This window comes from Pseudomonas sp. NPDC089547, from assembly GCF_050280665.1.
Classification (GTDB): domain Bacteria; phylum Pseudomonadota; class Gammaproteobacteria; order Pseudomonadales; family Pseudomonadaceae; genus Aquipseudomonas.
This window is the reverse complement of the sequence record NZ_JBNNVS010000047.1, coordinates 1-43,136: the sequence shown is the minus strand read 5'-3', so window position 1 is coordinate 43,136 and position 43,136 is coordinate 1. Positions and strand designations below refer to the sequence as shown.

Below are 43,136 nucleotides of genomic sequence, written 5' to 3'. Positions count from 1 at the left end.
AGCCCATCGCGACACAAGGCCGCTCCTACAGGGGAATGCATAACCCTTGTAGGAGCGGCCTTGTGTCGCGATGGGCCGCAAAGCGGCCCCGCTGTTTTCCCCGATATAACCGAGACCAAGCAATGCCGCTGTCCAACATCCAGATCCTGCACGAAGACGCCGCCATCCTGGTGATCAACAAGCCGACCCTGCTGCTGTCGGTGCCCGGCCGCGCCGAGGACAACAAGGACTGCCTGATCACCCGCCTGCAAGAAAACGGCTACCCCGATGCGCTGATCGTGCACCGCCTGGACTGGGAAACCTCCGGCATCATCCTGCTGGCCCGCGATGCGGATAGCCACCGCGAGCTGTCGCGCCAGTTTCACGACCGCGAAACCGAAAAGGCCTACACCGCATTGTGCTGGGGCCAACCGGTGCTGGACAGCGGCAGCATCGACCTGCCACTGCGCTACGACCCGCCAACCAAGCCACGGCATGTGGTGGACCACGAACAGGGCAAGCATGCGCTGACGTTCTGGCGCATTGTCGAGCGCTGTGGCGATTACTGCCGGGTGGAACTGACGCCGATCACCGGGCGTTCTCACCAGTTGCGCGTGCACATGCTGTCGATCGGGCACCCGCTGCTGGGTGACCGGCTGTATGCCAACCCCGAGGCGCTGGCAGCGCATGAGCGGCTGTGCCTGCATGCCTCGATGCTGAGCTTTACCCACCCGGTGTCGGGGGAGCGGTTGAAGTTCGAGTGCCCTGCACCCTTCTGAATTTGTGCTGCCTGAACAGGCCTCTTCGCGGCTAAAGCCGCTCCCACAGGGACCGCACCACCCACAGGGTTGAGTAGTACCTGTGGGAGCGGCTTTAGCCGCGAAGAGGCAGACACAAATTGTCGACTTAATACGTTAAACTCGCGCCACTGCTGTCTGGAGTGAGCTATGCGCGACGTACTGAATTCTGGCCTTATCGATTTCCTCAAGGCCTCCCCCACGCCCTTCCACGCCACCGCCAGCCTGGCCCAGCGCCTGGAAGCGGCCGGTTACCAGCGCCTGGACGAGCGCGACAGCTGGGCCACCGTGCCTGGCGGCCGCTATTACGTCACCCGTAACGACTCCTCGATCATCGCCATCAAGTTAGGCAAGCAGGCGCCGTTGCTGACCGGCATCCGCATGGTCGGCGCACACACCGACAGCCCGTGCCTGCGGGTCAAGCCGCAGCCAGAGCTGCAGCGCCAAGGTTTCTTGCAGCTGGGTGTGGAAGTGTATGGCGGCGCCCTGTTGGCACCGTGGTTCGACCGTGACCTGTCGCTGGCCGGCCGCGTTACCTACCGCCGTGACGGCAAGGTCGAAAGCCAGCTGATCAATTTCAAACTGCCGATCGCGATCATCCCCAACCTGGCCATCCACCTGAACCGCACCGCCAATGAAGGCTGGGCAATCAACCCGCAGAACGAGCTGCCGCCAATCCTGGCCCAGGTAGCCGGTGACGAGCGCATCGACTTCCGCGCCCTGCTCACCGAACAACTGGCCCGCGAGCACGAGCTGATCGCCGACGTGGTGCTGGACTACGAGCTGAGCTTCTACGACACCCAGGACGCCGCACTGGTCGGCCTGAACGGCGACTTCATCGCCGGCGCCCGTCTGGACAACCTGCTGTCGTGCTACGCCGGCCTGCAGGCACTGCTGGCCGCCGACAGCGATGAAACCTGCGTGCTGGTGTGCAACGACCACGAAGAAGTCGGCAGCAGCTCGGCCTGCGGCGCCGACGGCCCGATGCTCGAGCAGACCTTGCAGCGCCTGCTGCCGGACGGCGACGCCTACGTGCGCACCATCCAGCGCTCGCTGATGATATCGGCCGACAACGCCCACGGCGTGCACCCCAACTATGCCGACAAGCATGATGGCAACCACGGGCCCAAGCTGAATGCCGGGCCAGTGATCAAGGTGAACAACAACCAGCGCTACGCCACCAACAGCGAAACCGCCGGGTTCTTCCGTCACCTGTGCATGGCCGAGGAAGTGCCGGTGCAAAGCTTCGTGGTGCGCAGCGACATGGGTTGTGGTTCGACCATCGGGCCGATTGCAGCCAGCCACTTGGGCGTGCGCACGGTAGATATCGGCTTGCCGACCTTTGCCATGCATTCGATTCGTGAACTGTGCGGCAGCCATGACCTGGCGCACCTGGTGAAGGTTTTGACCGCCTTCTACCGCAGCCGCGAGTTGCCTTGATGTAGGCAGGCCCGGCCTCTTCGCGGGTAAACCCGCTCCCACAGGAACCGCACATGCCTCAGGAAATGTGCTGACACTGTGGGAGCGGGTTTACCCGCGAAAGGGCCGAGCCTGCTCACAGCTGCTCAAGGTCAATCCCGCCTCGCTTGCCAAGCGCTATGCTTGTGATATGGCCCCACTGCAAAAGGATTGCTGTCCATGTCCCCGTTCCTGTCCCTGTTCGTGCCGGTGTTCCTGTTCCTGATGCTGTTGACCATCGGTTTCAGCATGCGTGAGCGCAATATCGGTGTACTGATGATGTGGATCGGTACCTTGGGCATCTTCGGCCTCACTTGCTGGAAGATCCTCGAGAAACTGCCGACATAAACCTCTACACTCGGTCAATCGTTTGACCTGAGGTAGATTTGCCAGTGCCTGCCCTCCTGCGTTACCTGTTCCTGCTGCTCTTGCTGTTCATCACACCGGTACAGGCGGCGGGCCTGCCCAGCCTGCTGGGTGGCAGCGCGCCCGCACAACCGGAGGCCACCGAGCCGCTGGGCAAGTCGCTGGACGAAGTCATCAAGAACCTCGAAAACGACCAGCAGCGGGCCAAGCTGCTGGCCGACCTGAAAAAACTGCGCGACGCCACCAAACAATCACAGCCCAGTGTGGAACAGGGCGTGCTCGGCCTGATTGGCGGCGCTCTGCATGACTTTGAAAAACAGTTCAGCGGCGATGCCAGCCCGTTCCTGCGCTGGGCCACGGAAATCGAACAAGCCCAGGCCGAACTGACCGAACTCATGGTACCGGTGCACCAGTGGCCGGCGATCCTGTTCGGCTTTGCCGCCGTCATCGCCGTGTGGAGCATGCTGGCGTATGCCTTCAACTGGGTCGGCCACCGCATACGCCTGCGCTTTGGCCTGAGCGAAGAACTGCCCCAACACCCGCGCACCTGGGACCTGGTGCGCTTTGCCTTGCGCAAGCTCGGCCCGTGGCTGGTGGCGCTGGTGGGCACCGTGTACCTGAGCTTTGTGCTGCCACCCTCGCTGGGCAAGTCCCTGGCCATGGTGCTGGCCTACGCGCTGGTGGTGGGCACTTGCTTCTCGGCCATCTGCGTCATCGCCTTCTCGCTACTGGACGGCCCGCACCGCCACCGCGCCCTGCACATCCTGCGGCACCAGGCATTCCGCCCGTTGTGGTTGATCGGCAGCTTCGCAGCCTTTGGCGAGGCCATGAGCGACCCGCGCATGCTGGTCGCGCTGGGCACCCACCTGGCCCACGCCCTGGCGACCCTGGCCAACGTCATCGCCGCACTGTGCACCGGGCTGTTCATCCTGCGTTTTCGCCGCCCCATCGCCCACCTGATCCGCAACCAGCCACTGTCACGGCGACTGACCCGGCGCACCCTCAGTGACACCATCGAGATTCTCGGCAGCTTCTGGTTCATCCCGGCACTGATCCTGGTGGCCATCTCGCTGTTCGCCACCTTCGTCTCGGCCGGCGACACCAGCACTGCCCTGCGGCAGTCGCTGATGTGCACGGTCCTGGTGGTGGTGTGCATGGTGCTCAACGGCCTGGTCCGCCGCCACGCCGCCAACCCCAAACGCGCCGGCAAGCGCCAGGCGGTGTATGCCGAGCGCCTGCGCAACTTCGGCTACCTGCTGGTGCACCTGTTCATCTGGCTGGTGTTCATCGAACTGGGCCTGCGCGTGTGGGGCTTGTCGATGATCCGCTTTGCCGAGGGTGACGGCCACGAGGTAAGCCTGCGCCTGCTGGGCCTGGCCGGTACGCTGATTGTTGCCTGGCTGGTGTGGATCCTTGCCGACACCGCCGTGCACCACGCCCTGGTGCGTTCGCGCCGGGGCCTGGCCAACGCCCGTGCACAAACCATGATGCCGTTGATCCGCAACGTAATGTTCGTGGTCATCTTCATCATCGCGGTAATCGTCGCCCTGGCCAACATGGGCATGAACGTCACCCCGCTGCTGGCCGGTGCCGGTGTGATCGGCCTGGCCATCGGCTTTGGCGCGCAATCGCTGGTGGCCGACCTGATCACCGGGTTGTTCATCATCATCGAAGACTCGCTGGCCATCGATGACTACGTGGACGTGGGCGGGCACCTGGGCACGGTGGAAGGCCTGACCATCCGTACCGTGCGGCTGCGGGACATCGACGGCATCGTGCACACCATCCCGTTCAGCGAGATCAAGAGCATCAAGAACTACTCGCGGGAGTTCGGCTATGCCATCTTCCGTGTGGCCATTCCGCACAACATGCACATCGACAAAGCCATCTCGCTGGTTCGCGAGGTGGGGCAAAAGCTGCGCAATGACCCGCTGATGCGCCGCAATATCTGGTCGCCGCTGGAGTTGCAGGGGGTGGAGAGCTTCGAGTCGGGCTCGGCGGTGTTACGGGCACGGTTCAAGACCGCGCCGATCAAGCAGTGGGAGGTGTCGCGGGCGTTCAACCTGGCCTTGAAGCGGCAAATGGATGAGGCCGGGCTGGACCTGGCGACGCCGCGGTTGTCGGTGCAGGTGGTGACGGCCGGGGGTGGTGGTATGACAGAAGGCAATACCGCATCGAACTAGGGCCGCTTCGCGCCCCATCGCGACACAAGGCCGCTCCTACAAGGGATCGCGTACTCCTGTAGGAGCGGCCTTGTGTCGCGATGGGCTGCAAAGCAGCCCCCAGTATCCTGGATCAACCCGCCTGGGCACGAATGCGGATTGCATCATGCCGCCAATACTCCAGGTCACAGTCGATCAGGTGACCATGCTGATCGCTGTTGACCCGGGTAATGTGCAACCCCGGGCTGCCCACCGACACCTTCAACGCCCCCGCCGCCTCAACCGGCAACGCCGTCGGCAAGATCTCGAAGCACACCTGCCCATACTCGATGCCATACACCCGCCCATAAATCTCGGTCAGTGACTGCGCCAGGTCCTGCTCGAGAATCCCCGGAAAGTACCGTGGGTTGAGGTAATGCTCGGCATACAACACCGCTCGCCCGTCAATCCGCCGCAACCGGCAAATACGCACCACGCTGGACAACGCCGGCAACTGCAAGCGCGCACAGATGGCCGCCGAGGCCGGCTGCAGCCGTGCCGACAACAATTCGGTACTGGCTACCCGACCCTGGTCGCGCACCATGGCATGAAAGTGGCTGCGCTCGATCAGGTCGTAGGTCAGCCGCTCGGGCGCGACAAACCAGCCGCGGCGTTCTTCGCGGTAGATCAGGCCCTGGGCCTCCAGCTGCGCCAGCGCTTCGCGCAGGGTAATGCGCGTGGTGTCGAACACCTCGCTCAGTTTGCGCTCGGCCGGCAGCTTGCCCCCCGGCGCCAGCAGGCCGTGCTCGATCTGCTCCTGCAAGGCGTGGCAGATGGCTGTTACCGCACGCGGTGGCATCGGCTGCATCAAAGGTTACCTATCTGGACTAGTCCAGCCCCAGAACAGGGCACTTGGAGAATAGTGCAAGCCTAGTCAGGGCTGATGAACATCCCGTGACAAAGCCGCAACCGTGCTGTAGCCAGAATCGGGCCAGCCCAGCAAATTCGCGGGTACGCCATGGTCTACGCTGTATTGCCAGGAGCCTGCAACTACCTGTGCGGGCCCTTCCCTACATCAAATTGTCACGCAAGCGGCCTACCTTGGCTCAAGGTTTGCTGACCTAGACCAAAGGTTCCAGGCAACGGCTTCACTCGCCCACACCGAAACAATAACGATCGGTAAAAGGCACCCACCCAAGGAGCTACGGATGAAAAAGTTGTTCATGGCGTCACTGCTCGGTTCGGCCATCGCGTTCTGCACCTCGGCCATGGCCGCGGACCTCAAGGCCCTGGAAGACGCCGCCCGCAAGGAAGGCACCGTCAACAGCGTGGGCATGCCCGATGCCTGGGCCAACTGGAAAGGCACCTGGGAAGACCTGGCCAGCAAGTATGGCCTCAAGCACAGCGACACCGACATGAGCTCGGCCCAGGAAATTGCCAAGTTCGAAGCCGAGAAGGACAACGCCAGCGCCGACATCGGCGACGTGGGTGCCGCCTTCGGCCCGATCGCCGTCACCAAAGGCGTGAGCCAGCCGTACAAGCCAAGCACCTGGGATCAGGTACCGGATTGGGCCAAGGACAAGGACGGCCACTGGGCGCTGGCCTATACCGGCACCATTGCCTTCATCATCAACAAGGACCTGGTGAAGGAAGGCGAACGCCCGACTTCCTGGCATGACCTGGAAAAAGGCAAATACAAGGTCGCCATCGGCGACGTCGGCACCGCCGCCCAGGCTGCCAACGGTGTACTGGCTGCGGCCATTGCCTACAAGGGTGACGAAAGCAACGTGGCGCCGGGCCTGCAATTGTTTACCAAGCTGGCCCAGCAGAAGCGCCTGTCGCTGGCCAACCCGACCATCCAGACCCTGGAAAAGGGCGAGGTGGAAGTGGGCGTGGTGTGGGACTTCAATGGCCTGAGCTACCGCGAACAGATCGACCCCAAGCGGTTTGAAGTGCTGATCCCGTCGGATGGCTCGGTGATTTCCGGCTATACCACTGTGATCAACAAGTACGCCAAGCACCCGAACGCGGCGAAGCTGACCCGTGAATACATCTTCAGCGATGCCGGGCAGATCAACCTGGCCAAGGGGCATGCCCGGCCGATCCGTGCCGAACACCTGAAGCTGCCAGCGGATGTGCAGGCCAAGTTGCTGCCGAACGAGCAGTACGGCGCTGCGCAACCGATCAAGAATGCCGAGGCGTGGGAAGCCACCTCGAAGAAACTGCCGCAGATGTGGCAGGAGCAGGTGATTATCGAGATGGAGTAAGGCAGGGCCATCCCGGGGCTGCTGCGCAGCCCATCGCGACGCAAGGCCGCTCCCACAGGGCCAGCGTCGCCCCAGAGGTTTTCGCTGTTCCTGTGGGAGCGGCCTTGTGTCGCGAAAGGAGGGCGAAGCCCTCCCGTTTTTTTGCGGAGTATTGAATGAGCCACAACGTCATCCTGGTCCTGCTAGACGGCCTCAACTACCAGGTCGCCCACCATGCCATGGGCCACCTGCACGCCTATGTCGAGGCCGACCGCGCCGCGCTTTACCGCGTGGAATGCGAACTGCCGTCGCTGTCGCGGCCACTGTACGAATGCATCCTCACGGGCGTGCCGCCCATCGACAGCGGCATCGTGCACAACAACGTCAACCGCCTGTCCAACCAGCGCAGCGTGTTCCACTACGCCCGTGAAGCCAACCTGGGCACAGCGGCGGCGGCCTATCACTGGATGAGCGAGCTGTACAACCGCTCGCCCTTCGACCCGCAGCGCGACCGCCATACCCACGCGCCAAAGCTGCCGATCCAGCACGGGCTGTTCTACTGGGACGACCGCTACCCCGACTCGCACCTTCTGGCCGATGGCGAGTACCTGCGCCGCCGCCACGCCCCCAACTTCCTGCTGGTGCACCCGATGAGCATCGACGATGTGGGCCACCGCCACGGCCTGGACAGCAGCCAGTACCGCAACGCCGCACGCAGCGTCGACATCCTGCTGGCCGACTACCTGCCAGGCTGGCTCGAAGAGGGCTACCAGGTACTGGTCACCGCCGATCACGGCATGAACAACGACCGCTCGCACAACGGCCTGCTGGCCGAAGAGCGCGAAGTACCGCTGTTCGTGTTCGGCGACGCCTTCAGCCTGGACCCGGCGGCCAAGCCGCTGCAGACCGAGTTGTGCGGCACCATTTGCGAGCTGCTAGGCGCGGCCCACGACAAGACGGTATGCCGGGAGTTGCTCAAGTGAACCGTGGGCGCTACCTGGCCCTGCTCTGCCTGCTACCGTTTGCCATATTCTTCGTCATCTTCCAGATCGCCCCGCTGGCCTGGGTAGCGATCAACAGCGTGCAATCGGAAGCCGGCTGGGGCGTCGAAAACTTCAGCAAGGTATTCAGCTCGAAGTTCTACCTGCAAGCCCTGCAACGCAGCCTGGAGATCAGCTTCTGGTCGAGCCTGTTCGGCATCATCATCGCCACCCTTGGCGCCTATTCGCTGCGCCAGGTGGACTCAAGGCTGCGTGACTTCGTCAGCGCCTTTGCCAACATGACCAGCAACTTTGCCGGGGTGCCACTGGCCTTCGCCTTCATCATCCTGCTCGGTTTCAACGGCGCGCTGACCCTGTTGCTGAAGCAGATCGGCCTGCTGGAAGACTTCAGCATCTACTCCAAGAGCGGCCTGATCCTGGTGTACACCTACTTCCAGATCCCGCTGGGTGTGTTGCTGCTCTACCCCGCCTTCGACGCCCTGCGTGAAGACTGGCGCGAGTCGGCCGCGCTGCTGGGTGCCAGCCACTGGCAATTCTGGCGGCACATCGGCCTGCCAGTGCTGACACCGGCACTGCTGGGCACCTTCGTCATCCTGCTGGCCAACGCACTCGGTGCCTACGCCACTGTGTACGCGTTGACCACCGGCAATTTCAACGTATTGCCGATCCGCATCGCAGGCCTGGTGGCCGGTGATATCAGCCTCGACCCCAACCTGGCCAGCGCCCTGGCGATGGTGCTGGTGGGCTTGATGACGCTGGTCACGGTGGTGCATCAATGGCTGTTGAAGAGGAGCTACCATGCGCGCTGAAGCCCGCTCTGGCGGCTGGTACCACCGCGCCGTGGTCTACCTGCTGTTCCTGATCCTGCTGCTGCCGCTGGCCGGCACCCTGCTCTACTCGCTGGCCACCAGTTGGTCGGCCAGCCTGCTGCCCAGCGGGCTGACCCTGAAGTGGTACGTGGCGCTGTGGAGCGAGCCACGCTTCCTGGCGGCCTTCGGCCAGTCGCTGCTGGTGTGCGTGGGTGCGCTGCTGCTGTCGGTGGCGCTGATCCTGCCGCTGCTGTTCGTGGTGCATTACCACTTCCCGCGGCTCGACGCGCTGATGAACATCCTGATCCTGCTGCCGTTCGCGGTGCCGCCAGTGGTGTCTTCGGTGGGGCTGTTGCAACTGTATGGCAGCGGCCCGATGGCCATGGTTGGCACGCCGTGGATCCTGATCGGCTGCTACTTCACCATCGCCTTGCCGTTCATGTACCGCGCCATTACCAACAACCTGCAAGCCATCAACCTGCGCGACCTGATGGATGCCGCCCAACTGCTCGGCGCCAGCACCTGGCAAGCGGCGCTGCTGGTGGTGCTGCCGAACCTGCGCAAAGGCCTGATGGTGGCGCTGCTGTTGTCGTTCTCGTTCCTGTTCGGCGAGTTCGTGTTCGCCAACCTGCTGGTCGGCACCCGCTACGAAACCCTGCAGGTGTACCTGAACAACATGCGCAACAGCAGCGGGCACTTCAATAGCGCGCTGGTGATCTCCTATTTTGCCTTCGTGCTGGTACTGACCTGGGTCGCCAACCGCCTGAACAAGGACAAGACCTGACATGAGCTTCGTCAGCGTACAGAAACTGCAGAAAAGCTACGCCGGCAGCCCGGTGTTCGAGAACATCGACTGCCACATCGAACGTGGCGAGTTCGTTACCCTGCTTGGCCCGTCCGGTTGCGGCAAGTCCACCCTGCTGCGCTGCATCGCCGGGCTGACCCCGGTGGACAGCGGGCAGATCCTCCTCGACGGCCACGACATCGTGCCCGTGAGCCCGCAAAAGCGTGGCATCGGCATGGTGTTCCAGAGCTACGCGCTGTTCCCCAACATGACCGTGGAACAGAACGTGGCCTTTGGCCTGCGCATGCAGAAGGTCAAGGCCGATGAAAGCCAGGTGCGGGTACGCGAAGCGCTGGACCTGGTGGAGCTGGGCACGTTCGCCGGGCGCTACCCGCACCAGTTGTCCGGCGGCCAGTGCCAGCGCGTGGCCCTGGCCCGCTCGCTGGTTACCCGCCCGCGCCTGTTGCTGCTGGACGAGCCACTGTCGGCACTGGATGCACGTATTCGCAAACACCTGCGCGAGCAGATTCGTGCCATCCAGCGTGAGCTGGGGCTGACCACCATCTTTGTCACCCACGACCAGGAAGAAGCGCTGACGATGTCGGACCGCATCTTCCTGATGAACCAGGGGCGCATCGTGCAGAGCGGCGATGCCGAAACCCTTTATACCGCGCCGGTTGACCTGTTTGCCGCCGGTTTCATCGGCAACTACAACCTGCTCGACGCCGACAGCGCCAGCCGCCTGCTGCAACGCCCGGTGGCCAGCCGCCTGGCCATCCGCCCGGAGTCGATCACCCTGGGCGTCAATGGCGAACTGGATGCCGAAGTGCGCAGCCACAGCCTGCTGGGCAATGTGATTCGCTACCGGGTAAAAGTACGCGAGGTGGAATTGGTGGTCGACGTGCTCAACCGCTCGCCGGCCGACCTGCACGCCGACGGAAAACGGGTAAGCTTGTCGATCGACCCCACGGCGCTGCGGGAAGTGGCCTAAGGAGATTCAACACAATGGCACTGGCAATTTTCGATCTGGACGAAACCCTGATCCACGGCGACTGTGCGTCGCTGTGGAGCGAGCAAATGGCCCGGCTGGGCTGGGTTGACGGCAAGGAATTCCTGCGCCGCGACCATGAACTGATGGAGGCCTACGGCAAGGGCCATTTGCAGATGGAAGACTACATGGCCTTCAGCCTGGAGCCGATTGCCGGGCGCACCCTGGAAGAAGTCGAGCACCTGGTCGAGCCGTGGGTCGAGGACGTGATCGAACCGATCATCTTTGGCGACGCCTGCCGCTGCATTGCCGAACACCGCAAGCGCGGGGACCGGATTCTGATCATTTCGGCTTCAGGCACGCACCTGGTCGGGCCGATTGCTGCGCGGCTGGGGGTGGATGAATACCTGGCCATCGAGCTAGAGGCGGTGAATGGGGTGTATACCGGCAGAACCCATGGGGTGCTGACGTATCGCGAAGGCAAGATCACCCGGCTGCTGGAGTGGCTGGATCAGGAGCAGGAGAACCTGGAGGGGGCGAGTTTCTATTCCGATTCGCGCAATGACTTGCCGTTGTTGCTGAAGGTGGATCACCCGCATGTGGTGAACCCGGATACAGTGTTGCGTGAGCATGCCGAGAAGAATGGCTGGCCGATTTTGAGTTGGACTTGAGGACCATGGGGGCGCTTTGCGCCCCTTTCGCGACACAAGGCCGCTCCTACAAGAGATCGCATTCCACTGTAGGAGCGGCCTTGTGTCGCGATGGGCTGCAAAGCAGCCCCGGCAATATCAAGCCTGGCTCGGGTCGATGACCATCACCAGCTTGCCCGACACCTGGTTGCTCTCCAGTTCGGCATACGCCGCCTGGGCAAACTCCACAGGATAAGTATCCACCAGCTGCGGCGACAAGCGCCCTTCGGCGAACAGCGGCCACACCTGTTGTTGCAACTCACGCAGCAACTCGGCCTTGAAGCCGTCATCGCGGTTGCGCAGCGTGGAGCCGGTAATCTCCAGACGCTTGCCCAACACCTGGGCCAGGTCCAGCTCGAACTTGCGCCCGCCCATCAGGCCAATGATTACCCAGCGCCCGTCGCGGGCCAGCAACTTGAGGTTGAGTTCGCCGTAGCTGGCGCCCACCGGGTCGAGAATCACGTCGAACGGCCCGAAACCTTCCAGTGCCTCCAGGTTCTCGTTACGTACCACACCACCCGCAGCGCCCAGCGCTTCGCAATAGGCCAGGCGATCCGCTGAACCGACGCTGACCCACACCGGGCTACCAAATGCCTTGCACAACTGGATGGCGGCCGAGCCAACGCCACTGGCGCCAGCATGCACCAGCACCTTCTCACCGGCCTTCACGCCCCCCAGCTGGAAGATGTTCAACCAGGCGGTGGCATACACCTCCGGCAACGCGGCTGCTTCGTGCAGGCTCAGGCCCTCAGGCACCGGCAGTACGTGGCGCGCATCGACCACCACTTCCTCGGCCATGGCGCCGCTGGCCAGCAGCGCGCAAACGCGGTCACCCACGCGCCAGTCGGCCCCGGGGCCCACTTCTTCAACCACCCCGGCGCACTCCAGGCCCATGTACGGGCTGGCACCTGGCGGTGGCGGGTACAAACCTTTCATCTGCAACAGATCGGCGCGGTTCAGGCCCGCAGCAGCCACGCGAATGCGCACTTGGCCCGCGTCACAGGCCGGGCGCTCGGCCTCAACCCACTCCACATGTCCGTCAACGCCTTGCAATGCCTTCACAGTGCCTCCATAGTTGAATCATGACTGGGCCTGAGGTTGCTTACCTCAGGCTTTTTGCAGTATTTGCCCGGCTCCATGGAACCGGCAACGGAAAAGACGGCCTACTATGCGTGATCAATTGCCTCCACGTCGAATCAGCATGAAGCATTTCCTCCCAAGCACCGCCCTCGCCGTCATGATCGGCCTGGGTAGCCTTACGCTCGGCGGCAATGCAGCGGCCGCCAACAAGTGGGACGGCCTGCAGCCGGACCGCGACGAGATCGTCGCCAGCCTCAATGTGGTGGAATTGCTCAAGCGCCACCACTACAGCAAGCCGCCGCTGGACGATGCCCGTTCGGTCATCATCTACGACAGCTACATCAAGCTGCTGGACCCGGCGCGCAGCTACTTCACCGCTGCCGACATTGCCGAGTTCGACAAGTGGAAGACGCAATTCGACGATTTCCTCAAGAGCGGTAACCTGGACCCGGGCTTCACCATCTACAAACGTTACCTCGACCGCGTCAAGCAACGCCTGGACTTCGCCCTGGCCGAGCTGAACAAGGGCGTGGACAAGATCGACTTCACCACCAAAGAGACCTTGCTGATCGACCGCAAGGACGCGCCGTGGATGAAGGACCAGGCCGAGCTCGACGACTTGTGGCGCAAACGCGTCAAGGACGAAGTGCTGCGCCAGAAAATCGCCGGCAAAGAGCCCAAGCAGATCCAGGAAACCCTGACCAAGCGCTACAAGAACCAGCTGGCGCGCCTGGACCAGACCCGTGCCGAAGATATCTTCCAGGCTTACATCAACACCTTCGCCCAGTCCTACGACCCGCACACCAACTACCTGTCGCCGGACAACGCCGAGAATTTCGACATCAACATGAGCCTGTCGCTCGAAGGCATCGGTGCGGTGCTGCAAAGCGACAACGACCAGGTCAAGATCGTGCGCCTGGTGCCGGCAGGCCCGGCAGCCAAGACCAAACAGGTGGCCCCGGCCGACAAGATCATCGGCGTGGCCCAGGGCAACAAGGAAATGGTCGACGTGGTCGGCTGGCGCCTGGACGAAGTGGTCAAGCTGATCCGCGGCCCGAAAGGTTCGGTGGTGCGCCTGGAAATCATCCCGGCAAGCAATGCGCCTAGCGACCAGACCAGCAAGATCGTGTCGATCACCCGTGAAGCGGTGAAGCTTGAAGAACAGGCCGCCAAGAAATCGGTGCTCAAGCTGAAACAGGACGGGCGTGACTACAAGCTGGGCATCATCGAGATCCCGGCGTTCTACCTGGACTTCAAGGCGTACCGCGCCGGTGACCCGGAGTACAAGAGCACCACGCGTGACGTGAAGAAACTGCTCACCGAGTTGCAGAAAGAGAAAGTCGACGGCGTGGTCATCGACCTGCGCAACAACGGCGGCGGTTCGCTGCAGGAAGCCACCGAGCTGACCAGCCTGTTCATCGAGAAAGGCCCGACCGTGCTGGTACGCAACAGCGACGGCCGCGTCGACGTGCTGGAAGACGAAAACCCGGGCGCCTTCTACAAAGGCCCACTGGCACTGCTGGTGAACCGCCTGTCTGCCTCGGCTTCGGAGATTTTTGCCGGTGCCATGCAGGACTACCACCGCGCGCTGATCATCGGTGGCCAGACCTTCGGCAAAGGCACCGTGCAGACCATCCAGCCACTCAACCATGGCGAGCTGAAGCTGACCCTGGCCAAGTTCTACCGGGTTTCCGGGCAGAGCACCCAGCACCAGGGCGTGCTGCCGGACATCGACTACCCGTCGATCATCGATACCAAGGAAATCGGCGAGAGCGCCCTGCCCGAGGCCATGCCATGGGACACCATCCGCCCGGTGGTCAAGCCTGCGGCTGACCCGTTCAAGCCGTTCCTGGCCCAGCTCAAGGCACAACATGAAGCGCGCAGCGACAAGGATGCGGAGTTCACCTACATTCGCGACCGCCTGGCCCTGACCCAGAAGCTGATGAACGAAAAAACCGTCAGCCTCAACGAGCAGGAGCGCCGCGCACGCCACGATGATATCGAGGCCAAGCAACTGGCCCTGGAAAACATCCGCCGCAAGGCCAAGGGTGAAGAGCCGCTCAAAGAGCTGAAGAAAGAAGACGAGGACGCCCTGCCGGCCGAGGATGAAAACACCAAGCCGGAAGACGACGCCTACCTGTCCGAAACCGGTCGCATCCTGATCGACTACCTCAGCGCCAGCACCAAGGTGGCGAAGAAGTAACGGGTTACGGCAGTGATGGCAGAATAATGTGACCTGTCATCAAACAGTCATCGCGCTGTCGTGAAATACGGGGGCCGGGCATGCAGATGCCCGGCCCTTTCATTTTCAGGAATACGTCATGACCGTTGCCGAACAGCTCAGCGCCTTGAGTGCCATTCTGGCTCAACGTAGCATTCACAGTCTGTTCCAGCCGATCATGTGCCTGAGCGAGCAACGGGTGTTCGGCCATGAGGCGCTGAGCCGTGGCCCGTCCAACAGCCCGCTGCACGCGCCACTGAACCTGTTTACCATCGCCCGCCAGGCTGGCCGCCTGACCGAACTGGAAGCCGCCTGCCGGGAAAGCGCCTGCCGGCGCTTCAGCGAGCAGCAGTTGCAGGGCAAGCTGTTTCTTAACATCTCGCCTGAATCGCTGCTGGAGCCCCACTACCCCTCCGGCCAGACCCTGAAACTGCTGGAACAGGTCGGCCTGCCGCCTAGCCGGGTGGTGATCGAGCTGACCGAACACACCCCAACCGACGACTTCCAGTTGCTTTCAAACGCCCTGCACCACTATCGCGACATGGGCTTTTCGATTGCCATCGATGACTTGGGGGCGGGTTATTCCAGCTTGCGCCTGTGGTCGGAACTACGCCCCGAATACGTGAAAATCGATCGGCACTTCATCGACGGCATTCACCGCGACCCGCTCAAGCGCGAGTTCGTGGGTTCGATTCTGCAGATTGCCCGGGCGTCGAAGGCGCAGGTGATTGCCGAAGGGATCGAGTTGGCGGAGGAACTGGTGGTGCTGAGGGAGATGGGGGTGGACCTGGTGCAAGGCTACTTGCTCGGGCGGCCTCAGGAGTTGGGGGTGCGCGAGCTACCGGTGCTGACAAGCATGCCGCGGGCCGAGCAACCGACTGTGCGGCTTGATGCCACGATCGGGCAATTGCTGGAATTGTTTGGCCGGTATCAGCACCTGGATACATTGGAGGTGCTGGATGTGGATGGCAGGGTTTGTGGCTTGATTCACAGGGATGCGTTGCCTGTGCCGGTTGCCACAGGTTCACCACAGGCCCAAGGCCTCGCACGGCCCCTGTAGGAGCGGCCTTGCGTCGCGATGGGGCGCGCAGCGGCCCCAGGTTTTGCGCATCATGCAAGATTGTCGGGGCCGCTTTGCGGCCCATCGCGACACGAGGCCGCTCCTACAGGGGACCTCGGCAGGGCTACCAATCAGGCTGTTTCGGGGTAGCTGTACTCGAACACCCGAACCACCTCGGAAGCATGCCACGACGCTGCCTCCATGCCATCCACCGGCCCGGCAAACCGCCCCAGCCGTTCGACACATTCAAAAAAGCCGGTACGCGGCAAGCGGCTGGCGCCTTGGCTGATCACCAGCGAGCTGCGCAGCGGCTGCTCGGCACGGGCATCCAGCACCGCCAGGTATTCCAGCGCGGCGGTCAGCGTCTGCATGGCCGGGCTGGGCAGCTGCAAACGCTCGATCAGCGCTCGGTAGGTCAGCAAGTGACGTTGACGACGGGCCAGGTCAAGCTCGCCCAGCAGGTTATCCCAGTGCTGACGGCTGATCCTGACCTGGCTCATGATGGCTCGCTCCAGCCAGCCACCCCCAGGTGCCAGGCCAGGGCGCGGCGGATGGCTGCATCCGGCTGGCGCTCGCCTGACTCGATCATGGCCAGGTAAGCCGGGCTCACCCCGACATTGCGCGCCAGTTGCTCAGGTGCAATGCCCTTGGCCTGGCGAATCTGTGCAACTTCACTGAACGCCGGTAACGGCGCAACGGCGGCGGCGGCCTGTTCGCTGACAGCTGCCTCGGCAGGCGCCTGCCCTGCGGCCTTGAGCAGTGCCTGGTACTGCTCCCAGGGAACGACTGCGTACTCGGGTTGACCGTCCCGGCTGATGACCTGAATACCCATTACAAACCCCTTTAAAAAGGATTACAGCATGTAATCCGTAGGCATAACCCTTATGCCAATTATATTACCAACTCCGGGGGCTGTCCGGTTGAGCTGCAGTTCAGGCTCGTTTCATTGCGTATTACGCTCCAGCTGCAGCGCTTGCTGGCTGGCAGGCAGGCGCTCGACCACGCGTAGCCGCTCTGGTGCCTGGCTGTCGCGCCAGGCCCTGAAGCGTGCCAGTTCGTCGGCCACGGTCTTCAGCACCCAGCCAAGCACCGCAATGTCATCAAGGAAGCCCACGCCCAGCAACCAGTCAGGAATGGCATCGATCGGGCTGACGAAATACAACAGGCCCGCCACGATGGTGACCAACGCCTTGGGGCTGATGGCGCGGTATTCGCCGCGCCACCACGCCAGACACAACGACTGCAGCAGTTTCACATCCTCGCGCAACTGGCCGATACGCGGGCCTTTGCGCGCCACTGCAAACAACAGGGCCGGCAGCCGACCGCGGCTGAGCAAGCGCTCGGCCAAGGGCAGGAAGCGGGCAAAATTCCAGGGTGCGCTCATGGAGCCTCCAGGCGGAACAGGTTATCCACATTTATTGTGGATAACCTTGTGAACAGGGCCACATTTCTGACCTCCGGTGCCTGCCAGGCAAGGGCCCCGGTCAGATCGGGCGTTTTTTACACAGCCATTTCAAGCCGAGGGTAGCTGGCCGCAAACGATTTGCGCCAGAAACATCCTACACCTGTACGCTGCATTTCCTCGGACAGTATCAGCTGTATCAGGTTCGTCCAATCGCCACAAATGAAAACGCCCCGCTCAGGACGGGGCGTTTTGCAGGTACCAGCCAGTGTTACTTGGCAGGGGCTTCAGCAGGTGCTTCGGCCGGGGCCTCGGCTTCCGGCTCAGCGCCTTGCAGCTGGGCCGGATCCTTGATGGCGATCAGTTCCAGATCAAACACCAGCACCGAGTTGGCCGGGATCAGCGGGCTTGGGCTCTGTGCGCCATAGGCCAGTTCAGCCGGGATGAACAACTTGTACTTCTCGCCAACGTGCATCAGCTGCAGGCCTTCGACCCAACCCGGGATCACGCCGCTGACCGGCAGGTCGATCGGGCTGCCGCGCTCGACGGAGCTGTCGAACACCTTGCCATCGATCAGCTTGCCTTCGTAGTGGACAGTGACCACGTCGGTTGGCTTGGGCTGCGGGCCGTCGGCCTTCTTCACCACTTCGTACTGCAGGCCCGAGGCAGTGGTGACCACGCCTGGCTTCTTGGCGTTTTCTTCGAGGAACTTCTTGCCGGCGGAGGCAGCTTCTTCGCTGGCCTTGGCCAGGCGTTCTTCGGCACGCTTCTGCAGCGCAGTGAAGGCCTCTACCAGCTCTTCATCCTTGATGCGCTGTTCCTTTTTACCAACGGCGTCTTCGATGCCGAGGGCAACGGCTTTGGAATCAAGGTCTTCCATGCCTTCCTGAGCCAGGCTCTTGCCCATGTTCAGGCCGATGCCGTAGGAGGCTTTCTGCGACGGAGTCTTCAGCTCGGGGCTGCTGGCCTGTTGATCACAGCCAGCCAGTACCAGGCCAACCAGGGCAACCGCAGCCGCCAAACGATGCTGTTTCATGTAATTTCCTTGTTCATGCGCCATAAGGGCAATCAGGGTAGAAGCCGCGAGCTTATCAGGCGTCCCCAACCCATGGCTACCGGCATAAGAGCAGGTTTTGGTAAGTAAGTTCAGTACTTAAACGGATATTCATCCCAGCGTTTACAGCCATTGGCCAGTATTGACCCGTTGTGCCGGTTTTGCCCGGATTTGCGGGGGATTTATTTCGTTGGCTTCTGAAAGGCCAGCCATCAAGGGTAGTGACCTTCACGGTACTGCCCCGCTACCTCGCGCAATACCTCGCACACCCACTGCCCCGGCAGGCTTTGCGGCAAAGCGGCATTGCGACAGATACCGACCGAGCCGCCCGGCTCGCGCACGCCCAGGTCGAGCTCGACCAGTTCGCCACGGCGCAGGTCGAGCAGTACCGCATCGCGGGGCGCCACCCACAGCGCATCGCTGCCTAGCAGGTAGCGCCGGCTCAACGCCAGCGACAGGGTTTCCAGGCGCTGCGCCGGCATCTGGATGCCGCATTGCACGAACAGGCTGTCGGCATGCTGGCGGATGGTGGTACCTGCCGGTGGCAACACCAATGGGTAACGGCCCACCTGGGCTCGCTCTACCGGCGTGGCGGCCAACAACGGGTGGCCCGGGCGCACCACCAGGCTCATCGATTCGCTGTACAAATGCTCGAACGACAGGCCCTGGATCTGCGGGCTGTCGGTCATTCGACCGACCACCAGCTCCAGTTCGCCCAGGCGCAGTTGGCCAAGCAGCTGCGCGCTGATGCCGGTGACCACGCTGATCACCAGCGCTTCATGGCGCTGGTGCAGGCGGCACAGCACCTCGGGCATGAGCAGGCCTTCGACCGTGGACAGCACACCTATGCGCACCTGCGACGGCGCCCGCGCCTCGCCGCGCAAGCTGCTGACGCCATCGCGCAGGGCCTGCACACTGGGCCCGGCATAGCGCATGAAACGCGTGCCGGCCGGGGTCAACTCGACGCCCTGGCGGCTACGGGCGAACAGGCGCGTTTCCAGCAGGTCTTCGAGTTCTTTAAGGGTTTTGGAAATGGCCGGCTGGCTGATGGCGAGCACGTCGGCAGCCCTGGCCAGGCTGCCCTGCCGGGCAATCTCCAGGAAGCACAGCAGGTGGCGGTACTTGATGCGGGTGTCGAGGTTCATGCGCCAAGCTTAACGCATCGCTACCTGCGGCGTATCCGGGTCGCGTTGCTGGCGGCGGAACTGCCCTGGCGGCAGGCCGTGAATCTGACGGAAGCGCCGCGAGAAATATGCCTCGTCGGCAAACCCGCACAAACGCGCCACCTCACCTACCGGCCGACTGCCATTGAGCAGGTAGTTGCGTGCGGTATGCATGCGTCGCTCAAGCACCAGCTCACTGAACGTCTTGCCGATTTCCTTGCGCAGCCAGTGGGTCAGGTAAGTGGGGGACAGGTAGGTGGCGGCGGCCACTTTCTGCAGGTTCAGGTCGGGGTCGTCGATGTGCCGGCGCAAGTACTCGCTCATGCGGTTCAACGCGGCCCGGCGGCTCAGCTGCGCAGCGTTGCCATCTGCAAGGATGCGCAACGGTTCGGCATACAAGCCGCACACCTGGCCAATCAGCTGCAACAGCAGGCCCTTGAGCAGCTCCCGGCTGCCGAAGCGGCGGTTGGCGTCCAGTGCACGCATGCGCTCGAGCAGTTGCAACACCTCAGCGAAATCGGCGTCTTCCAGGCAAAAATCCAGGTGCTCCTGAAAGCGGAACGGTGACAGCTCCGGGGCTTGCAGGATCGAGACCTCTTCCAGGTCCATCGGGTCGCAATCCAGGTGTGGCAACAGGAATGTCTGGGAAAAATTGATCACCACGAAATCACTGTCGGCGGGATGCGGGATCACATGCACCCGATGCGGCAGGATGAAGGCCAGCGTGTTGCGCTTGAAAGGGCGTTGCACGCTGCCAATGTGCTGCACCGTGTCCCCGCCCAGATTGACCTGGACCTGGAAGTACTCGTGACGGTGCGGCGCGGTTTCGGCCGGTCGCCCGCGCCGGTCGCGGATGTGGAAATCCATCAGCTCGCTGCGCTGCTGCATGACGTAGGTCGGGACCTCGCGCTTTGGTGGCATGGCAAACTCCGGTAAACAGACAGTCAGTTGTACGATGTCTTGATTTAAACGCGACTACAAAAAAAGACGCAACCGCAATTCGTCACAGCCCGCTGAAAACGCGACACACAGCAAGAAGTCGAGACAAAACCCTGCGCCCGGATTCTTTTGGACAGCGCACGCATCCCCCTCCATCCCGCGCAAAAACGGTCTAACCCCCGCATTGCATTCAAGACGTTGTACGACCACCCTAGTCACGGGACTGCAGCCCAACCTCAACCAACAACAACAAACGAGGTCGACTCATGTCGAGCACGCCTACCCCCCGCGCAGCGTCTTCGTACGCGCTGGACGCGGCCCCTGCCCAGCGCCTGCCCACCCGGCGCCGCTGGTTCATGTTGTCGCTGCTGCTGGTGGCGACCATCATCAACTACGTCGACCGGGTGAATATCTCGATCGCCGCCCCCTTCATGGCCAAGGACCTGGGCCTGGACAAAGTGGAGATGGGGCTGATTTTCTCTGCCTTTGCCTGGACCTACGCCCTGGCGCTGGTACCGGCCGGCTTCATCGCCGACCGCTTCGGCTCGCGCCTGACCTATGGCGTGTCGCTGATCAGCTGGTCGGCGGTGACCGTGGCTCAGGGCCTGGCCAGTGGCTTTACCTCGCTGTTCGGTTTGCGCCTTGCCGTCGGAGCCATGGAGGCCCCGGCCTTCCCCGCCAACAGCCGTGCGGTGACGGTATGGTTCCCTGCGCGTGAACGCGGCATGGCCAGCAGCATCTACGTGTGCGGCCAATACCTGGGCACTGCACTGTTCACCGGCGCCCTGCTGTGGCTGGCAACCACCTACGACTGGCGGCACGTGTTCTACAGCACCGGCGTGGTCGGCATCCTGTTCGGCGTGGTGTGGCTGTTCCTTTACCGTGACCCGCTGAACTGCAAGAAGGTCAGCAAGGAAGAACTGGCCTATATCGAGAGCGGCGGTGGCCTGGTCAAAAGCAGCCAGGAGCGTACCCGCTTCGACTGGCGCCAGGTGGCCGAACTGTTCCGCTACCGCCAGGTATGGGCCATCTGCCTGGGCAAGTTCGCAAGCACCTCGGCGCTGTACTTCTTCCTCACCTGGTTCCCTACTTACCTGATCGAAGAACGCCAGCTCACCTTGATCAAGGTCGGCATCTTCGCCGTGATGCCGTTCATTGGCGCAACGGTCGGCATCCTGCTGGCGGGCATCGTCTCTGACCTGCTTATCCGCAAGGGCTACTCGCTGTCGTTTGCGCGCAAGCTGCCGCTGGTGGTGGGCTCGATGCTGGGCATGTCGATCGTGCTGGTGAACTTCACCGACTCCAACGTGCTGTGCATCGCCATTCTCACCCTGGCGTTCTTTGCCCAGGGCATCGCCTCGTCTTCGTGGGCCGCGGTCTCGGAAGTAGCGCCCAGGCAACTGATCGGCCTGACCGGCGGGGTCACCAGCCTGGCAGCAAACATCGGCGGCATCGTCACGCCGATCGTGATTGGCGCAATCGTGCATGCCAGTGGCTCGTTCGCCATGGCGTTCTGGTTCATCGGTGGCGTGGCCCTGATGGGCACCCTTTCGTATTCGCTGCTGCTCGGGAAGCTGTACCGCATTGAGTTGAAGACTGCGGCCTGATTCGAGAAATGCATGGTCAGTACCGGCCCTTTCGCGGCTAAAGCCGCTCCCACAGGTACAGCGCTGCCCTCAGGTTTGGCACTGCCCCTGTGGGAGCGGCTTTAGCCGCGAAAGGGCCGGTACAGGTTACTTGGATAGTCCAACCCAACCCCGCTTTTGTCCAACTTTGCCGGCCAGCCACTGGCTAGGCTGGCCACTCCAGCACGAAGGAGTCACCCCATGAGTTACCTGTTCAGCCCCCCGGCCATCGTCAGCCTGCCCATCCGTGGCAGCGACACGCGCTTCCCGGTTGGCCGCGTGTTCTGCCTGGGCCGCAACTATCCCTGGCCTGAAACCTACGGCCCTGCCCCCTGCGAGCCGGTGTTCTTCATGAAACCGGCAAGCAACGTGGTCGAGGCAACGGGCGAACTGCCCTTCCCGCCGCAGACCGACGAGTTCTGCCACGAGATCGAACTGGTCGCGGCCATTGCCAAGGGCGGTGCCGACATTGCCCCGGAACAGGCCCTGGAGCACGTGTTCGGCTTTGCCGCCGGGCTTGACCTGACCCGCCGCGATCACCAGCGCAAGGCCAAGGCCGAAGGGCGGCCATGGGAAGCTGCCAAGGTATTCGAAGCATCGGCACCCATGACCGCCATCGTTCCCGCCAGCGAATGCGCATGGCCGCTGGATGCGGCGTTGTGGCTGCAAGTCAATGGCCATGAGCGCCAGCGTGCACACCTGAGCCAGCAGACCTGGGCATTGGCCGAAGTCATCAGCCGGCTGTCACGCCAGCTGCCGCTACGCCCGGGCGACCTGATCATGACCGGCAGCCCGCCCGGCGTGGCGCCGCTGAACCCGGGCGACACCCTTCACGCCGGCATCGATGGTATCGGCGAAATGCACTTGCGCGTCGGCCCCAAGCCTGCCGCACAAGCCGCCAACGCTGCCTGATCCCCTTGGAGTAACACGATGAACCAGAACAAGAAAATCGCCTTGGTCACCGGCGCAGGCAGTGGCATCGGCCGCGCCGTTGCCCTCGCCCTGCTGGAAGACGGCTTCAGCCTGGTGCTTGCCGGGCGCCGTCTGGAGCCGCTGCAAGCGGTGGTCGAACAGGCACAGGCAGCGGGCGGTGAAGCCCTGGCCGTAGCCACTGACGTACGCGACGAACAGAGCGTCGCGCAGCTGTTTGCCACCATCGAGGAGGTACATGGCCGCCTCGACATCATCTTCAACAATGCCGGCATCAATGCCCCCGCCGTGCCGGTCGACGAACTGCCGCTGGAGAACTGGCGCAACGTCATCGCTACCAACGTGGATGGTGTGTTTCTTTGCGCCCGCGCCGCTTTCGGCCTGATGCGACGCCAACAGCCGCAAGGCGGGCGGATCATCAACAACGGCTCGATCTCGGCACACACCCCGCGCCCGTTCACGGCGCCCTACACCGCCAGCAAACATGCGGTGCTGGGCTTGACCAAAGCCCTGGCGCTGGATGGGCGGCCTTACAACATCGTCTGCAGCCAGGTGGACATCGGCAATGCCCTGACCGAACTTTCCGAGCGGATGACCCGTGGCGTGCGCCAGGCCAATGGCGAAACCGCCGCCGAACCGATGCTCGACGTGCGCCATGTGGCCGACGCGGTGCGCTACATCGCCGCGCTGCCGCTGGACGCCAACGTACTGAACATGACCGTGATGGCCAGCAACATGCCGTTCGTTGGCCGTGGCTGACCTGTTCCTGATGGAGTGCCCCATGAAACCAGAAGTCCTGCAACTTAGCCCGATCCTCATCCCGCAAATCCGTGAGCGCCTGGAACAGCTGTTCACGGTACACCGCTACTACGAACAGGCCGACAAGGAGGCCTATGTCAGCCAGCACGCCGGCAATATTCGCGGTGTGATCACCGGTGGCCACACCGGCATCAGCCAGGCGCTTATGGCACGCTTGCCCAACCTTGAAGTGATCGCGGTCAATGGCGTCGGCACCGACGCGGTAGACCTGGCCTATGCCCGCGACCGCGGCATTCAGGTGACGGCGACCATCGGTGCCCTCACCGAAGACGTTGCTGACCTTGCCATCGGCCTGTTGATTGGTTTGTGCCGGGGGATTTGCACCGGTGACCGCTTCGTCCGCGCCGGCCATTGGGCCACCAGTGCCACGCCGCTGGCACCGTTGCCTCTGGCCCGGCAGGTCTCGGGCATGCGAGTGGGCATCGTCGGCATGGGCCGGGTGGGTCGCGCAGTGGCACAGCGGGCGGCGGCGTTTGGTTGCCCGATTCGCTACACCGATCTGCAGGCGCTGGATGTGCCCTACGGATTCGAGGCAGACCTGCTGCAGCTGGCCAAGGACAGCGATGCACTTATCCTCGCGGCAGCGGCGGACAAGGGCGAGGCGCTGATCAATCGCGAGGTGCTGCGAGCGTTGGGCGCCGAGGGGTACCTGATCAACATCGCGCGCGGCAAGCTGGTGGATGAGCCCGCGTTGATCGCGGCGCTGCAGGCCAACGAGATCGCAGGCGCGGCGCTGGATGTATTTGCCGATGAGCCGCGTGCGCCAGAGGCCCTGTTCGAGCGTGAGGATGTAGTGCTGCAGCCCCACCGGGCCAGTGCCACGGTGCAGACGCGCACGCGCATGGGCGAGATGGTGGTGGCCAGCCTGGTGGATGTGTTTGCCGGGCGCACGCCGCAGGGGTTGGTTATCTGAGCGAGCATTCCGGGGCTGCTTTGCAGCCCATCGCGACACAAGGCCGCTCCTACAAGGGTACGCGATCCCCTGTAGGAGCGGCCTTGTGTCGCGAAAGGGGCGCAAAGCGCCCCCAGCGATTGATCAGGCTACAGCCAATTCCACCGCCCCATCATTCAACCGCACCGGCCACACCCGCAACCGCTGCCCGGCATCCTCCAGGCATTCCCCGCTCTGCAAGCTGAAATGCTGCTTGTACAGCGGCGCCGCCACCACCAGCTCGCCCTGCATACTGCCCACCAGCCCGCGGCCGATGATGTTGGCGCCAGAACGCGGGTCGCGGTTGTCTACCGCGTACAGCGGCTGGGCCTGCCCCGGCAGGTAGAACAGCGCCACCTGGGCCCCGTCCAGCCACACCACCACGCCGGAATCGGCCACCAGGTCTTGCGCCTGGCACACGGGCTGCCAGTTTTCACGGGTTTTCACAGCAGCATTGGACAGGTTCATCAGACAGCCTCCTCGACAGTAGGGATCAGGTGCAGCGGTGCAGCGGGCCGGCGTTGTTCGCGTTCGCGCACGAAGTGCACGTCCGGGTCGGCACGCCGATCATTGACGAACGTGCGGAAGCGCTTGAGTTTTTCCGGGTCGTTGAGGGCGTTGGCCCATTCGCACTCGTACTGGTCGACCACATGCTGCATCTGCGCCTCCAGCTCGCTGGCCAGGCCCAGGCTGTCGTCGATGACCACCTGTTTCAGATAGTCCAACCCACCTTCCAGGTTCTCGCGCCACACCGAGGTGCGTTGCAACTTGTCGGCCGTGCGGATGTAGAACATCAGCACGCGGTCGATCAGGCGCACCAGCGTCTCGTCGTCCAGGTCGGTGGCGAACAGTTCGGCATGGCGCGGGCGCATGCCGCCGTTGCCGCACACGTACAGGTTCCAGCCCTTGTCGGTGGCGATCACGCCAATATCCTTGCTCTGTGCTTCGGCGCATTCACGGGTGCAGCCCGAAACGGCGAACTTGAGCTTGTGCGGGCTGCGCAGGCCCTTGTAGCGGTCTTCCAGGCGCAGGGCCATGCCGACACTGTCCTGCACCCCGTAGCGGCACCAGGTGCTGCCGACGCACGACTTTACCGTGCGGGTCGACTTGCCGTAGGCGTGGCCGGTTTCGAAGCCAGCCTCGATCAGCTCGCCCCAGATCAGTGGCAGTTCGTGCAACTGGGCGCCGAACAGGTCGATGCGCTGGCCCCCGGTGATCTTGGTATACAGGTCGTACTTCTTCGCCACCTGGCCTATGACGATGAGCTTGTCAGGGGTGATTTCACCACCGGGGATACGCGGCACCACCGAGTAGGTGCCGTTCTTCTGCATGTTGGCCATGAAGGTGTCGTTGGTGTCCTGCAGGGGCACCAGCGCCGGGTCCATGATCGGCTGGTTCCAGCACGAGGCGAGGATGTTGCCCACGGCCGGCTTGCAGATGTCACAGCCTACGTGGCCCTTGCCGTGGCGTTCGAGCAGTTCGCTGAAGGTACGGATACCTTCCACGCGCACCAGCCCGTACAGCTCCTGGCGGGTGTAACCGAAGTGTTCGCACAGGCTCTTGTCTACCGCAACACCACGGGCGGTCAGTTCGTGCTCGAACACCTGCTTCAGCAGTGCCGCACACCCCCCGCAACCGGTGGCGGCCTTGGTGCAGCCCTTGACCGCTGCAAGGTCGCTGCACCCGCTGTCGATGGCAGCGCAAACCGCGCCTTTGCTGACGTTGTGGCAGGAGCAGATGGTTGCGCTGTCCGGCAGTGCATCGGCGCCCAACGCCGGCGCGCCACCCCCTTGCGGCAGAATCAGCGCGGCTGGGTCGGCCGGCAGGGCGATGCCGTTCTGGGCGTATTGCAGCAGGGTGTCGTAGTAGCTGTTGTCACCCACCAGCACCGCGCCAAGCACATGCTTGCCGCTGGCATCCACTACCAGCCGGCGGTAGGCGCTGTTGGCTTCGTCGATAAAGCGATAGCTGCGCGCACCTGGCGTGGCGCCATGGGCATCGCCAATCGAGCCGACATCCACGCCCAGCAACTTGAGCTTGGTGGACATGTCGGCGCCGGTGAACGCAACCGCCGCTTCCCCCATCAGCAACGCGGCCAGGTTGCGCGCCATGCTGTAGCCCGGGGCGACCAGGCCGAACACGCTGCCGTTCCACGAAGCGCACTCGCCAATGGCAAAGATGCGTGGGTCGCTGCTGCGGCAATGGTTGTCGATCACGACCCCGCCACGCGTGGCGATGTCCAGGCCACTGGCTCGGCCCAGGGCATCCTGCGGGCGAATACCGGCGGAGAATACGATAAGGTCGGTTTCCAGGTGCTCACCGCCGTCGAAGTTCATGCGGTAGCGGTAAGCATCACCCGCGCTGATCGACTGGGTGGCACGTGACAGGTGCACGCCCACGCCCAGCGCCTCGATCTGCGCCTTGAGCGCGGCACCGCCCTCGCCGTCCAGCTGTACCGGCATCAAGCGTGGGGCGAACTCCACCACATGGGCTTCCAGGCCCAGCGACTTGAGCGCGTTGGCGGCCTCCAGGCCGAGCAGGCCACCGCCGACCACCACGCCACGGCGGGCACTGGCCGCGGCGGCGCGGATGCGGTCAAGGTCATCGAGGGTGCGGTAGACAAGACACGCGTTGCCGCTGGAGCCTTCGATCGGCGGCACGAAGGGGTAGGAGCCGGTGGCCAGCACCAACTGATCGTAGCCATAGCGGCCTTCGGCGGTGACCACCTCGCAGCGCTCGCGGTCGATCGCCAGCACGGCCTCACCAAGGTGCAGGTGCACGCCATTGGCGGTGTAGAAATCGTGCTCGCACAGGGCCAGGGTTTCGGCACAGCTGCCGCCGAAGTACTCGGACAGGTGCACGCGGTCGTAGGCGCGCTGGCGCTCTTCGCCGAACACCCGCACCTCGAAGCGCTGCAAGGCGCCACGGCTGACCAGTTGTTCGACACAGTGGTGGCCGACCATGCCGTTGCCGACGATGACCAGTCGCTCTCGTTGCCCGCTGCTCGCTGTTGCCTTCATAAGCCGATCCTCGATCAAAAAAAAAGCGCCTGGAGCCGAAGCTCCAGGCGCCTTTGCCTGTATTCATCACGGTAGGGGGCCCGGATTGATCGCCGTTGATCAGTGGGCTTTGTTGTATCTGGGGTTTAGCAGGGAGTGTGCCAATCCTCTTTCCTGTACTGGCCCTATCGCTGGCAAGCCAGCTCCCACAAGGGCCGCCACAGGTTTCCAGGTTTGTTAAATACCTGTGGGAGCTGGCTTGCCAGCGATAGGGCCAGCACAGCAAGTGCACATTCCAAGTGCATCACTCCCCATCCCGGTGCACTCAGTACACATCGCGCCGATAACGTTTGGCCTTGTTCAAACCTTCGACGTAGGCAGCAGCCGCCGCCGCTTCCATCCCGCTATGCTCAGCCACGATCGCGCGCAACGCCGCATCCACATCCTTGGCCATGCGCTGGGCATCCCCGCACACATAAAAATACGCACCGGCCTCCAGCCACTGCCACAGCTGCGCGCCCTGCTCACGCATGCGCTGCTGCACATAGATCTTCTCAGGCTGATCGCGTGAAAACGCCGTATCCAACCGTAGGTGGCCGCTTGCCTGCCAGGCGTGTAACTGTTCCCGGTAATAGAAGTCGGTAGCGGCGCACTGCTCGCCAAAGAACAGCCAATTCCCCCCTTTCGCCCCCCGCGCTTCCCGTTCTTCCAGAAACGCACGGAACGGCGCAATGCCGGTACCCGGGCCAACCATGATCACCGGCACGCTGTCGTCCTCGGGCAGCCGGAAGTGCTTCGACAACTGCGGAAAGATGGCCACCTTCAGCGCCTGGGCGCGGTCGGCAAGGAAGCTTGAACACACACCTTTGCGCTCGCCGTAGCGCACGGTGGAAACGGTCAGGTGCACCTGGTCCGGATGCGCCAATGGGCTGGAGCTGATCGAGTAAAGCCGCGGCTGCAACGGCTTGAGCAGGTCGAGCCAGCTGGCCAGCGGCAGTTGTTGAGGGAAAGCACGCAATACATCGACCAACTGCCGGCCCCACAGCCAGTCCTGCAGTTCGGCTTTGCATTCGGGCCGCAACAGGCGCTGAAGCTCCGGGGCGGCTCCCGCGAAGGCCTGAAGTTGCTGCGCGGTGACCTTGGCGATTTCCAGATGGTCTTGCAGGGCTTCGGCCAGTGGCATGGCAGGCTGGCCCTTCAGCTCGACCCTGGCCTGGCCATCGAGTTGCATCAACGCCAGCAGCTCGCCCACCAAGGCGGGACAATTGCGCGGCCACACGCCCAGTGCATCACCGGCTGAATAGCTGAAGCCGCTGCCGCTCAGGTCGAATACGAGTTGGCGGGTTTCCTTGCTTGCACCCGGCCCGTTGAGCAGGCGGTTTTCCAGCAAGGTGGCGGCCCAGGGTTGCTGCTTGCCGTAGGTCGCTACCGGTGCAGGCTCATTGACCGGTTGTGGCTCGGCAGCAGTGCCCAGCGAGGGCAGCAGCGCTTCGAGCCAGCCAGCGAACGCTTCGTCAAAGTCGGGCTCGCAGTCCACCCGTTGCAGCAAGCGCCGCCCACCCAGCTCGGCCAGGCGCTGGTCGAGTTTGCGGCCAAAACCGCAGAACTGGTCGTAACTGGAGTCGCCCAGGGCCAGCACGGCATAGGGCAGCTCGGCGCAGTGGGCGCCCTCCTCGCCTTGCAACGCCTGCCAGAATGCCCCGGCGCTGTCGGGCGCGTCGCCATCGCCAAACGTGCTGGCGATCAGCAGCACGCTGGCGGCGCCTTGTAGCTGGCGCGGGCTGACCGCCGCCATGCAACTGAGCTGCACGTCCAGGCCGGCACCGCGCAAGCGTTCAGCACAGCGCTCGGCCAACAGCTCGCCGTTACCCGTCTGCGAGGCCCACAGCACTTGATGCCGTGGTGCCGACAATGCCGCTGTGGGCAATGCCGCGGGCTGGGCAAACAGACCGGCCAGCAAGCCGTCTACGAACAACCGGCGGCTGGCTGCCAACGGTGCACTGGCCGGCAGGCTGGGCGGGCCATCGGCACGGCTGTGCTCCAGGCCCAGCAGGAAACCTTGCAGGTAATGACGCTCTTCCTCGGCCAGCACCGGGGCTGGCAGGGTGTGCAGGCCAAGCAGACGAGACAGGGTGGCAGTCGGCATACGGGCTGGCTCCGCAATGGCAGTATTCAGTTCAAGGGCTTCGATACGCTCGCCTGCAACCCGTTCCAAGGCCACGGCGCAGTGTTTGAAGGCGGGCTGCAGCGACAACGGGTCGACCGCATCGCAGGTAACGGCATTGATTGCCAGTTGCTCGCCGATCAGGTCGTTCCAGTGGAACGGGGCAAAGCAGTTCCCGGGCATGACCCGGTCGCTGAGACGTGCCGGCAGCACGGCCCGGCCGCGGCGAGAGCGAATGGCCACCTGGTCTTTTTCAGCAACGCCCAGCCGGGCGGCATCTTCGGGGTGGATTTCAACGAAGGGGCCGGGTTCCAGCTTGTTCAGCGACGCCACCTTGCCGGTCTTGGTCAGGGTGTGCCACTGGTGCTGCACACGGCCGGTGTTCAACACCATGGGGTAGTCGTGATCCGGCAACTCGGGTGCCGGCAACCAGGGCCGGGCGAAGAAGCGGGCCTTGCCGCTGGCGGTGGGAAAGACCAGCGCCGGGCGCTGGCCTTCACTGTCGTGGAACAGCACCTGGCTGCTGCCATCGTTCAGGTAGCGCAAGGGGCTGCGGTCGCTGGCACGGCCAGGTGCGCAAGGCCACTGGTGCGGCTGCTGGCGCAGTTCGGCATAGCCGATGCCACGCAGATCGTAGCCGGTGGCAGGGTTGTGGAAGCGGCGGATTTCCTCGTACACCGCCTCGGCATTGGGGTAGTCAAAGGCTTCGCGATAACCCATGGCGCAGGCTACCCGGGCGATGATCTGCCAGTCGGGCAGGCTCTGCCCTGGCGGTTCGACGGCCCGTGGCATCAAGGTGAGGTTGCGTTCGCTGTTGATCATCACGCCCTCGCCTTCGGCCCACAGCGCGGCAGGCAGCAGGATGTCGGCGTAGCGGTTGGTTTCGGTGTCGAGGAAGGCGTCCTGGGTGATCACCAGTTCGGCCTGACGCAGGCCGTCGATCACTTGCTGGCGGTTGGCGACACTGGCCACCGGGTTGCTGCAGATGATCCAGCAGGCTTTCACTTCACCGGCTTTCATCTGTTCGAACAACGCCACCGTACCCTCGCCGCCTTCGCTACGCAGGCTGCCCGGTGCCAGTTGCCACTGCTGCTCGACAAAAGCGCGGTCAGCCGCCACCAGTGCCGAGCGCTGGCCCGGCAGGCCGGGGCCCATGTAGCCCATCTCGCGACCGCCCATCGCATTGGGTTGGCCGGTCAGCGAAAACGGCCCGCTACCGGGCCGGCAGATTGCGCCGGTCGCCAGGTGCAGGTTGCAGATTGCATTGCTGTGCCAGGTGCCGTGGATGCTCTGGTTCAGGCCCATGGTCCAGCAGCTCATCCAGTTGCTGGCGCCGCCGATCCATTCCGCGGCCTTCAGGATGTCGGCCTCGGCCAGCCCGGTGATGGCGGCCACGCGCTCGGGGGTGTAGTCGTCGAGAAAGGCTGGCAGTTCGTCCCAACCTTCGGTGTAGCGGGCGATGAAGGCGGGGTTGGTGTGGCCATTGCGGTGCAGCAGGTGCAACAGGCCGTTAAGCAAGGCCATGTCACTGCCGGGGCGCACCTGCAGGAACAGGTCGGCCTTGTCGGCGGTGGCACTGCGGCGTGGGTCGACGACGATCAGCTTGGCGCCGGCCTTGACCCGGTCGAGCAGGCGCAGGAACAGGATCGGGTGACAGTCGGCCATGTTGGCACCGATGACCAGGAACACATCGGCGTGCTCGAAGTCCTGATAGCTCCCGGGGGGGCCGTCTGCACCGAGCGACAGCTTGTAGCCACTGCCTGCACTGGCCATGCACAGGCGCGAGTTGGACTCGATATGGCGGGTGCGGATAAAGCCCTTGGCCAGTTTGTTGGCCAGGTACTGGGCCTCCAGCGACATCTGCCCGGACACATACAGCGCAACCGCGTCGGGGCCGTGCTGGTCGATGATGCCGCGCAAGCGAGTGGCTGTTTCGGCGATGGCCTGGTCGATGCCGGTGCGCACCGGCTGCTGGTTACGCTGCTGGCGCACATAGGCGTCCTCCATGCGCCCGGCGGCGGTCAGCGGCAGGTGTGCGGTAAGGCCTTTGGTGCAGAGGCGGCCGAAGTTGCTGGGGTGCTGCTTGTCACCGCTGACCTTGCTGACCTTGCCATCGGCAACGCTCATGACGATGCCGCAGCCGACGCCACAATAGGGGCAGACGCTGCGTACTTCGCTGTTGGCCATGGGCGGGCTCCTGTTGGAAACGCAAAAAGGCGCCGGCTGCCCCGGCTTGCTGAGCAAGCGGGGCAACACGGCGCCTTTGTCGTGAGGTTTTGTGGGCTGTCGACGTTGATGGCCCTGGATGAAGCGTAAGTCAGCAATTAATGGGCCAGCTGTACCGGCCCTTTCGCGGGCTTGCCCGCTCCCACAGGGATATCGCTGTGCCTGAGGCCGGTGCTGTACCTGTGGGAGCGGGCAAGCCCGCGAAGAGGCCGGCACAGGCTACGCACCATGCGGTGGCAACCTCACATCCGCTGGCGCTATGCTGGGGCACATTCCAGCATGAGCAACTGCACTCTCCTTATGTCCCAGGTGATCCTCAAGACCCCCGCCCAACTCGACCTGATGCGCCGCGCCGGCCAGCTGCTGGCGCAGGTGTTCGCCGAGCTCGACAGCTTCATCCGCCCCGGCATCACGACGATGCAAATCAACGACCACGCCGATGCATTCATCGTCAACACACTCAAGTCGCGGCCAGCGAGCAAGGGCCAGTACGGTTTCCCCTACTCACTCAATTCCTCGGTGGACCACGTTGTGTGCCACGGTATACCCAAGGTCGATGAAGTGCTGAAAGAAGGCTCGATCATCAACGTCGACATCACGCTGGAGCAAGGCGGTTATATCGCCGACTCGTCAAAGATGTACTGCATCGGGCCAGTCAGCGACGAGGCCCGGCGCCTGGTGGACACCACCTATGACGCGCTGTGGAAAGGCATCGAACAGGTACGCCCAGGGGCGACGCTGGGCGATATCGGCCATGCCGTGCAAAGCCATGCCGAGGCCGCGGGCTACAGCGTGGTGCGCGAGTATTGCGGGCATGGTATCGGCCAGCAGATGCATGAAGGGCCGGAGGTGCTGCACATTGGCCAGCGCGGCATGGGCATGAAGCTGAAGCCGGGGATGGTGTTTACCATCGAGCCGATGATCAACCAGGGTGGGCGTGGCACGCGCACGTTGAAAGATGGCTGGACGGTGATTACCCGAGACCACTGCCTGTCGGCGCAGTGGGAACACACGGTGGCGGTGACTGAGCACGGGTTTGAAGTGCTGACGTTGCGGGAAGAAGAGCGCTGAAGCTGAAATCGCAGACACAAAAAAAGCGACCCTAAGGTCGCTTTCTTTGTTACTTCCGGGTGTTCAGTAGGCCCTGGAAGTGGAATATGGCGCAGCGGACGGGACTCGAACCCGCGACCCCCGGCGTGACAGGCCGGTATTCTAACCGACTGAACTACCGCTGCGCTATACATCGAGTGGTGGGTGATGACGGGATCGAACCGCCGACCCTCTGCTTGTAAGGCAGATGCTCTCCCGGCTGAGCTAATCACCCATGTCTCTCGGTGTGGCGCGCATTCTACGGGCGGTTTTGCGGTCTGGCAAGCACTTATCGTAGTTTTTTCAAAAAACAATCAAGCAGCAAATTTCAGGCACAAAAAAAGCGACCCTAAGGTCGCTTTCTTTGTTACTTCCGGGTGTTCAGTGGGCCCTGGAAGTGGAATATGGCGCAGCGGACGGGACTCGAACCCGCGACCCCCGGCGTGACAGGCCGGTATTCTAACCGACTGAACTACCGCTGCGCTATACATCGAGTGGTGGGTGATGACGGGATCGAACCGCCGACCCTCTGCTTGTAAGGCAGATGCTCTCCCGGCTGAGCTAATCACCCTTCGTCTCGGTGTGGCGCGCATTCTACGGACGGCCCTGCACCCTGGCAAGCACTTTTTAAACTTTTTTTAAAAAAAACCTCATGCCTTTCAAAGACCTAGCGTTGCCGGGTGTTTCAGTAAGGGATAAGCCGCTGCTGGCCCTCTGACAGGGCTGGCCTCAGATCACTACACGGAGAATAATGCCCGCCTTATGCATTAAGGAGAGTTGCCCCTCATGTGGTTCAAGAACCTGCTGACCTACCGCCTGACCCAGGAAGTCCCGTTCGAGCCTGAAGCGCTGGAGGCAGCCCTGGCCAGCAAGCCGGCCCGCCCCTGCGCCAGCCAAGAGCTGACCACCTATGGTTTCGTCGCGCCGTTCGGCAAAGGCGAAGACGCTCCTCTGGTGCATGTCAGCGGTGAGTACCTGCTGATTGCCGCACGCAAGGAAGAGCGCATTCTGCCAAGCAGCGTGGTCAACGACGCGGTCAAGGAAAAGGTCGAGGAGATCGAGACCGAGCAGATGCGCAAGGTCTACAAAAAGGAGCGCGACCAGATCAAGGACGAGATCATCCAGGCCTTCCTGCCGCGTGCGTTCATCCGCCGCTCGATGATCTTTGCCGCCATCGCCCCACGCCAGGGTGTGATCCTGGTGAACTCGGCCAGCGCCAAGCGTGCCGAAGACCTGCTGTCGACCCTGCGTGAAGTAATGGGCTCGCTGCCGGTGCGCCCGGCCACGGTGAAAATTGCACCGGTTGCCACCATGACCGACTGGGTCAAGTCGCAGCAGGCTGCCGAAGGCTTCTATGTACTGGACGAATGCGAGCTGCGCGACACTGCCGAAGATGGCGGTATCGTGCGCTGCAAGCGCCAGGACCTCACCGGCGAGGAAATCCAGCTGCACCTGAGCACTGGCAAGGTGGTGACCCAGCTGGCCCTGGCCTGGCAGGACAAGCTGTCGTTCATCCTGGACGACAAGATGGTGATCAAGCGCCTGAAGTTCGAAGAGCTGCTGCAGGAGCAGGCCGAGCAGGACGGTGGTGATGAGGCGGCGCAGCAGTTCGATGCCAGCTTCCAGTTGATGATGATGACCTTTGCCGAGTTCCTGCCGGTGCTGTTCGAGGCGCTGGGTGGTGAGGAGATTCCGCAAGGGGTCTGAGGTGTCTTGAAATGCCGGTGCTGGCCTGAAAGTGATTTTTCGCCAGTACCGGCCTCTTCGCGGGCAAGCCCGCTCCCACAGGGTCTCCACAGAATCTGAAGACTGTGCAATACCTGTGGGAGCGGGCTTGCCCGCGAAGAGGCCAGTGAAACTCTTGAGCCTATAAATAGAAAAGGAATTGCCCCATGCGTGCCCTCGCCGCCCTCAGCCGCTTCGTCGGCAATACCTTTGCCCTGTGGGTGCTGGTATTTGCCGTGCTGGCCTTCCTGCAACCGCAATGGTTCATCGCCCTCAAGGTCGCCATCGTGCCACTGCTGGGCCTGGTGATGTTCGGCATGGGCCTCACCCTCAAACTGGACGACTTTGCCGCCCTCGCCCGCCAGCCCTGGCGGGTGATGCTGGGGGTGGTCGCGCACTTCGTGATCATGCCGGGCATGGCCTGGCTGCTGTGCCAACTGTTCCACCTGCCGCCGGAAATTGCCGTGGGCGTGATCCTGGTTGGCTGCTGCCCGAGCGGCACCGCATCGAACGTGATGGTCTGGCTGTCCCGCGGGGACCTGGCGCTGGCAGTGGCAATCGCTGCGGTCACCACCCTGCTGGCCCCGCTGCTGACCCCGGCGCTGATCTGGTTCCTGGCCTCGGCCTGGTTGCCGGTGTCCTTCATGGACATGTTCTGGTCGATCCTTCAGCTGGTGATGCTGCCGATCGTGCTCGGCGTTGTCGCCCAGCGCTTGCTCGGCGCCCGGGTGCAGGCGGCGGTGCAGGTGCTGCCGTTGGTGTCGGTGGTGAGCATCGTGATGATCGTGTGCGCCGTGGTAGCGGCCAGCCAGGCGAAGATTGCCGAGTCGGGGCTGCTGATCATGGCGGTGGTAATGCTGCACAACACCTTCGGCTATTTGCTGGGGTACCTGACCGGCAAGCTGTGCAAACTCCCCCTGGCCCAGCGCAAGTCGCTGGCGCTGGAGGTGGGCATGCAGAATTCCGGGCTGGGAGCAGCATTGGCGGCCGCGCACTTTTCGCCGCTGGCGGCAGTGCCGAGTGCGCTGTTCAGTGTTTGGCACAATATTTCCGGCGCGTTGCTGTCTACCTGGTTCCGGCGGATGGGTGAGGCTGGAGTCGAGGGTGATGAGGGAGAGCCGGTCAGGCATTGATTTCTGCCTGTGCTGGCCTCTTCGCGGGTGAACCCGCTCCCACAGGGATCGTACAATGTTCAGCCCTGTGGGAATCCTGTGGGAGCGGGCGTGCCCGCGAAGAGGCCGGCACAGGCTTGCCCAGAACCTTCCAGCTGGGCACTATAATGCCCACTGTGAGGACGACCTCACGACGCACCGCGTGACCATTCAGGGGACGGCCCCATCATTCAAAACGATGGAGACACACCTATGTCCTGGATCATCCTGTTCTTCGCCGGCCTGTTCGAGGTCGGCTGGGCCGTTGGCCTGAAATACACCGACGGCTTCAGCAAGCCGATTCCTACCGTGCTTACTGTCGGTGCCATGGTCATCAGCCTTGGCCTGCTGGGCCTGGCCATGAAAGAGCTGCCGCTGGGCACCGCTTATGCCATCTGGACTGGCGTTGGCGCAGTCGGCACGGTCATCGCCGGCATCATCCTGTTCGGCGAGTCCATGGCGCTGGTACGCCTGGTCAGTGTGGCGCTGATCGTCTGCGGCCTTGTCGGCCTGAAAGTCAGCGCCAGCTGACCACCCCGCCTAGCGCAGGTCACCGCGCAGGCGGCTGACCTGCTCGCGCAACAACTCTGGCTGCGCCGCCTCCACCGGGATGGCGGCGCCCGCCACGATGGTTACCCTCGACCACAGCCGCTTGAAGAAGCCCTTGGCCGGGTCACGGCTGAAGAAACTCCCCCACAGCCCCTGCAACGCCAATGGGATCACCGGCACCGGCGTTTCCTCAAGGATACGGTTGACGCCGCCCTTGAACACATCGATCTCGCCGTCGCCGGTCAGTTTGCCTTCCGGGAAAATGCACACCAGCTCGCCATCGGCCAGGTATTGGGCAATGCGTGCGAAAGCGCGTTCGTAGATGGCAAGGTCCTCATTGCGCCCGGCAATCGGGATGGCGCCCGCCGTGCGGAACACGAAGTTGAGCACCGGCAGGTTGTAGATCTTGTAGTACATCACAAAGCGGATCGGCCGACGGATCGCCCCACCCAGCAGCAGGGCATCGACGAATGAAACGTGGTTGCACACCAGCAGCGCCGCGCCTTCATCGGGGATGCGCTCCAGGTCGCGATGCTGCACACGGTACATTGAATGGCTGAGCAGCCAGATCAGGAAACGCATGGTGAACTCAGGCACGATCCTGAAGATGTAGGCATTGACCGCGATGTTGAGCAGCGACACCACCAGAAACAGCTGCGGGATAGTGAAACCTGCCAGCCCCAGCAGGATGATGGTGAGTACCGCCGACACCACCATGAACAGGGCATTGAGGATGTTGTTGGCGGCGATCACCCTGGCGCGCTGGTCTTCGGCCGTGCGGGCCTGGATCAGTGCATACAGCGGCACGATATAGAAGCCGCCGAACACCCCAAGGCCGACGATTGAAAGCAGAATCCACCAGGCCTGGCCCATGCCCAGCAGCGTTAACCAGTCGTGCGGGGCCGATGCAGCCGGCACATCGCCGGAGTGCCACCACCACAGCAGGCCGAACAGGGTCAGGCCGAACGAGCCGAACGGCACCAGGCCGATCTCCACCTTGCGCCCGCTAAGCCGTTCGCACAGCAGCGACCCAAGGGCAATGCCCACCGAGAACAGTGTCAGCACCAGGGTCACCACCGTGCCGTCGCCGTGCAGCCAGTCTTTGGCATAAGCCGGGATCTGCGTAAGGTAGATGGCACCGACGAACCAGAACCACGAGTTGCCGACAATCGAACGCGATACCGCAGGTGTCTGGCCCAGTCCCATGCGCAGGATGGCCCACGACTGCTTGAAGATATTCCAGTCCAGCGGCATCTGTGGCGAAGCGGCAGCGGCCCGCGGTATCCAGCGGCTGGCCAGGTAGCCGAGCACTGCAGTGCCCACCACGCCGCCGGCCACCACCGTGGCGTAGCTATCGGCCGACATCATCACCCCGGCACCGATGGTGCCGGCAAGGATGGCCAGGAAGGTGCCTGTTTCCACCAGCCCGTTGCCGCCAACCAGCTCTTCTTCGCGCAGCGCCTGCGGCAGGATCGAATACTTCACCGGGCCGAACAACGCCGAGTGGGTACCCATGCCGAACAGCGCCACCAGCATCAGCGCCAGGTGGTTGGTGATAAAGCCCAGTGCACCGATGGCCATGATGACGATCTCGGCCAGTTTGATTGCACGGATCAGCGCGTCCTTGGCGAACTTCTCGCCAAACTGCCCGCCCAGCGCCGAGAACAGGAAGAACGGCAGGATGAACAACAAGGCGCACAGGTTGACCCAGATAGAACGGTCACCGTCGCCCAGGCTGAGCTTGAACAGGATCGCCAGGATCAGCGACTGCTTGAACAGGTTGTCGTTGAAGGCACCCAGCGACTGGGTGATGAAGAACGGCAGGAAGCGCCGCTTGCCGAGCAGGGTGAATTGCGAGGAATGACTCATCGTCCTTGGTCCTGGGTTCAGCCATGGATGGCAGTTGCTTTATTAGAATGCACGCGGGGCATGTAAAGCCACATTGTCGAAGTCAACTGACAGAACTACCAGTAGCGAGTTGCATCGTCCACGGGCCAGTGTGTGGGCCCGACCAGACGTGATTCAATGGAATGAAAAAGCGATTTACCAGATTGGCCATGACCGCAGCCACAGTGACGTTGTGGCTGATGGCTGGGAACGCGACAGCCACCGGCATTCAAGCAGAAAAGGACAGGTTCATCGATAGCCTGGTGGCGCGTATGACCCTGCACGAAAAGGTCGGCCAGCTGCGAATGGAATATGCGAACGCCGGTCACAACCCCCAGGCACTGCTCGACAGCATTGTCGACGGGCACGTCGGTGCCATGTTCACCGCCCCCGCTGCCAGCAATGAAGGTTTGCGCGAATTGCAGGAAGCCGCCGTGCAGCGCAGTCGATTGCGCATCCCGCTGTTTTTTGCCGGGGATGTGCTACACGGCCAGCAGACGATATTCCCCATCAACCTGGGCCAGGCCGCCAGTTGGGACTTGCAGGCGATCGGCAAGAGTGCTCGGGTAGCCGCACGCGAAGCCACCGCCAACGGCCGGGACATGACCTTCGCGCCGATGCTGGACATCAGCCGCGATCCACGCTGGGGCCGGATGTCGGAAGGCTATGGCGAAGACAGCTACCTGGTATCGCGCATTGCCGGGACAGTGGTACAAGCGCTACAAGGGCCGGTTTTGGCCGCGGCAGATAGCCTGATGGCTTGCGTCAAGCATTTTGCCGGCTACGGTGCGGTCGAAGGTGGCCGTGACTACAACTCCACGGACATGAGTGACCGGCGCCTGGTGCAAGATTACCTGCCGCCCTTCAGGGCTGCCCTGGATGCCGGAGCAGGCGCAGTGATGACTGCGCTGACCAGCCTCGACGGGGTGCCGGCGACCGCCAACAGCTGGTTGCTGCACGACATATTGCGTGAGCAGTGGCAGTTCAACGGGCTGGTCATCAGTGACCACGGCGCCGTCGAGGAACTGATCGCCCATGGCGTGGCCGCGAACGGCAGACAGGCAGCACAGGCTGCACTCATCGCTGGCACGCAGATGAGCATGAGTGACCGCTACTTCGCGAACGACTTGCCTCGACTGGTCATGCAGGGACAGGTGACCGAACGGCAACTCGACATTGCCGTGCGACAGGTATTGGCCACCAAGTACGACCTTGGCCTGTTCGACGATCCCTACCGACGTCTGCAGATGGCCCATCACAACGAAGATCAACGCCTGCACCGTGCCCAGGCCAGGGACATGGCGCGTCGTTCGCTGGTACTGCTGGAAAACCGTAACCGGACGCTCCCTTTGAGCCGGCAGGCAACCATAGCCCTGGTCGGACCGCTGGCCGACAACGCAGTGGATATCCTTGGCAGCTGGCACGCCAACGGCAAGCCCGAGCAGGCCGTGACGCTACGCCAGGGACTGAAGCGTGGCCAGGCCGCCGATGCACGCCTGCTGTATGCAAAAGGGGCAAACATCAGTGACAACCCGCAGGCGTTCGCCCTGCTTGCAGATAACAAGGTCAACTTCGACCCGCGGCCGGCTGACGCCATGGTTGCCGAAGCCGTGGTCGCTGCGCGCCAGGCGGATGTGGTGATTGCAGCGTTGGGTGAAGCGCGTGGCATGTCGCACGAGGGGGCCAGCAGGACCGACCTGAACCTGCCGGGCCAGCAACGCGCCCTGCTGCGTGCGCTGAAGGCGACCGGCAAACCGCTGGTGCTGGTGCTGGTGAACGGCCGACCACTGACCATCAACGACGAAAGCCAATGGGCCGATGCCGTGCTGGAAACCTGGTTCAGCGGCAGCGAAGGCGGCAATGCCATTGCCGACGTGCTGTTCGGCGACTACAACCCGTCCGGCAAGTTGCCGGTGACGTTCCCGCGCAGCGTCGGCCAGATCCCGCTGTACTACAACCACCTCAACACCGGCCGGCCATTTGATCCGGCCAAGCCGGCCGCCTATCGGTCACGCTACTACGACATCGACGATACGCCGCTCTACCCCTTTGGCTACGGGTTGAGCTTTACGCATTTCAGTGTCTCGGCACCACGCTTGTCGAGCGCCCGTCTGCTGCCCGGGCAGGGCTTGCAAGTACAGGTGACGGTGCGCAACGAGGGTTTGCGCGCAGGGGAAACCGTCGTGCAGCTGTACATCCGTGACCGCACTGCCTCGGTAAGCCGCCCGGTAAAAGAGCTGAAGGGCTTTGAAAAGTTGTACCTCGCCCCCGGCCAGGAACGCCAGGTGACCCTGCAGCTGCCCGCCACCGCGCTGAGCTTCGTTGACCGCAACCTGCGCTGGGTCAGCGAACCCGGCTGGTTCGACCTGATGGTCGGGCTGGACTCGCAAACCGTGCAAACGGCCAGTTTTGAACTGATGCCCTGAAACATAGAGCTACAGATAATCTTGTGCCTGCCGATAATTCATATAGATGACTATATCTAGCAGAAGGTACAGACCTCCGGTCTCCTCCAACGCACAAGAAAAAGGAGCTCAGCAGTTTATGTTTACCTGGTTCGGCGACCTGAAAATCGCCAGCAAACTCTTCCTCGGATTCGGCCTGGTGCTGTGCCTGACCTTGACCCAGTCGCTGATTGGCTGGAACGGCCTGGGTAGCCTGGTGCGCCGCAGCGAGGTGGTCAGCGATGTGTCCGGCCTTAACGATGCGCTGGGCGACCTGCGCGTAGCGCGCTTGCGCCATGCCATGGCCAACGGCGACGAAAATGAAGGCAAGGCGCTGCAGGCAGCACTGGATGCCTTCCAGAAGCCGCTGGGCAAGTTACGCACGGTGCTGGTGAAGCCGCAAAGCCTGGCACTGCTCGGGCAGGCCGACCAGACCTTGCGGGCGTACGCCGGCAACCAGGCGTTGAGCTTTGCGTCCTATCAGAAAATGCGCGCGGCACAGAAGGACATGGGCGTGCTGGCCACGCAATCGTTCGCCAGCATCGAACGCATCCGCGAGCAGGTGCGCACCTTGCCCGATGCCGAGCAGCGCAGTGTGCGCAGCGAAGCGATCAACCAGATTCGCGAAAACCTGATCCTGTTGCGCTACCACGTGCGCGGCTACACCGGGAACACCAATGCCGATACCGAACAGCTGATGAACGGGCAGATCGCCACCACGGTGAACGACCTGCCGAGGCTGATGGCCAGGTTCGACGGCCAGTTCGCCAATGAGTTCGAGCAGTTGAACCGTCAAGTACGCGCCTACGCCGAAGCCGTGGAAGCGTTCCGTGGCGAGGTGAGCAAACTGGTGGGCTACCGCACGGCCATGGGCACTGACGTGGAAACGCTCAACGGCCTGATCGGGCAGTTGCTCGATGCACAAGCTGCAGCGGTGGTCGAGGACAGCCAGTTCGCCAAGACCCTGCAGATTGTCACCACCCTGCTCGCCCTGCTCATCGGTGGAGTGGCCGCTGTACTGATCGCCCGCCAGGTCAGTGCACCGCTGCGCCAGGTGCTGCAGGCCATGGAGCAAGTGGCCGCGGGCGACCTCGGTGAACAGCCGAGCAGTAGCCGCCGTGACGAGGTGGGCCAGTTGCAGAACGCCTTGCAGCGCATGACCGGCAACCTGCGGGCATTGATTGCTCAGGTGCGCGACGGTATTTCGCAGATCGCCAGTGCCACCGAAGAGCTGTCGGCCATCACCGAACAGACCAGCGCGGGGGCCAACAACCAGAAGGTCGAGACTGACCAGGTAGCCACCGCCATGCAGGAAATGGCCGCCACCGTACACGAAGTGGCGCGCAATGCCGGTGAAGCTTCGCTGGCCGCCAGCGCGACTGACGATGAAGCCCGCGAAGGCGACAACGTGGTCAGCCGCGCCGTGGTGCAGATCGACCGGCTGGCCAGTCAGGTAGGCGCCACCGGTGAAGCTATGGATGCCCTGCGCAGCGAAAGCCAACGTATCGGCAAGGTGATGGATGTGATCAAGGCAGTGGCCGAGCAGACCAACCTGCTGGCGCTGAACGCTGCGATCGAAGCGGCGCGGGCGGGTGAAGCCGGGCGCGGTTTTGCGGTGGTGGCGGATGAAGTGCGCAGCCTGGCCCAGCGTACCCAGGCGTCTACCGAAGAGATCGAGTCGGCGATCGGCAGCCTGGAGCAAGGTACCCGCTCGGTCAGTGAACTGATGGAACAGAGCCAGAGCCTGACGGCCAGCAGTGTGGCGCTGGTGCGTGAGGCCGGGCTGGCGCTGGAGGGGATTACCCAGCGGGTTTCCGGGATTCAGTCGATGAACCAGCAGATTGCGGCGGCGTCGGAGCAGCAGAGCGCGGTGGCCGAGGAAATCAGCCGCAGCGTGGTGACGGTGCGGGATATTTCCGAACAGACGGCTGAGGCCAGTCAGCAGACATCGGCGTCCAGCGTAGAGCTGGCGCGGCTGGGTGGGCAACTTCAGCAGATGATCAGCCGGTTCAGGCTGTGATTGCTGTATAGGCCTGAACCGGCCTCTTCGCGGCTAAAGCCGCTCCCACAGGGATATGCGCAAGCTTTCAGATCTTGAACAAGACAGTTGCTTGCACAGATACCGCGTTAACTCGAAGCCAGCGCAGTACCTGTGGGAGCGGGCGTGTCGAGGCGTCGAACCGCCGCGAAGCAGGCAACGCGGTGGATGGCACCGGCTTTGCCGGTGTTCGCGGGCGCGCCCGCTTTCACAGGGATTTGCGCAAGCTTTCAGAGCTTGAACAAGACAGTAGCGCCCAGATACCGCGTTAACTCGAAGCCAACGCAGTCCCTGTGGGAGATTCTATGGCCGGAGGCAAATTTTCAGTAGAAAAGCCCACGGCCTCTCTCAGCAACATCCAGGCACGAATCAGCCTGCCAGA

At 63.1% G+C, this 43,136-nt stretch carries 34 protein-coding genes, 4 tRNA genes and 1 pseudogene; 23 read left to right on the top strand and 16 right to left on the bottom strand.

Features of this window, described 5'->3' with window-relative positions; all coding sequences use genetic code 11:
* Nucleotides 1-122 precede the first annotated feature (122 nt).
* The 4 genes from ACQKPZ_RS23625 to ACQKPZ_RS23610 all read left to right on the top strand — a co-directional run bounded on the left by ACQKPZ_RS23625 (nt 123) and on the right by ACQKPZ_RS23610 (nt 4,783).
* Complete coding sequence (locus tag ACQKPZ_RS23625; RefSeq protein ID WP_284355179.1) at nt 123-758, top strand: RluA family pseudouridine synthase; 636 nt, start codon at nt 123-125, stop codon at nt 756-758.
* Between the two features lie 168 nt (nt 759-926).
* Nucleotides 927-2,216 (top strand): M18 family aminopeptidase, encoded by a 1,290-nt coding sequence (locus tag ACQKPZ_RS23620; RefSeq protein ID WP_427542832.1) that lies wholly within the window; start codon nt 927-929, stop codon nt 2,214-2,216.
* A 198-nt stretch (nt 2,217-2,414) separates the two neighbouring features.
* The gene (locus ACQKPZ_RS23615) at nt 2,415-2,582 is read left to right on the top strand and encodes a hypothetical protein (RefSeq protein WP_016501052.1); all 168 of its coding nucleotides are present in this window, start codon (nt 2,415-2,417) and stop codon (nt 2,580-2,582) included.
* 44 nt (nt 2,583-2,626) lie between these two features.
* On the top strand, nt 2,627-4,783 hold the full coding sequence (locus ACQKPZ_RS23610; protein WP_427542829.1) for a mechanosensitive ion channel family protein: 2,157 nt from the start codon (nt 2,627-2,629) through the stop codon (nt 4,781-4,783).
* A gap of 112 nt (nt 4,784-4,895) precedes the next feature.
* Here the strand turns inward: ACQKPZ_RS23610 and ACQKPZ_RS23605 are convergent, their stop codons facing one another.
* Nucleotides 4,896-5,609: a UTRA domain-containing protein gene (locus tag ACQKPZ_RS23605; protein WP_427542826.1), complete on the bottom strand. Its 714-nt coding sequence runs from the start codon at nt 5,607-5,609 to the stop codon at nt 4,896-4,898.
* Nucleotides 5,610-5,949: 340 nt separating this feature from the next.
* On the opposite strand from ACQKPZ_RS23605, the gene ACQKPZ_RS23600 reads away from it, so the two are divergent.
* The 6 genes from ACQKPZ_RS23600 to ACQKPZ_RS23575 all read left to right on the top strand — a co-directional run bounded on the left by ACQKPZ_RS23600 (nt 5,950) and on the right by ACQKPZ_RS23575 (nt 11,240).
* Nucleotides 5,950-7,008 (top strand): ABC transporter substrate-binding protein, encoded by a 1,059-nt coding sequence (locus ACQKPZ_RS23600; protein ID WP_427542823.1) that lies wholly within the window; start codon nt 5,950-5,952, stop codon nt 7,006-7,008.
* Between the two features lie 155 nt (nt 7,009-7,163).
* Entirely contained in the window at nt 7,164-7,970 is an 807-nt protein-coding gene (locus ACQKPZ_RS23595; RefSeq protein ID WP_427542820.1) for an alkaline phosphatase family protein, read from the top strand.
* Complete coding sequence (locus ACQKPZ_RS23590) at nt 7,949-8,797, top strand: ABC transporter permease (protein WP_427542817.1); 849 nt, start codon at nt 7,949-7,951, stop codon at nt 8,795-8,797. Before ACQKPZ_RS23595 ends, ACQKPZ_RS23590 begins: the two co-directional genes overlap by 22 nt.
* Nucleotides 8,787-9,581: an ABC transporter permease gene (locus ACQKPZ_RS23585; RefSeq protein ID WP_427542814.1), complete on the top strand. Its 795-nt coding sequence runs from the start codon at nt 8,787-8,789 to the stop codon at nt 9,579-9,581. Before ACQKPZ_RS23590 ends, ACQKPZ_RS23585 begins: the two co-directional genes overlap by 11 nt.
* Nucleotide 9,582: 1 nt before the next feature.
* On the top strand, nt 9,583-10,572 hold the full coding sequence (locus ACQKPZ_RS23580) for an ABC transporter ATP-binding protein (RefSeq protein WP_427542811.1): 990 nt from the start codon (nt 9,583-9,585) through the stop codon (nt 10,570-10,572).
* A 14-nt stretch (nt 10,573-10,586) separates the two neighbouring features.
* Nucleotides 10,587-11,240 (top strand): HAD family hydrolase, encoded by a 654-nt coding sequence (locus tag ACQKPZ_RS23575; RefSeq protein ID WP_427542808.1) that lies wholly within the window; start codon nt 10,587-10,589, stop codon nt 11,238-11,240.
* A 117-nt stretch (nt 11,241-11,357) separates the two neighbouring features.
* On the opposite strand, the gene ACQKPZ_RS23570 is transcribed toward ACQKPZ_RS23575, so the two are convergent.
* Nucleotides 11,358-12,320 (bottom strand): NAD(P)H-quinone oxidoreductase, encoded by a 963-nt coding sequence (locus ACQKPZ_RS23570; RefSeq protein WP_427542805.1) that lies wholly within the window; start codon nt 12,318-12,320, stop codon nt 11,358-11,360.
* Nucleotides 12,321-12,459: 139 nt separating this feature from the next.
* On the opposite strand from ACQKPZ_RS23570, the gene ACQKPZ_RS23565 reads away from it, so the two are divergent.
* Nucleotides 12,460-14,541, top strand: coding sequence for a carboxy terminal-processing peptidase (locus ACQKPZ_RS23565; RefSeq protein WP_427542802.1), 2,082 nt, complete (start codon nt 12,460-12,462; stop codon nt 14,539-14,541).
* A gap of 118 nt (nt 14,542-14,659) precedes the next feature.
* A complete protein-coding gene (locus tag ACQKPZ_RS23560) occupies nt 14,660-15,619 on the top strand; it encodes an EAL domain-containing protein (RefSeq protein ID WP_427542799.1) in 960 nt (319 codons plus the stop codon).
* Between the two features lie 131 nt (nt 15,620-15,750).
* On the opposite strand, the gene ACQKPZ_RS23555 is transcribed toward ACQKPZ_RS23560, so the two are convergent.
* From ACQKPZ_RS23555 to ACQKPZ_RS23530, 6 genes are all read right to left on the bottom strand, one after another.
* Nucleotides 15,751-16,119 (bottom strand): hypothetical protein, encoded by a 369-nt coding sequence (locus tag ACQKPZ_RS23555; RefSeq protein ID WP_016501064.1) that lies wholly within the window; start codon nt 16,117-16,119, stop codon nt 15,751-15,753.
* The gene (locus ACQKPZ_RS23550; protein WP_391124889.1) at nt 16,116-16,451 is read right to left on the bottom strand and encodes a helix-turn-helix domain-containing protein; all 336 of its coding nucleotides are present in this window, start codon (nt 16,449-16,451) and stop codon (nt 16,116-16,118) included. Before ACQKPZ_RS23550 ends, ACQKPZ_RS23555 begins: the two co-directional genes overlap by 4 nt.
* Nucleotides 16,452-16,562: 111 nt before the next feature.
* Nucleotides 16,563-17,003 (bottom strand): YkvA family protein, encoded by a 441-nt coding sequence (locus ACQKPZ_RS23545; protein WP_427542796.1) that lies wholly within the window; start codon nt 17,001-17,003, stop codon nt 16,563-16,565.
* A 289-nt stretch (nt 17,004-17,292) separates the two neighbouring features.
* Nucleotides 17,293-18,057, bottom strand: a complete 765-nt coding sequence (locus tag ACQKPZ_RS23540; RefSeq protein ID WP_391124884.1) for an FKBP-type peptidyl-prolyl cis-trans isomerase — start codon at nt 18,055-18,057, stop codon at nt 17,293-17,295.
* Nucleotides 18,058-18,287: 230 nt separating this feature from the next.
* Nucleotides 18,288-19,220 (bottom strand): pca operon transcription factor PcaQ, encoded by a 933-nt coding sequence (gene pcaQ, locus ACQKPZ_RS23535; protein WP_391124881.1) that lies wholly within the window; start codon nt 19,218-19,220, stop codon nt 18,288-18,290.
* Between the two features lie 9 nt (nt 19,221-19,229).
* Nucleotides 19,230-20,159, bottom strand: a complete 930-nt coding sequence (locus ACQKPZ_RS23530) for a helix-turn-helix transcriptional regulator (RefSeq protein WP_427542793.1) — start codon at nt 20,157-20,159, stop codon at nt 19,230-19,232.
* A 284-nt stretch (nt 20,160-20,443) separates the two neighbouring features.
* Between ACQKPZ_RS23530 and ACQKPZ_RS23525 the strand changes: the two genes are divergently transcribed.
* From ACQKPZ_RS23525 to ACQKPZ_RS23510, 4 genes are all read left to right on the top strand, one after another.
* Nucleotides 20,444-21,784, top strand: a complete 1,341-nt coding sequence (locus ACQKPZ_RS23525) for an MFS transporter (protein WP_119371020.1) — start codon at nt 20,444-20,446, stop codon at nt 21,782-21,784.
* Nucleotides 21,785-22,003: 219 nt separating this feature from the next.
* Complete coding sequence (locus tag ACQKPZ_RS23520) at nt 22,004-22,714, top strand: fumarylacetoacetate hydrolase family protein (RefSeq protein WP_427542790.1); 711 nt, start codon at nt 22,004-22,006, stop codon at nt 22,712-22,714.
* Between the two features lie 18 nt (nt 22,715-22,732).
* Entirely contained in the window at nt 22,733-23,491 is a 759-nt protein-coding gene (locus ACQKPZ_RS23515; RefSeq protein WP_427542787.1) for an SDR family oxidoreductase, read from the top strand.
* Nucleotides 23,492-23,513: 22 nt separating this feature from the next.
* Entirely contained in the window at nt 23,514-24,464 is a 951-nt protein-coding gene (locus tag ACQKPZ_RS23510; protein ID WP_427542784.1) for a 2-hydroxyacid dehydrogenase, read from the top strand.
* 123 nt (nt 24,465-24,587) lie between these two features.
* On the opposite strand, the gene nirD is transcribed toward ACQKPZ_RS23510, so the two are convergent.
* The 3 genes from nirD to ACQKPZ_RS23495 all read right to left on the bottom strand — a co-directional run bounded on the left by nirD (nt 24,588) and on the right by ACQKPZ_RS23495 (nt 31,832).
* On the bottom strand, nt 24,588-24,950 hold the full coding sequence (nirD, locus tag ACQKPZ_RS23505) for a nitrite reductase small subunit NirD (protein ID WP_427542781.1): 363 nt from the start codon (nt 24,948-24,950) through the stop codon (nt 24,588-24,590).
* Complete coding sequence (nirB, locus tag ACQKPZ_RS23500; RefSeq protein ID WP_427542778.1) at nt 24,950-27,502, bottom strand: nitrite reductase large subunit NirB; 2,553 nt, start codon at nt 27,500-27,502, stop codon at nt 24,950-24,952. The genes nirD and nirB overlap by 1 nt, the downstream gene beginning before the upstream one ends.
* A 304-nt stretch (nt 27,503-27,806) precedes the next feature.
* Nucleotides 27,807-31,832 (bottom strand): molybdopterin-dependent oxidoreductase, encoded by a 4,026-nt coding sequence (locus tag ACQKPZ_RS23495; protein ID WP_427542775.1) that lies wholly within the window; start codon nt 31,830-31,832, stop codon nt 27,807-27,809.
* 267 nt (nt 31,833-32,099) lie between these two features.
* Between ACQKPZ_RS23495 and map the strand changes: the two genes are divergently transcribed.
* Nucleotides 32,100-32,942: a type I methionyl aminopeptidase gene (map, locus tag ACQKPZ_RS23490; RefSeq protein WP_427542772.1), complete on the top strand. Its 843-nt coding sequence runs from the start codon at nt 32,100-32,102 to the stop codon at nt 32,940-32,942.
* An 87-nt stretch (nt 32,943-33,029) separates the two neighbouring features.
* Here map and ACQKPZ_RS23485 read toward each other — a convergent pair.
* From ACQKPZ_RS23485 to ACQKPZ_RS23470, 4 genes are all read right to left on the bottom strand, one after another.
* Nucleotides 33,030-33,106, bottom strand: a tRNA-Asp gene (locus tag ACQKPZ_RS23485).
* Between the two features lie 13 nt (nt 33,107-33,119).
* Nucleotides 33,120-33,195 (bottom strand) — tRNA-Val (locus tag ACQKPZ_RS23480).
* A gap of 170 nt (nt 33,196-33,365) precedes the next feature.
* Nucleotides 33,366-33,442, bottom strand: a tRNA-Asp gene (locus ACQKPZ_RS23475).
* 13 nt (nt 33,443-33,455) lie between these two features.
* Nucleotides 33,456-33,531 (bottom strand) — tRNA-Val (locus ACQKPZ_RS23470).
* 215 nt (nt 33,532-33,746) lie between these two features.
* Here ACQKPZ_RS23470 and rdgC point away from each other — a divergent pair.
* From rdgC to sugE, 3 genes are all read left to right on the top strand, one after another.
* Nucleotides 33,747-34,667, top strand: a complete 921-nt coding sequence (gene rdgC, locus ACQKPZ_RS23465) for a recombination-associated protein RdgC (RefSeq protein ID WP_016715497.1) — start codon at nt 33,747-33,749, stop codon at nt 34,665-34,667.
* Nucleotides 34,668-34,852: 185 nt separating this feature from the next.
* Complete coding sequence (locus ACQKPZ_RS23460; RefSeq protein WP_403202431.1) at nt 34,853-35,818, top strand: bile acid:sodium symporter family protein; 966 nt, start codon at nt 34,853-34,855, stop codon at nt 35,816-35,818.
* Nucleotides 35,819-36,049: 231 nt separating this feature from the next.
* Nucleotides 36,050-36,367 (top strand): quaternary ammonium compound efflux SMR transporter SugE, encoded by a 318-nt coding sequence (gene sugE / locus ACQKPZ_RS23455; RefSeq protein WP_012270979.1) that lies wholly within the window; start codon nt 36,050-36,052, stop codon nt 36,365-36,367.
* A 9-nt stretch (nt 36,368-36,376) separates the two neighbouring features.
* Here sugE and ACQKPZ_RS23450 read toward each other — a convergent pair whose 3' ends face one another.
* A complete protein-coding gene (locus tag ACQKPZ_RS23450; RefSeq protein ID WP_427542769.1) occupies nt 36,377-38,254 on the bottom strand; it encodes a 1-acyl-sn-glycerol-3-phosphate acyltransferase in 1,878 nt (625 codons plus the stop codon).
* Nucleotides 38,255-38,442: 188 nt separating this feature from the next.
* Between ACQKPZ_RS23450 and bglX the strand changes: the two genes are divergently transcribed.
* The 3 genes and pseudogenes from bglX (at nt 38,443) to ACQKPZ_RS23435 (ending at nt 42,736) form a co-directional block, all read left to right on the top strand.
* On the top strand, nt 38,443-40,698 hold the full coding sequence (bglX, locus tag ACQKPZ_RS23445; protein WP_427542766.1) for a beta-glucosidase BglX: 2,256 nt from the start codon (nt 38,443-38,445) through the stop codon (nt 40,696-40,698).
* Nucleotides 40,699-40,744: 46 nt separating this feature from the next.
* Nucleotides 40,745-41,881, top strand: a pseudogene (locus tag ACQKPZ_RS23440) (methyl-accepting chemotaxis protein); the annotation flags it as partial.
* Nucleotides 41,873-42,736: a methyl-accepting chemotaxis protein gene (locus ACQKPZ_RS23435; protein ID WP_427542835.1), complete on the top strand. Its 864-nt coding sequence runs from the start codon at nt 41,873-41,875 to the stop codon at nt 42,734-42,736. The pseudogene ACQKPZ_RS23440 and the gene ACQKPZ_RS23435, both read left to right, overlap by 9 nt.
* The last annotated feature ends 400 nt before the right edge of the window (nt 42,737-43,136 follow it).

What these genes read in the sequence shown, in the direction of transcription:
- ACQKPZ_RS23625 (WP_284355179.1), top strand. Translation starts at nt 123, where the DNA reads ATGCCGCTGTCCAACATCCAGATCCTGCACGAAGACGCCGCCATCCTG.
- ACQKPZ_RS23620 (WP_427542832.1), top strand. Translation starts at nt 927, where the DNA reads ATGCGCGACGTACTGAATTCTGGCCTTATCGATTTCCTCAAGGCCTCC.
- ACQKPZ_RS23615 (WP_016501052.1), top strand. Translation starts at nt 2,415, where the DNA reads ATGTCCCCGTTCCTGTCCCTGTTCGTGCCGGTGTTCCTGTTCCTGATG.
- ACQKPZ_RS23605 (WP_427542826.1), bottom strand. Translation starts at nt 5,609, where the DNA reads ATGCAGCCGATGCCACCGCGTGCGGTAACAGCCATCTGCCACGCCTTG.
- ACQKPZ_RS23600 (WP_427542823.1), top strand. Translation starts at nt 5,950, where the DNA reads ATGAAAAAGTTGTTCATGGCGTCACTGCTCGGTTCGGCCATCGCGTTC.
- ACQKPZ_RS23595 (WP_427542820.1), top strand. Translation starts at nt 7,164, where the DNA reads ATGAGCCACAACGTCATCCTGGTCCTGCTAGACGGCCTCAACTACCAG.
- ACQKPZ_RS23590 (WP_427542817.1), top strand. Translation starts at nt 7,949, where the DNA reads ATGCCGGGAGTTGCTCAAGTGAACCGTGGGCGCTACCTGGCCCTGCTC.
- ACQKPZ_RS23585 (WP_427542814.1), top strand. Translation starts at nt 8,787, where the DNA reads ATGCGCGCTGAAGCCCGCTCTGGCGGCTGGTACCACCGCGCCGTGGTC.
- ACQKPZ_RS23580 (WP_427542811.1), top strand. Translation starts at nt 9,583, where the DNA reads ATGAGCTTCGTCAGCGTACAGAAACTGCAGAAAAGCTACGCCGGCAGC.
- ACQKPZ_RS23575 (WP_427542808.1), top strand. Translation starts at nt 10,587, where the DNA reads ATGGCACTGGCAATTTTCGATCTGGACGAAACCCTGATCCACGGCGAC.
- ACQKPZ_RS23565 (WP_427542802.1), top strand. Translation starts at nt 12,460, where the DNA reads ATGAAGCATTTCCTCCCAAGCACCGCCCTCGCCGTCATGATCGGCCTG.
- ACQKPZ_RS23560 (WP_427542799.1), top strand. Translation starts at nt 14,660, where the DNA reads ATGACCGTTGCCGAACAGCTCAGCGCCTTGAGTGCCATTCTGGCTCAA.
- ACQKPZ_RS23555 (WP_016501064.1), bottom strand. Translation starts at nt 16,119, where the DNA reads ATGAGCCAGGTCAGGATCAGCCGTCAGCACTGGGATAACCTGCTGGGC.
- ACQKPZ_RS23550 (WP_391124889.1), bottom strand. Translation starts at nt 16,451, where the DNA reads ATGGGTATTCAGGTCATCAGCCGGGACGGTCAACCCGAGTACGCAGTC.
- ACQKPZ_RS23545 (WP_427542796.1), bottom strand. Translation starts at nt 17,003, where the DNA reads ATGAGCGCACCCTGGAATTTTGCCCGCTTCCTGCCCTTGGCCGAGCGC.
- ACQKPZ_RS23540 (WP_391124884.1), bottom strand. Translation starts at nt 18,057, where the DNA reads ATGAAACAGCATCGTTTGGCGGCTGCGGTTGCCCTGGTTGGCCTGGTA.
- pcaQ (WP_391124881.1), bottom strand. Translation starts at nt 19,220, where the DNA reads ATGAACCTCGACACCCGCATCAAGTACCGCCACCTGCTGTGCTTCCTG.
- ACQKPZ_RS23530 (WP_427542793.1), bottom strand. Translation starts at nt 20,159, where the DNA reads ATGCCACCAAAGCGCGAGGTCCCGACCTACGTCATGCAGCAGCGCAGC.
- ACQKPZ_RS23525 (WP_119371020.1), top strand. Translation starts at nt 20,444, where the DNA reads ATGTCGAGCACGCCTACCCCCCGCGCAGCGTCTTCGTACGCGCTGGAC.
- ACQKPZ_RS23520 (WP_427542790.1), top strand. Translation starts at nt 22,004, where the DNA reads ATGAGTTACCTGTTCAGCCCCCCGGCCATCGTCAGCCTGCCCATCCGT.
- ACQKPZ_RS23515 (WP_427542787.1), top strand. Translation starts at nt 22,733, where the DNA reads ATGAACCAGAACAAGAAAATCGCCTTGGTCACCGGCGCAGGCAGTGGC.
- ACQKPZ_RS23510 (WP_427542784.1), top strand. Translation starts at nt 23,514, where the DNA reads ATGAAACCAGAAGTCCTGCAACTTAGCCCGATCCTCATCCCGCAAATC.
- nirD (WP_427542781.1), bottom strand. Translation starts at nt 24,950, where the DNA reads ATGAACCTGTCCAATGCTGCTGTGAAAACCCGTGAAAACTGGCAGCCC.
- nirB (WP_427542778.1), bottom strand. Translation starts at nt 27,502, where the DNA reads ATGAAGGCAACAGCGAGCAGCGGGCAACGAGAGCGACTGGTCATCGTC.
- ACQKPZ_RS23495 (WP_427542775.1), bottom strand. Translation starts at nt 31,832, where the DNA reads ATGGCCAACAGCGAAGTACGCAGCGTCTGCCCCTATTGTGGCGTCGGC.
- map (WP_427542772.1), top strand. Translation starts at nt 32,100, where the DNA reads ATGCGGTGGCAACCTCACATCCGCTGGCGCTATGCTGGGGCACATTCC.
- rdgC (WP_016715497.1), top strand. Translation starts at nt 33,747, where the DNA reads ATGTGGTTCAAGAACCTGCTGACCTACCGCCTGACCCAGGAAGTCCCG.
- ACQKPZ_RS23460 (WP_403202431.1), top strand. Translation starts at nt 34,853, where the DNA reads ATGCGTGCCCTCGCCGCCCTCAGCCGCTTCGTCGGCAATACCTTTGCC.
- sugE (WP_012270979.1), top strand. Translation starts at nt 36,050, where the DNA reads ATGTCCTGGATCATCCTGTTCTTCGCCGGCCTGTTCGAGGTCGGCTGG.
- ACQKPZ_RS23450 (WP_427542769.1), bottom strand. Translation starts at nt 38,254, where the DNA reads ATGAGTCATTCCTCGCAATTCACCCTGCTCGGCAAGCGGCGCTTCCTG.
- bglX (WP_427542766.1), top strand. Translation starts at nt 38,443, where the DNA reads ATGACCGCAGCCACAGTGACGTTGTGGCTGATGGCTGGGAACGCGACA.
- ACQKPZ_RS23435 (WP_427542835.1), top strand. Translation starts at nt 41,873, where the DNA reads ATGACCGGCAACCTGCGGGCATTGATTGCTCAGGTGCGCGACGGTATT.